Below are 57671 nucleotides of genomic sequence, written 5' to 3'. Positions count from 1 at the left end.
GCCGCGGTCGGCTCGGTGGCCGGGGCGACATCACCATCGACACGGGACAACTTGCCGTCGGCGAAGAACAGCGCCACGCGGCGTTGCTCGATCGGCCCCTTGCCGGGCGTGAAGCGGTATACGTAATCCCAGCGATCGGTGCGGAAGCTGTCGATCAGCAAGGGCGACCCCATGATGAAGCGCACCTGCTCCGCCGTCATGCCGGGTTTGAGCTGGGCGAGCATTTCCTGCGTCACGTAGTTACCCTGGCGCACGTCGATCTTGTAGGGCCACTGCGTGCCGGAACACGCGGCCAACGCCACGGACATGCACAGGAAGGTGGCAGCGCGGCGCAGGAAGGTCGGAATGGTCTGGAGCATGACGGAAGCAATCGGGTCTCGGTGCCCGGGCGTCGACACACGCGTCGCGTTCCAAGGCAGGGCGGGAAACTATATCATAGGCACCCCCGACGACTGTCCGACGGAGCCCACGATGGCCACCCCGCAAAGCCTCAAGAACATGGGCCTCAAGGCCACCCTCCCGCGCCTGAAGATCCTGGATCTGTTCCAGCGCAGCGATGAGCGCCACCTCACGGCCGAAGACGTATACCGCATGCTGCTGGACGAGCAACTGGACGTCGGCCTGGCGACCATCTACCGCGTGCTCACGCAGTTCGAGCAGGCCGGCCTGCTCAAGCGCCATCACTTCGAATCCGGCAAAGCGGTATTCGAACTGAACGAAGGTAGCCACCACGATCACATCGTGTGTGTCTCCTGCGGCAAGGTGGAGGAGTTCTTCGATCCCACCATCGAGCAGCGCCAGCATGAAATCGCCGAGCAACTCGGCTACAAGCTGCGCGACCACGCCATGCATCTCTACGGCGTTTGCAGCGACTGCACGAGCAAGGAAAAGAAGTAAGCAGCAGGCTGCGACATGCCCAAAGAAAAGGCCACGCATTGCGTGGCCTTTTTGTTGATGCGGTTGCGGCTTACATCACCGGGCCGATCTGCCAGGGCAGGAACTCGTCGTTGCCATAGCCCAGCATCTCGCTGCGCGTCTTCTCGCCGGAGGCATGCGCCAGGATGGCGTCGAATATGCGCTGGCTGATCACCGGCATCGGCACGCCGTCGATAAGGTCGCCGCAGTTCACATCCATGTCGTCGCGTTGGCGATTCCACAAGGCATTGTTGGTCGCGAACTTGATGGTCGGCACGCCCGCACAGCCGAATGCCGAGCCACGGCCGGTGGTGAAGCAGATGAGCTGCGCACCGCCCGCTGCCTGGCCGGTCGCCGACACGGGGTCGTAGCCCGGCGTATCCATGTAGACGAAGCCCTGCTTGTCGATTTGCTCGGCGTATTCGTACACCGCTTCTAGCGTGCTGGTGCCGCCCTTGGCGACCGCTCCCAGCGATTTTTCGAGAATCGTCGTGAGGCCACCGGCCTTGTTGCCGACCGACGGGTTGTTGTCCATCTCGCCACCGTTGCGGGCGACGTAGTCCTTCCACCATTCGATGCGCGCCAGCAGCTTCTCGGCCACCGCGGTGGTCGCCGCGCGACGCGTCAGCAGGTGTTCGGCACCGTAGATCTCGGGGGTCTCGGACAGGATGGCGGTTGCGCCGTGCGCGACCAGCATGTCCACCGCACCGCCCAGCGCGGGGTTGGCGGTGATGCCGGAATAGCCGTCCGAGCCACCGCAGTTCAGGCCGACGATGAGTTTCGACAGCGGCGCCTCCTGGCGCTCGAACTGGTTGGCCACCGGCAGCATCGCCTGGATGCGCTCGATACCGACCTTGATGGCCTGCGAGGTTCCGCCCAGGTCCTGGATGTTCACGCTCTGCAGCATGCCGGGGGCGTGGCCCTTGAGTTCCTCCACCAGCGGCGCGATCTGGTTCATCTCGCAGCCGAGGCCGACGAACAGCACGCCGGCGAAGTTGGCGTGCTTCGCATAGCCCAGCATGGTCCGCCGCAGCACTGCCATACCTTCGGTGCCACCCATGCCGCAACCCAGCGGGTGTGGCAGGCCGACCACGCCATCGATGTTGGGGTAGTCGGCCAGCAGCTTGCGGTCGAAGTGGCTGGCGATGCCGCGCACCACGGTCGCCGAACAATTCACCGAGGCGATGATCGCAATGTAGTTGCGCGTGCCGACACGGCCATCCGGCCGCGCAAAACCGCGGAAGGTCGCCGGCTTGTCGATCTTAGCCGCCGGATGCACATCGGTACTGAATGTGTGATTGCGTTCGAACTCGCCGACGGCGAGATTCTGCGTATGCACGTGCTCGCCGGGCGCGATGTCGGCCTTGGCGAAACCGATGATCTGGTTGTAGCGCCGCACCGCACTGCCCTTGGCGATCACGCGGGTGGCCACCTTGTGGCCCGGCGGGATGAGGCCACGCACCGTGATGCCCTCTGCCCCCAGCGTGGTGCCGGAAATGAGCTGGGCGGTGGCGATCACCACGTCGTCGTTGGCGTGCAGGCGGATGAATTGGCGGGTGGCGGGGCGTGCCGCAACGGTCGCGTCGCTCATCGTGAGACTCCTTCAGGCAAGCAGTTCGCGCAGGGCCGGGCGTACGCCCTGACGCAGGATCGTTTCAAGCGGTCGTGCCACCTTGTCGGCAAGTTCGGGAATGGCCTTGAGGTCTTCACCCCATAGACGGACATCACCCAGCACCCGTTCCACCAGCGCGGCAGTGTCCTGGTCCTTTTCCCAGGCGCGCCAGGCTTCGGCCCACAGGCCGATCACGTCCGGGTTGTCGCGGATGACGTAGGGCTTGTCGCCGCGCGCCCCGACGTAGTCGCCGCGCTCGTCGAAGCGACCGCGGTAGAAGGCCAGCAGGGCCGCCAGCGAGAAAGCCAGCGCGGCCGGTGCTTCACCGTGCTCGCGCACGTGATCCTTGACCGTCGGCAGCACGCGTACCTGCCACTTCGACACCGAGTTCAGCGAGATGGAAATCAGTTCGTGGCGGATGTGCGGGTTGGCGAAACGCTCCATGATCGTCTTGGCGTAGCCCATGCGCTCGGCGTCGGGCAAGTCCAGGCAGGGGACGATTTCGTCGAACATCAGCTTCTGCATGTAGGCCGCCAGCTCGGCGTCCGTGGTCATCTCCAGCACCGTATCCACGCCGGCCAGGTAGGCCGCCAGCGCGCTGGCAGTGTGAGCGCCATTCAGTACGCGCACCTTGCGGGTGCGGTAGGGCTGCAGGTCGTCGGTCCAGATCACGTCCAGGCCGGCCTTGTGCAGCGGGAATTCCTCGGCCAGCTCGCGCGGCCCCTCGATGACCCACAGGTGGAACGGCTCGGCGGCCACCATCAGCGGGTCGTCGTAGCCCTGCTCGGCGAACTGGGCGTCGGCCTCGCCGGCCGGGAAACCGGGAACGATGCGGTCCACCAGGGTGTTGCAGAAATGATTGTGCTGCTGCACCCAGCCGATGAACCCGGCCGGCAGCTTCCAGTCCTGCGCATGCTTCAGGACGATCTGGCGCAGATTGCTGCCGTTGGCTTCGATCAGCTCGCAGGGCAGGAACACCAGGCCGGTCGCCGCGGTGCCACCCAGGGTCTTGAAGCGATGCAGCAGCAAAGCCGCCACCTTGGCCGGGAAGCCCTGCGGACACCGCGTCTCGTCCAGCGCTTCCTCCACGTAGGCGATACCAGCCTCGGTGGTATTGGAGATGACGAAGCGGGTAGCCGGATCAGCCGCCCGTGCCAGCATCGCGGGCCAGTCGGCATAGGGGTTCAGCGCGCTATCCACGCAACTGACGATGCGTCGCGCTTCGACCACCTTGCCGCCCTGCAGGCCGCGCAGCAACACCGTGTAGAGACCGTCCTGTGACTGCAGCTTGTCTGCCAGGCCACGATCCAGCGGCTGGGCAATGGTGACGCGACCGTTGAACAGGCCCTGGCCGTTGGTGACGTCGATCATCCAGTCGGCAAAGGCACGCAGGAAGTTGCCGTCGCCAATCTGCAGGATGCCCACAGGCGGCTTCGCGCTCGGGGCAGCGGCCTCGGCACGGAATTTCTGGCTGTCGAATAGTCGGCGGTTCAGGCTGGTCACAAGGGTCTCCAGTGGCGTTCGTCAGTCGACGTTGTCTGACAAATAAGCATAATTTTGACAGAACCAGCGGGTGATTGGCCTGACAAGATCAATTTTTACTGTTTTGCGAGCCTTGCCGCAAAAGCGACGCGCCGACCCTATGTGCGGGTCGGCGCTGCCATCATCAAGACCGGACGACCGATCAGACGAAGAAGAAAACCGGCATCGCGTCGCGCGGGATGATGGCGCCCGGATGTTGGACCACGATGGACGCGATCTTGTTGCCGGATCGCGCCGCCAGCTCGGGCGAATTGCCCTGCAGGCGGGCTGCGAGGTAGCCACCGGCGAAAGAGTCGCCAGCGCCGGTCGTATCCACCACCTTCGGCACCTTGAACACCGGCACCGACAGCGGCTCCATGCCGCGGATGCGTACCAGCGTCGGCTCGGCGCCGCGCTTGACGACCACCTCTTCGCAGGCCAGCGAATAAGCGTGTGCCAGCGCACTGCCCTCGTCCAGCCCGTACAGGGCGGCGTTGTCGTCCAGGGTGATCAGCGTCATGTCGCAATTGGCGAAGGCGCGGTCGTACCAGAACGGGGGATCGTCGTCGCGCCACAGGCGGGCGCGGAAGTTGTTGTCGAAGATGACCTTGCCACCCCGGGCGCGGAAGCGCTCGATCAGCGAGAACAGCCGCTCGCGCCCGGCCTTGGGCAGCACGGCCAGGCTGATGCCGCTGTAGTAGATCGCGTCCAGCTCGTCGAGTTCGTCTTCCAGCGGACTGCTGGCGCCCTCGAAATAGCCGCGGGCAGCGCTGGCGTCACGCCAGTAGTAAAAGGTGCGCTCGCCGCTTTCATCCACCTGGATGGTGTAGAGGCCGGGCATGCGGCCCTCCTCGCGCAATACCATGTGGGTGTCGATGCCTTCGTCCTGCCATGCAGCGATCATGGCCTGGCTGTAGGCGTCGGTGCCCAGCTGGGTGGCGTAGGACACCTTGATGCCGCCTTCGGCACCGATGCGTCCGAGATACACCGCCGTGTTCAGCGTGTCGCCACCAAAATGCTGATGCATGGTGCCGAACATCTGGCCACGCATCTCGATCATGCACTCGCCCAGCAAGGCGATCCGGCATTTCACTTCCATTGTTGTCTTGGCCTGTTCTGAGGAAATTCCATCCTGGCAGGTGGAATCATCGCACGCCCGCGCGGGGCACGGCGCAAGTTCGCAGAAAGCTTGCGCCGGGTCAGGACGACGTGACATCCGCCACGGCCGGACGGCAGGTTTGTTGGTGTTTTACACATTTACCCGTACGGGTGGCCCCACAGATTCAAGGCAGCTACGACTAAAGCCGTAGAAAAACCGAGCGCGGGGCTAGAATCGATGCGCGCGCCACGACGGCCGTGACGCGCGGGAGAGAGACTAACCGCCTTTGCGCGGCCTATAAAAAACCTACACATGAAGCCGACACCCCACCTGGCAGATCTGGCCCTGGTCCAGCGCACGCCCGGCCCATCGCCACAAGCAGTGCCCGAACGCATCCGCGTGCTGGATTGCGTCAACACCGCGCTTGCCCAGGAAAAGCTGTCGCTCGCCGCGACGGCGGTGGCTGGCGAACTGGCCCGCGCCTTCGCCTGCGAGCATGTGGTCGTCGGCTTCCTGCGCGGCCAGGTCAGCCGCGTGATGGCCTGGTCGGGCACGGCGGACCTGCGCCAGGAATTCCAGCTCGTGCGCCGCGTCTCGGCGGCCATGGACGAGGCGCTGGACCAGCACAGCACCCTGCGCTACCCGCCCCAGGCCGACGATCCACCGCGCATCACCCTGATGCACGCCGAGCTGGCAAGCGATACCGCCGGCGCGCTGCTCACCCTGCCACTGCCTGCGCGCGGCCGAGCGATCGGCGCCCTCACCCTGATGCGCCGGGCGGACCGCCCCTGGCAGGTGGACGAGATCCTCGCGCTGGAAAAACTGGTCACCACCATCGGGCCGGTGCTCGAACTCAAGTTGCTGAGCCAGGAATCCGCCTGGGTCCGCCTGCGCCATGACATCCGCGATTTCACCACCGGGCTGACCTCGTCGGGCCATGTGCGCAGCAAGTTCGTGGTGCTGGGGCTCGCCCTGCTGATCGCCGCGCTGACCCTGATACCCGTCACCGAGAACGTCACCGCCAATGCCCGCACCGAGGGCCAGATCCAGCGCAGCCTGTCGGCACCGGCCGACAGCTTCCTGCAGGAGGTCTTCGTCCACCCCGGCGATTCCGTGAAGCAGGGCCAGGTGCTGCTGCGCCTGGCCGACGAGGAATTGCTCACCCAGCAACGCCGCCTGGAGGCGGAACTGGCCCAGGCGCAGAGCGAAATGGCCGAAGCCTTCGCGCGGCAGGACCGCAGCCGCATGGTGGGCGCCCAGGCCAAGACCGCCGAAACCGGCGCCGCGCTGAGCCTGGTCGCGCAGCAACTCGCCCGTACCAGCGTGCTGGCCCCCTTCGACGGCGTCATCATCAAGGGCGACCTGCAGCAACTGGTCGGCGCGCCGGTCAAGCGCGGCGACCCTTTGCTGACGCTGGCACCCAACACCGCCTACCGCGTCGTGCTGCAGGTCGAAGACCGCGATGTCGCCCAGTTGCGCGCCGGCATGCAGGGCGCGCTGACGCTGTCGGCGATGCCCGGCGAATCCCTGCCGATCCTCATCGAGCGCGTCACCCCGGTCGCCCAGGTGGAGGACGGCCGCAACGTGTTCGAAGTGCGCGCCCGCCTGCTCGGCGGCCATGCCGGCCTGCGCCCGGGCCTGGAAGGCGTGGCCAAGATCGGCCTGGGCCGCGCACCGCTGGCACAGGTGGCGGGCAGCCGCCTGGTCGACTGGCTGCGCTTCCAGAGCTGGAAGCTGCTGGGCTGACACCGAACCCGGCCAGCCATGACCGAGTCCCTGTTCAGCCCCTACTGGTACCGCGTGGCCGGATTGCGCCCGCGGCTCGCCGGCACCGTGAGCATCAGCCGCCAGAACTTCCGGGACGAGCAGTGGTACGTCCTGGCCAGCCGCAGTACCGGCCGCCAGTTCCGCGTCAATGCGCTGGGCTACCAGTTCGTCGGCCGCCTGGACGGCCGCCTGACCGTGCAGCAGATCTGGGACCAGCTGGTGCGGGAGCTCGGCAACGACGCCCCCAGCCAGCACGAGGTGCTGCACATGCTGTCGGAATTGACCGCTGCCAGCATGGCCAGTACCGAGCAATCGCTGGATCTCGCCAACGTCTTCGACCACGCCGAGCGCCGCCGCGCCGGCCGCCGCGGCAGCCTGCTGTCGCTCAAGGTGCCGCTGTTCGACCCCACGCGCCTGCTGGATGCCATCCTGCCCGCGGTGCAGCCGCTGTTCTCGCGCACGGCCTTCCTGCTGTGGCTGCTGGCAGTGATCGCGGCCCTGGTGACCGCCGGCATGCATTTCAACGAGCTGCGCAGCTACGGCGCACGCCACCTGCTGACGCCGGCCAATCTCGCGATCATGTGGTTCTGCTACCCGCTCATCAAAGCCGCGCACGAGATGGCGCACGGCCTCGCGGTGCGTCATTGGGGCGGTGAAGTGCATGAAACCGGCGCCACGCTGTTCCTGTTCATTCCCGTGCCCTACGTCGACGCCTCCGCGGCCTCCGCCTTCCCCGAGAAATCGCGACGCATCCTCGTCAGTGCCATGGGCATCATGGTGGAAACGGCCATCGCCGCAGCCGCCCTGGCGCTGTGGCTGGCCGCCAGCGACAGCCTGCTGCGCGAGGCGGCCTTCGCCTGCCTGCTGATCGGCGGCGTCTCCACGCTGCTGGTGAACGCCAATCCGCTGATGCGTTTCGACGGCTACCACGTCCTGACCGACTGGCTGGAACTCCCCGGCCTGGCGACCCGCAGCGAAGCCGCCCTGCGCCACCTAGGCGAACGCTGGCTGCTGGGCAACCGCCACCTGCCCCCGCCCGCCGGCACCGAGGGGCATCGCCTGCTGCTGGTCAGCTACGGCCTGGCGTCATGGGTCTACCGCATCCTGCTGTTCGTCGGCATGCTGGCCTGGATCAGTGCCAAGAACGCCCTGGCCGGGCTGGCACTGGCGGTGTTCCTGCTGTGGAAATACCTCGCACAGCCAGCGCTGAAGCTGGTGCGCCATGTGTGGACGGCTCCCCGACTGGAGGCCTGTCGTGCTCGCGCGATCGCCGGCCTGGTGGTCATCGTCGGTGGGCTGGTGCTGTTGCTGGGCGTGGTGCCGATGCCCTACACCACCCTGACCCAGGGCGTGGTGTGGGTACCGCCGGAAGCGCAGGTGCGCAACGAGACCGAGGGCTTCGTGGAACAGGTGCTGGTCAGCGACGGCCAGCAGGTCAGCAGCGGCCAGCCGCTGGTAGTCCTCGTCAATCCGGACCTGGACGCCGCCATCGCCCAGATGCAGGCGCGCATCGACGAGCAACAGGCCGTATTCCAGGCCAGCCTGCTCGGCCAGCCAGCACTCGCCGTCGCCAGCCAGGAAGCCATCGACAAGCTGGGCGCCGACCTTGCCGAACTGCAGCGCCGACGCAATGGCCTGACCCTCAGGGCACCCCGCGCCGGCAAGCTTGCGCTACCCGACGGCGAGGACCTGCCGGGGAGCTTCTTCCCGCGTGGCAGCAACATTGCCCACGTGATCGCGCCCGCCGACATGACGGTGCGGGCGGTCATGCGCCAGCAGGACGTCGACCTGCTGCAGAAGGGCGTGCGTGCCATCGAGGTGCGCCTCAGCGAGGCACGCGGGCACAGCCTGCCGGCGCAGTTGCTGGCGCAGACACCGGCGGCCACCTTCCTGCTGCCGAGTCCCGCACTGGGCGACCGTGGTGGCGGCCCGGTGATCACCGATCCCGCCGACGGCGAAGGCACGCGCGCGCTGGAGTCCTTCTTCGTGCTCGACCTGCGCGTGCCGGGCAGCGGCCTGGAGCGCATCGGCAGCCGCGCCTGGGTGCGCATCGAATACGAGCGTGCGCCACTGGCCCGGCAGTGGCTGCGCAGCCTGCGCCAGGTGTTCGTCAAACAGTTTGGCGCGCGCGGCGCGGCCATGCTCGGCACCGATCTCGACCTTCCCTGATGGCCGCCCGCGACCCTTTGCCCACCCCGGGCATCGTGCTTGGCCCCTACCCCGAGAAACCCGATCCGGACACACCCGCGCCCTGGCAAGCCGGCCTGATGGCCACATGGGCCGCGCTGCCGCCCGTCGCCCACTTGCGCGAGCGTGCCCTGCGCGCTTGGGTGGCACGGGTACGCATCGCCCAGGCGCAGGTGCCACCGTTCCCCGGACGCGCCTTCCGCGACGCCTTGCTGGGCGTGCGCGCGGAAATGGCGCGCGACGGCTTCGATTCCCCCGCCTGCGAGCGTGCCTGTGCCTTCGTTGCGCAGGCCATCACGGCGGTGACCGGCCTGCAGCTGCGCGACAGCCAGTTGATGGCCGCCCATGTCGTGTTGAGCGGTCGCCTGGCCGAGATGCCCACCGGTTCCGGCAAGACCCTGGCCACCGCACTCGCCGCCACGGTCGCAGCGCTGGCCGGCGTGCCGGTGCATGTGCTGTCGGCCAACGATTACCTGGCGCAGCGCGACTGCGACTACCTCCGCCCGCTGTTCCGCACCCTGGGCCTCAGCGCGGCCTCCATCGCCCAGGCCATGAAGCGGGGCGAGCGGCGCAGCGCCTACGCCTGCGACATCGTCTATTGCAGCGCCAAGGAGCTGGTATTCGACTGGCTGCGGGACAGCCTGCTGCCCCCGCCCGTGGGCCCGGGGCCGGACCCGCGCAATGGCCGCGTGCTGCGCGGCCTGTGCATGGCCATCGTGGACGAAGCCGACAGCGTGCTGATCGACGAGGCCAATACCCCTTTCGTGCTGTCGGAGTCCTATGCCGAGCCCGGCCAGATCGCCCTGTGCCGCCTTGCGCTGTCGCTGGCCGAGCGCATGCAGGAAGGCCTCCACTACCGGCTGGACGAGCGCCGCGCCGTGACCCTGGGCGATGCCGGCAAGCACCTGATCGCCGCCTTCCAGCCCGACAGCGGCGCTGGCGAGAACGCCGGCAGCGCGGCGCAGGACAACCCCCTGTGGGCGGTGCCGCGCTACCGGCAGGAACTGGTGGGGCTGGCCATCCAGGCCATCCACGTGTTCCAGCGCGACCGCCACTACATCGTGCGCGACGGCAAGGTGCACATCGTGGACGCCACCACCGGCCGCGTCGCGGAAGGCCGCAGCTGGTCGCGCGGCCTGCAGCAGCTCATCGAACTCCGCGAAGGCTGCCTGCCCTCGCCCGCCACCCGCGTCATCGCCCAGGTGACCTATCCGCGCCTGTTTCCGCGCTACCTGAAGCTGGGCGGCATGAGCGGCACGCTGACCGAAGCCCGCGCCGAGTTGCTGGAGGTCTATGGCTTGGCGGTGGACATCGTGCCCAGCGGCCACCCGCGCACGCTGCGCATCGCCCCGCCCCAGGTCTTCGCGCGTAGCGAGGACCGGTTGCAGCGCCTGCTGGACAGCGTGCAGGCCGCCCGCGCGGCCGGCCGGCCGGTGCTGATCGGCACCGATTCGGTGGGCGAATCGGAAAAGATCGCGCGCCTGCTCGCTGCCCATCAGCTGCCGCACCAGGTGCTCAACGCCCGCCAGGACCGCCACGAGGCCGAGATCGTGGCGCAGGCCGGCGCCGCCGGTCAGCTCACCGTGACAACCAACATGGCCGGTCGTGGCACCGATGTGCACATTCCCCCTCAGGTCGCCCACAATGGCGGCCTGCACGTCGTTTCCTGCCAGCACAGCAGCTCGCGCCGGATCGACCGCCAGTTGTTCGGCCGGGCAGCCCGCCAGGGCCAGCCCGGCAGCGCCGAAACACTGCTCGCGCTGGACGAAGGTTTGCTGGCAACACATCTGCCAGCCCCTGTGAAATACGTCCTCCGGCACGTCTCAAGGGCCGGCCTTCCTACGCCGTTAGTCTTAGCGAGGGCTGTCACCCGGTTCACCCAGGTCCTGGAAGAGCGCCGCCTGCGGCGCGCCCGGGCCGTTGCACGTTGGCAGGACCAGCAGCAAAGCGCACGCATGCCTTTCGGCATGCGATCCGAAGCCGCAGCCCCGGAGTCCGACAGACGATGACGATGAATGCAGCACCCGAACACCCCGCAACCCGCCTCGGCACCCTGAGCCCGGGTCTGATCCTGATCCTGGCGCTGCTGATGCATCCCACGGCCGCCCATGCCCAGGCCGGCGCCAGCGTGCCCGCAGGCTGGGGCGGCGCCGCGCCGCGCACCAGCACGCCTGCCAGCCGCGGCGACACGCTGGGCTGCCTGTTGCTGCCCACGGCCGAGGCCGAAGTCGGCTCGCCGGTGGTCGGCGTACTGGAGAAGGTCAACGTGGAGCGCGGCGACCGCGTGAAGAAGGGCCAGGTCGTCGCCCAGCTGGTCAACGACGTGGAACGCGCCGCCACCATGGCGGCCGAGCGCCGTCACGAGAACCGCGCCGACGTGGCCGCCGCCCGCCATGCCTGGGAGTTCGCCCAGAAGAAGGCCGAGCGCGCGGAAGAACTGTTCCAGCAGAAATTCATTTCCAGCCAGGCCCGGGACCAGGCCGTGTCCGAAGCCAAGGTCGCGGCGATGAAGTACGCGCAGACACAGGAGATGCGCCTGGTGGCCAAGCAGGACCTGGAGGTCGCCCGCGCCCAGCTCGGCCTGCGCAACATCCATTCGCCCATCAACGGCGTGGTGGTGGACCGCTACCTTGCCGCCGGCGAGCGCGTCGAGGACAAGCCGATCCTGAAACTGGCGCAGATCGACCCGCTGCGCGTCGAGGTCGTGGTGCCCTCCTCCCGCTTCAACCAGATCAAGGCCGGCGGCAACGCCCGCGTGACGCCCGATCTCGCCGGCCTGGGTGAGCAGACCGCGCGCATCACCGTGGTGGATGCCGTCATCGACCCCGCCAGCAACACCTTCCGCGTCCGCCTGGAGCTGCCCAACCCCAACGGCGCGATTCCGTCCGGCCTGCGCTGCAAGGTCGACTTCTCCGGCTGAGGAGCGCCAGGACTTGGGCCACGCCGATCTGCGCGCGCTGTTCCGCCGGAGCCTGAGCAGGCTCTCGCGCAGCCTCGGCCGCAAGGATGAGGCCGGCAGCCTGACCGCAGGCCCGGCCGCGCCACGCCGCATGGTGTTCGAGGAAGTCGAGGCGCGGATCCTCTACTCCGCCGATTTCGCGCCCGGCCTGGTCGACGGCTCGCCGGAGGTCCGCAGCATGGACGCCGACGAGAACGACCACGGCCTGCACGCCACCGACGCGCAGCAGAACCGCACGGAACTGGTGTTCATCGACGCCGCCGTCGAGGACCAGGACACGCTGGTCGCCGGCATCCTGCAACGCAACCCGGATGCAGTCGTCATCCGCCTCGACGGCGCCAGTGACGGCATCTCGCAGATCACCCAGGCGCTGGCGGGACGCCAGGACATCGGCGCCATCCACATCCTCAGCCACGGTGGCGACGGCGCACTGAAGCTGGGCAACGCCGTGCTGGACGCCAACGCGCTGGCAGCGCAGGCCGACGCACTCGCAAGCTGGCGCGGCGCGCTGAGCGAGGATGCCGATGTCCTGCTCTACGGCTGTGACCTGACCGCCACCGAAGACGGCCGCGTGCTGGCCGACGGCATCGCGGCGCTGACCGGCGCCGACGTGGCGGCCAGTGACGACCTGACCGGCAATGCCGCGCTCGGCGGCGACTGGGAGCTGGAATACCGCACCGGCCGCATCGAATCGGCGGCCCTGCTCGACAGCACTGCGCAGCAGAACTGGTCGGGAACGCTGGCGGTGGCGCTCGGCAATACGACCTCTGCCCAGTCCGGCTCGGGCTCGGGCAGTACGAGCGTCAGCTGGTCGCACACCATCGGGTCGGGCAGCGACCGGATGCTCGTGGTGACCATCGCATCCCGCTACAACGGCGATGCGCAGAACGTGACTTACGGCGGACAGGCCCTCACGCAGCTCACCTCCCTCACCGCGGGCGGCGTGGTCACCTCGGAAATCTGGTACCTGCTCAACCCGACCGCCGGCACTGCCAACGTGGTCGTGACCTACGGCGTGGCGCACCAGTTCGTGGCCGGCGCCACGAACTTCACCGGGGTCAACCAGAGCGCACCCTTCGGCACACCGAAGACCGACGACGGCACAGGCACCAACTCCAGCGCCTCGGTATCGACCGCCAACGGCGACATGGTGATTGACGTCATCGCGCTGAGAGAGCAGGACGACCTGCCCAACGTCGGCGGCACCCAGACGCAACTGTGGAACCGCCAGGTCGGTCCCGACAGCAACAACCCGACGGGTGCCAGCAGCTACCGCATCGCGTCCGGCAGCTCCACCTCGATGACCTGGTCGAGCATCGACAACGGGTCGGACCATGCCGCGATCGGGGTCGCCATCAAGGCCGCACCGAACGTCGCCCCCACGGTGACCATCACACCGACCAGCTACAACGCGACGGAGCAGGTAAACCTCAACCTGCACGGCACCGGCATCTCGGTCGGCGATGCGGACGGGGACTCGCTCACCGTCACGTTCTCGACCAACAATGCGAACTCGCAGATCACGGCGGTTGCAGGCTCATCGGGCGTCAGCATCAGCTCCGGCAACGGCACGAACTCGCTCGTCATCACGGGCACGCTGACGCAGCTCAACAACTTCCTGGCAGGCAACAACAGCGCCACGCTGATCTATCGCCTGGCAGGTGACACACCGCCAGCCACGGTCACCTTGACGATAAGCGCGCAGGACAGCGCGGCCTCGGGCAGCGACACGGCGACCATCAACATCGCAGCCGTCAATGACGTGCCGGTGGTGACCACTACCGGCACGAACCTGGCCTACAACGAAGACGCCGGCGCGGTCGCCATCGACAACGCACTGACGGTGACGGATGCTGACAACACCAACCTGACCGGCGCCACCGTCCGCATCTCCAGCAACTACCAGAACGGCCAGGACGTGCTGGCCTTCGTGAACCAGCTCGGCATCACCGGTAGCTGGGACGCTGCCAGCGGCACGCTGACGCTGACCGGCACCACCACGGTCGCCAACTACCAGACCGCGTTGCGCGCCGTCACCTACCAGAACACCAGCCAGAGCCCGAGTGCGGGCACGCGCACCGTCACCTTCACGGTCAACGACGGCAGCGCGACGGGCGACGGAACCCGCAACATCGCCGTCAGCGCAGTCAACGACGCCCCCGTGGTGACCACCACCGGCAGCACGCTGGCCTACACCGAGGGTAATGGCGCGATAGCCATCGACAACGGCCTGACGGTGACGGACGTCGACGACTCCAACCTCGAGAGCGCGGTCGTCCAGATCACCGGCAACTACCAGAACGGCCAGGACGTGCTGGCCTTCAGCAACCAGAACGGCATCACCGGCGTGTGGAACGCCGCCAACGGCACCCTGACCCTGACGGGGACATCGAGCAAGGCCAACTACCAGACCGCCCTGCGCTCGATCACCTACGCCAACACCAGCGACAACCCCAACACCAGCAACCGCACGGTCAGCTTCACGGCGAACGACGGCTCCATCAACAGCAACACCGCGACGCGCACCATCAGTGTGGCGGCGTCCAACAGCGCCCCCGTGGTGACCACCACCGGCAGCACGCTGGCCTACACCGAGAACAACAGCGCCACCGCCATCGACACCGGCCTGACGGTGACGGACGCCGACACCACCAACATGACCGGCGCGGTGGTGCAGATCACCGGCAACTACCAGAACGGCCAGGACGTGCTGGCCTTCACCAACCAGCTGGGCATCACCGGCTCGTGGAACGCCGGCACCGGCACCCTGACGCTCACCGGCACCACCACGGTCGCCAACTACCAGACGGCGCTTCGTGCCATCACCTACGTCAACACCAGCGAGAACCCCAGCACCAGCACCCGCACGGTGAGCTTCACCGTCAATGACGGCGCCACCAACAGCAACACCGCCACCCGCAACATCAGCGTCGCCGCGGTGAACGACGCGCCGGTGGTGACCACCACCGGCAGCACGCTGGCCTACACCGAGAACAACAGCGCCACCGCCATCGACGCCGGCCTGACGGTGACGGACGCCGACACCACCAACATGACCGGCGCGGTGGTGCAGATCACCGGCAACTACCAGAACGGCCAGGACGTGCTGGCCTTCACCAACCAGCTGGGCATCACCGGCTCGTGGAACGCCGGCACCGGCACCCTGACGCTCACCGGCACCACCACGGTCGCCAACTACCAGACGGCGCTTCGTGCCATCACCTACGTCAACACCAGCGAGAACCCCAGCACCAGCACCCGCACGGTGAGCTTCACCGTCAATGACGGCGCCACCAACAGCAACACTGCCACCCGCAACATCAGCGTGGCGGCGGTGAATGACGCACCCACCGCGACGATCACACCGACGAGCTACAACGCCACCGAGCAGACCACGCTGACGCTCGCCGGCACCGGCCTGAGCATCGCCGACGTGGACGCCGGCAGCAGCAGCGTGACCGCCACGCTGTCGGTCGTCAGCGGCGTGCTGTCGGCCACGGCCGGCACCACCGGCGTGGGCATCAGCGGCTCGGGCACCGCCACTCTCACGCTGACCGGCACGCTCGCGCAGATCAACAACCTGCTGGCCGGCAACCTGTCCGGCACGCTCAGCTACATCAACAACTCCAACACCCCGCCGGCCTCCGACACCCTGACCCTGGAGGTCAATGACGGCGGCAACACCGGCAGCGGCGGCGCGCAGACCAACTCGGACTCCGCCACCATCAACATCGCGGCGGTGAACGACGCGCCCACCGCGACGATCACGCCGACGAGCTACAACGCCACCGAGCAGACCACGCTGACGCTCGCCGGCACCGGCCTGAGCATCGCCGACGTGGACGCCGGCAGCAGCAGCGTGACCGCCACGCTGTCGGTCGTCAGCGGCGTGCTGTCGGCCACGGCCGGCACCACCGGCGTGGGCATCAGCGGCTCGGGCACCGCCACTCTCACGCTGACCGGCACGCTCGCGCAGATCAACAACCTGCTGGCCGGCAACCTGTCCGGCACGCTCAGCTACATCAACAACTCGAACACACCGCCGGCCTCCGACACCCTGACCCTGCAGGTCAACGATGGCGGCAACACCGGTAGCGGCGGCGCGCAGACCGGCTCCGATTCCGCCACCATCAACATCGCGGCGGTGAACGACGCACCGGTGAATACGGTGCCGGGTGCCCAGGCCACCGACGAGGACACGGCGCTGGTGTTCTCCAGCGGCAACGGCAACCAGATCTCGATTGCCGACGTGGATGCCTCGGGTGGCGTCATGCAGGTGACGCTGTCGGTGTCCAACGGTGTGCTCACGCTGGCCCAGCTCACCGGCCTGAGCTTCTCCACCGGCGACGGCACGGCGGATGCGACGCTGGTGTTCACCGGCACCATCACGAACATCAATGCTGCGCTCGCCACGCTCACCTACAACCCGAACGCGAATTTCAACGGCGCCGATACGCTGTCGATCACCACGTCCGACCAGGGCAATACCGGCTCGGGCGGTGCGAAGACCGACACGGACAACATCGCCATCACGGTCAACGCGGTCAACGATTCGCCGGTCAACAGCGTGCCCGGTGCGCAGAGCGTGGCCGAGGACACGGACCTGGCGATCTCCACCATCTCGGTGGGTGACGCGGACAACAACCTGATCTCGGTGGCGCTGTCGGTGAACAATGGTTCGCTGACCGTGGTCCTGTCCGGCGCTGCCAGTATCTCGGCCGGCGCCAACGCCTCCGGCGCCCTTACTCTTTCCGGCACCCAGGCGGACATCAATGCCACCCTGGCCAGCCTGGTCTATCGCGGCAACCTGAACTACAACGGCAGCGACACGCTGACCGTGCTGTCCACCGACGGCAACGGTGCCACCGATTCCGACACCGTCGGCATCACCGTCTCCGCGGTCAACGACGCGCCGACCGCGACGATCACGCCGACCAGCTACAACGCCACCGAACAGGTGTCACTCACCCTGTCCGGCACCGGCCTGTCAGTCGCGGACGTGGACGCCGCCGCCAACAGCATCACGGTCACCGTGTCCGCGGTCAGCGGCGTGCTGTCGGCCACCGCCGGCACCACCGGCGCGGGCATCAGCGGCAGCGGTACGAGCACGCTGACGCTGACCGGCACGCTGACGCAGATCAACAACCTGCTGGCCGGCAACCTGTCCGGCACGCTCAGCTACATCAACAACTCCAACACGCCGCCGGCCTCCGACACGCTCACGTTGTCGGTCAACGACGGCGGCAACGTCGGCAGTGGCGGCGCCAAAACCGGCTCGGATACGGCGACGATCAACATCGCGGCGGTGAACGACGCACCGGTGGTCAGCACTACCGGCAGCACCCTGGCGTATACCGAGAACGCCAGCGCCACGGCCATCGACAACGGCCTGACCGTTTCCGATGTCGACGACACGAACATCGAAAGCGCGGTCGTCCAGATCACCGGCAACTACCAGAACGGCCAGGACATACTGGCCTTCACCAACCAGAACGGCATCACCGGTTCGTGGAACGCAGGCACCGGCACGCTGACCCTGAGCGGCTCGGCCACCGTCGCCAACTACCAAGCCGCGCTGCGCTCCATCACCTACGCCAACAACAGCGACAATCCGAACACCAGCAATCGCACGGTGAGCTTCACCGTCAACGACGGTGCGCTCAACAGCAATACGGCAACCCGCAACATCAGCGTCAGCGCCGTGAACGACGCACCGGTCAATACGGTGCCGGGTGCCCAGGCCACCGACGAGGACACCGCACTGGTGTTCTCCAGCGGCAATGGCAACCAGATCTCGATTGCCGACGTGGATGCGGCTGGCGGGGTCATGCAGGTGACGCTGTCGGTGTCCAACGGGGTGCTGACGCTGGCGCAGATCACCGGCCTGAGTTTCTCCAATGGCGACGGCACGGCCGATGCGACGCTGGTGTTCACCGGCACCATCACGAACATCAACGCTGCGCTCGCCACGCTGACCTACAACCCGAACGCGAACTTCAACGGCGCCGATACGCTGTCGATCACCACCTCCGACCAGGGCAACACCGGCTCGGGCGGTGCGCGGACCGACACGGACAACATCGCCATCACGGTCAACGCAGTCAATGACTCGCCGGTCAACAGCGTGCCGGGTGCGCAGAGCGTGGCCGAAGATACGGACCTGGCGATCTCCACCATCTCGGTGGGGGATGCGGACAACAACCTGATCTCGGTGGCGCTGTCGGTGAACAATGGTTCGCTGACCGTGGTCCTGTCCGGCGCTGCCAGTATCTCGGCCGGCGCCAACGCCTCCGGCACCCTCACCCTGTCGGGCTCGCAGGCGGACATCAATGCCACTTTGGCCAGCCTGGTCTATCGTGGCAACCTGAACTACAACGGCAGCGACACGCTGACCGTGCTGTCCACCGACGGCAACGGCGCCACCGATTCCGACACCGTCGGCATCACCGTCTCCGCGGTCAATGACGCGCCGGTCAACACCGTGCCGGGCGCCCAGGCCACCAACGAGGACACTGCGCTGGTGTTCTCCGGCGGCAATGGCAACCAGATCTCGATTGCCGACGTGGATGCCGCCGGCGGCAGCGTGCGCGTCACCCTGTCCGTCACCAACGGCGTGCTGACGCTGGCACAACTCACCGGCCTCAGCTTCAGCAGCGGCGACGGCAGCAGCGATGCCAGCATGGTGTTCACCGGCACCATCGCCAATATCAACGCCGCACTGAATGGCCTGAGCTTTGCACCCACCGCGAACTACAGCGGCAGCGCAGTCCTGACGCTCCTGACTTCCGACGAGGGCAACACCGGCTCCGGCGGCGCACGGTCCGATTCGGACACGGTGAACATCACCGTCAATGCGGTGAACGATGCCCCGGTGGTGACGCCCACCAGCGGAGCCCTGGCCTACACCGAGAACAGTGGCGCCGTCGCTGCCGACAACGGCCTGACACTCAGCGACATCGACAGCGCCAACCTCGGCAGCGCCACCGTCCAGATCACCGGCAACTACCAGAACGGCCAGGACGTGCTGGCCTTCAGCAACCAGAACGGCATCACCGGCTCGTGGAACGCCAGCACCGGCACGTTGACCCTGACGGGTTCGTCGAGCGTGGCCAACTACCAGGCAGCCCTGCGCTCCATCACCTACGCCAACAACAGCGAGAACCCGAACACCAGTACACGCACCGTCAGCTTCATCGTCAACGACGGTAGCAGCAACAGCAATACCGGCACCCGCAACATCAACGTCAGCGCCGTTAACGACGCACCGGTGATCACGACCGGCGGCGGCGCACTGGCATACACCGAGAACGACGCCGCCACACCGGTCGACACGGCCCTGACCGTCAGCGACAGCGACAACACGAGCCTGACCGGCGCCACGGTGCGCATCACCGGCAACTACGCGACAGGCCAGGACGTGCTGGCCTTCAGCAACCAGAACGGCATCACCGGCGTGTGGAATGCCGGGACCGGCACGCTGACGCTGAGTGGCACGGCCAGCGTCGCGGACTACCAGGCCGCGCTGCGCTCGGTGACCTATCGCAACACCAGCGACAACCCCAGCGCGCTGACCCGGACGGTCAGCTTCACCGTCACCGACGGCGCCACCAACAGCAACACCGGCACGCACGACATCAACGTCACAGCGGTGAACGACGCACCGGTGGCCAACAACGACACGGCCTCCACCACCATCAACACGCCGGTCACCGTCAACGTCCGCGCCAACGACACCGACCCGGACAACAGCGTCGTCACGCTGACGGTCAGCAACCCGGTGGTCGATCCGGCCGAAGGCTCGGCCGTCGTCAATGCCAACAACACCATCACCTTCACACCGACGCTGAACTTCACCGGGCCGGCCAGCATCACCTACACCCTGACCGATCCCCAGGGCCTCAGCTCGACCGCCACCCTGCTGATCAACGTCGGCGCCAATACGCCGCCGACCGGCAGCGACGGCTCGACCAGCCTCGACGAAGACTCCGCCTACGTCCTGCAGGAAAGCGACTTCGGCTTCGCCGACGCGGATGCGGGCCAGACCCTGTCCGGCGTGCGCATCGACAGCCAGCCCGCGGCCGGCACGCTGTGGCTGAACGGCGTGGCAGTGACCACCGGCGACATCATCAGCGCGGCGGACATCGCAGCCGGCCACCTCGTCTTCACGCCGGCAGCGGATGCCAACGGCGTGGCCTACGCCAGCTTCGACTTCAGCGTGCAGGACGACTTCGGCGCGTTCTCGACGAGCCCGAACACCTTCACCTTCGACGTCGACCCGGTGAACGATGCCCCCGTGAATGTCTTCCCCGGCACGCAGAACGTCGGCGAAGACGGCACCCTGGTCTTCTCCGGCGCCAACGGCAACGCGCTGCAGGTGGGCGACATCGACCTCAACGGCGGCGACCTGCAAGTCACCCTGTCGGTGACCAACGGCGTCCTGACCCTGTCCCAGGTCACCGGCCTGAACTTCACCACCGGCGATGGCAGCGGCGACGGCACGATGGTGTTCACCGGCACCCAGGCTGCCATCAATGCCGCCCTGGACGGCCTCGTCTTCGCACCGTCGGCAAACTTCAACGGCAGCGTCACCCTCAGCTTCGCGACCTCCGACCAGGGCAACAGCGGTGCCGGCGGCGTGCTGACGGACAGCGACACGATCAGCATCAACGTCGATGCGGTGAACGACGCACCGACCGCCACCATCACCCAGGCCAGCTACAACGCCATCGAGCAGACCACCCTGCACCTCGCGGGAACCGGAATCTTGATCGGCGACGTGGATGCCGGCTCCGCCACCATCTCGGCAACGCTGTCGGTCGTCAGCGGCACGCTGCAGGCGTCGGTGGGTTCGTCCGGCGCCAGCGTCATCCACCTGACCGCCAGCTCGGTACGGATCGTCGGCACCGTCACCCAGATCAACGACTTCCTGAGTGGCAGCGGCGGCGCGACGCTGCGTTACGCCATCAACAGCGATACGCCACCCGCCACCGATACGCTGACCATGGTGGTCAATGACGGCGGCAACACCGGTAGCGGCGGGCCGCTCACCGGCAGCGATTCCGCGGTCATCAACATCGCCGCCGCCAACGATGCGCCGGTGGTCAACATCGCGCAGGCCTCCTACGCGGCGACGGAGCAGGTCGACATGGCGCTGCATGGCACCGGCCTGTCGATCAGTGACGTGGATGCCGGCAATGGCACCATCACCGCGACGCTGTCGGTGGTAGGCGGCACGTTGAGCGCGTCGGCGGGCTCCACCGGCGTGGTCGTCGGCGGGTCCGGCACCAGCACCCTCAGCTTCTCCGGCACGCTGGCGCAGATCAACGCCCTGCTGGCCGGCAACAACGGTGCGACCGTCCTGTACCGCTACACCGGCGATGCCCCACCGGCGTCCGACACGCTGAGCTTCGCCGTCAATGACGGTGGCAACACCGGCGGTGGCGCACTGACCGACTCCGAATCGGTGAGCATCACCCTCACGGCGGTGAACGATGCGCCCACGGCGACGATCACGCCGACCAGCTACAACGCGACGGAAGGCAGCACCCTGCAACTGGCGGGCAGCGGCCTGTCGATCGACGACATCGATGCCGGCAGCAGCAGCGTGACGGCCACGCTGTCGGTGGTCAGCGGCACCCTGACTGCCAGCGCAGGGGCCACCGGCGTCGTCATCGGCGGTTCCGGTACCGGCACGCTGACGCTGACCGGCACGCTCGCGCAGATCAACGCCCTGCTGGCCGGCAACAATGGCAGCAGCCTGGACTACCTCATCGACAACGATGCGCCGCCGGCCACCGACACGCTGACGCTGCAGGTGGACGACGGCGGCCACACCGGCGGCGGCGCGCTGACTGCTTCCGACTCGGCGACGATCCACATCGCGGCCGTCAACGACGCGCCCACGGCCATCATCGCGCAGGCCAGCTACTCGGCCACCGAGCAGGTCGGCCTGTCCCTGGAGGGTACCGGCCTCTTCATCGTCGACGTGGATTCCGGCAACAACACGCTGACCGTGACGCTGTCGGTGGTCAGCGGCGTGCTGAACGTGAATGCCGGCTCGTCAGGCGCCCTGGTGAGCGGATCGGGGACGGGCACGGTCACCCTCACCGGCTCGGCCTTCGACATCAATACCGTGCTGGCGGGCGGAGCCGGATCGTCGGTCACCTACCTGATCAACAGCGACACGCCGCCGGCCTCCGACACGCTGACCCTGTCGGTCGATGACGGCGGCCACACCGGCTCGGGCGGTGCGCTCACCGATTCGGATACCGCCACCATCAACATCACCGCCATCAACGATGCGCCGGTATTGACCGTGCCCGGTGCGCAGAGCGTCAACGAGGACGCGTCGGTGTCGATCACCGGCATCTCGGTCAGCGATGCGGACGCGAACATCGCCACCGTGCGCCTGACGGTGGCCAACGGCGTGCTGAGCGTGAGCCTCGCCGGTGGGGCGACGATCTCGGCCGGCGCCAATGCCTCCGGCACGCTGACGCTTTCCGGCAGCCAGAGCCAGATCAATGCCGCACTGGCGACGCTGGCCTACCAGGGCAATGCCAACTTCAACGGCGCCGACACGCTCAGCCTGCTCGCCACCGATGCGAGTGGCGCGACCGACAGCGAAACCGTCGCCATCACCGTCAATGCCGTCAACGATGCGCCGGTCGCAAGCATCGCGCAGGCGTCCTACTCGGCGACGGAACAGGTGATCCTGCGCCTGGACAACACCGGCCTGTCGATCTCCGACATCGACGCCGCATCCGGCCTGGTGCAACTCACGCTTTCCGTGGTGAGCGGCCAGGTGACCATCGGCGGGGAGAGCTCCGGCGTGGTCGTCACCCACCTGACGCCGCAGACGGTGCGACTCACCGGCACGCTGGCACAGATCAACCAGACCTTGTCCGGGTCCGACGGCGCGGCCATCCGCTACTGGATCAACAGCGACACGCCGCCCGCGACCGACACGCTGACGCTGACCGTCAACGATCAGGGCAACACTGGCAGCGGCGGCGCCCGGACAGGCTCGTCGGCCGTCACGATCAACATCACCGCCGTCAACGATGCGCCGGTGCTGACCGTGCCGGGTGCGCAGAGCACCGACGAGGATGCCTCGCTGGCAATCACCGGCATCTCGGTCAGCGATGCGGACGCGAACATCGCCACCGTGCGCCTGACGGTGGCCAACGGCGTGCTGAGCGTGAGCCTCGCCGGTGGGGCGACGATCTCGGCCGGCGCCAATGCTTCCGGCACGCTGACGCTCTCCGGCAGCCAGAGCCAGATCAACGCCGCGCTGGCCACCCTGGCCTACCAGGGCAATGCCAACTTCAACGGCGCCGACACGCTCAGCCTGCTCGCCACCGATGCGGGTGGCGCGACCGACAGCGAAACCGTCGCCATCATTGTCAATGCCGTCAACGATGCGCCAGTGCAGACCGTCCCGTCGGCACAGACCACGCAGGAAGGCGTCGCCCTCGTGTTCTCGTCGGGCAATGGAAACCAGATCGTGGTGTCGGACATCGACGCTGGCGGCGGCCAGCTGGAAGTGAGCCTCACCGCGACGCAGGGTGTGCTGACGCTGTCGCAACTCACCGGCCTGAGCTTCGTCTCCGGCGACGGCACCAGCGACGCCAGCATGGTCTTCCGCGGCACGCTGGCCGACATCAACGCGGCCCTCAACGGCCTGAGCTTCGAGCCTGCCAGCCATTACAACGGCGCGGCCACGCTCACCATCGCGACCTCCGACCTGGGCAACACCGGCACCGGTGGCACCCTCGGTGACAGCGACACGGTGAACATCACCGTGCAGAGCAACAACGACGCGCCGACGGTCGCCAATCCGATCGCCGACCAGAACGCGACCGAAGACAGCCTGTTCAGCTTCACCTTCCCCGCCAACACTTTCGCGGACGTCGACGTCGGCGACACCCTGAACTACACCACCGGCACGCTGCCGTCCTGGCTGAGCTTCGACGCCGCCACCCGCACTTTCAGCGGCACACCGCTGAATGCCGACGTGGGCAGCTTCTCGGTCACCGTCACCGCCACGGACAGTGGCGGCGCCAGCGTGTCGGACACGTTCACGATCACCGTCGCCAACACCAACGACGCGCCCACCGTGGCCAACCCGATCGCCGACCAGTCGGCCACCCAGGGCGGCGCCTTCAATTTCAGTTTCCCGGCCAACACGTTCGCCGACGTCGACGTCGGCGACACCCTGAGCTACGCCACCAGTTCGCTGCCGGCCTGGCTGAGCTTCGACGCCGCCACCCGGACCTTCAGCGGCACGCCGGCGAACGCCGACGTGGGCAGCTTCTCGGTCACCGTTACCGCCACCGATGGCAACGGTGCCAGCGTGTCGGACGTGTTCACCATCACCGTCACCAACACCAATGACGCCCCGACGGTCGCCAATCCCATCGCCGACCAGAACGCGACCGAAGACAGTGCCTTCAGCTTCAGCTTCCCGGCCAACACCTTCGCGGACCAGGACGTCGGCGACACCCTGACCTACACCACCGGCACGCTGCCGTCCTGGCTGAGCTTCGACGCCGCCACCCGCACATTCAGCGGTACGCCGCTGAATGCCGACGTGGGCAGTTTCTCGGTGACCGTCATCGCCACCGACAGCAACGGCGCCAGTGTCTCGGATGTATTCACCATCACGGTGGCCAACACCAACGACGCCCCGACGGTCGCCAACCCCGTCGCCGACCAGAACGCCGCCGAGGACAGCGCCTTCAGCTTCAGCTTCCCGGCCAACACCTTCGCGGACCAGGACATCGGCGACACCCTGAGCTACACCACCGGCACGCTGCCCGCCTGGCTGAGCTTCGACGCCGCCACCCGCACCTTCAGCGGCACGCCGGCGAACGCCGACGTGGGCAGTTTCTCGGTCACCGTCACTGCCACCGACAGCAATGGTGCGAGCGTGTCGGACGTCTTCAGCATCACGGTCATCAACACCAACGACGCGCCGACGGTCGCCAATCCCATCGCCGACCAGAACGCGACCGAAGACAGCGCCTTCAGCTTCAGCTTCCCGGCCAACACCTTCGCAGACGCAGACACCGGCGACGCCCTGAGCTACACCACCAGCACGCTGCCTGGCTGGCTGAGCTTCAACGCCGCCACCCGCACTTTCAGCGGTACGCCGCTGAATGCCGACGTGGGCAGCTTCTCGGTGACCGTCACCGCCACCGACAACAGCGGCGCCACCGTATCGGACGTGTTCACCATCACGGTGGCCAACACCAACGACGCGCCGACGGTCGCCAATCCGATCGCCGACCAGAATGCTGCGGAAGACAGCGCTTTCAGCTTCAGCTTCCCGGCCAACACCTTCGCAGACCAGGACGTCGGCGACACCCTGACCTACACCACCGGCACGCTGCCCGCCTGGCTGAGTTTCGACGCCGCCACCCGCAGCTTCAGCGGCACACCGGCGAATGCCGACGTAGGCAGTTTCTCGGTCACCGTCACCGCCACCGACAGCAATGGCGCCAGCGTGTCGGACGTGTTCACCATCACGGTGGCCAACACCAACGATGCACCGGTGCTGGCCACCAATACCGGCGCGACGGCAGCCGAGGGCGGCACGGTGATCATCGGCAACTCGCAACTGGCCGTCACCGATATCGACAACACTGCGGCGCAGCTCGTCTACACCCTCACCCAGTCGCCGGTGCAGGGCAACCTGACGCTGAATGGCGTGGCGCTGGGCAATGGCGACAACTTCACCCAGGCCGACATCGACGCCGGCCGCCTACGCTATACCCACGACGGCAGCGAGATCCATGCCGATGGCTTCGATTTCTCGGTAAGCGATGGCGCGGGCGGCACGATAGGCAGCACCCGCTTCACGCTCACCGTCACCCCGATCAATGACAACGCGCCGGTCATCACCAGCGATGGCGGCGGTGCCACGGCTGACCTGAACATCGCCGAGAACAGCACCGCGGTCACCACGGTGACGGCGAGCGACGCCGACCTGCCCGCCCAGACCCTGGTGTTCACACTGGCCGGCGGCGCCGACCAGGCCCTGTTCAGCATCGACGCAAGCACCGGCGCCCTGCGCTTCATCACCGCGCCGGACCGCGAACAGCCGACCGATGCGAATGGCAATAACGTCTACGAAGTGATCGTCCGTGTGTCCGACGGCAACCTCGTCGATACGCAGTTGCTGCGGATCACCGTCACCGACCTGAGCGACACGCCGGTAGGCCCCGTCTCGGACAGCGACGGAAACGCCAACACCGTGGTGGAGAACGCCGCCAACGGCAGCACGGTCGGCATCACCGCCAGCGCGACCGATCCGGACACGACCAACAACACCGTCACCTACTCGTTGAGCAACGACGCAGGCGGCCGCTTTGCGATCGACGCCGCCACCGGGGTGGTCACCGTGGCCAACGGCAGCCTGCTGGATGCCGACGTCGTGGATCGCCACAACATCACGGTGCTGGCGACCAGCGCGGACGGCAGCACCAGCAGCCGCGTGTTCGAGATCCTCGTCACGGCAGTCAACGACAACGCGCCCGTCATCACCAGCAATGGAGGCGGCGCCACCGGCAACGCCGGCGTCGCGGAGAACGGCAACGGGGTGACCACCGTCACCGCCACCGATGCTGACCTGCCCGCGCAGACCCTCAGCTACAGCATCGTCGGCGGCAACGACGCCGCGGCCTTCGTCATCGATGCCGGCACCGGCGCACTGTCGTTCGTCCGCGCGCCCAACTACGAAGCGCCGTCCGACCTGGACGGGGACAACATCTACGAAGTGCAGGTGCAGGTCAGCGACGGCGCGGGCGGCATCGATACGCAGTTGCTGCGGGTCCAGGTGGTGGACGTCAACGAACAGCCCTTCCTGCAGCTGCCCGGCGCGCAGAGCAGCACGGGCCCGGCTGCCGTCCCCATCGTCGGCGTGCAGGCCGGCGACGAGGACGGCAACCTCACCAGCGTCCGCCTGGACACCACCGAAGGCAATCTCTTCGTCAGCCTGTCCGGCGGCGCCAGCATCAGTGCGGGCAGCAATGGCAGCAACAGCCTGACCCTGTCCGGCAGCCAGGCACAGATCAATGCGGCCCTGGCGACCCTCGCCTATCAGCCGCGCGCCGGGGCCTATGGCCCCACCTCGATTGACCTGATCGCAACCGACAGCGGCGGCCTGAGTCGCGCCGGTGCTGTCGAGTTCACCCACATGAGCGAGTCTGTCGATCCGCTGCCGGATCCGGACCCGGTTCCGGTGCCGGATCCCGGCCCGGGCCCCAGGCCACCGGAACCCCCCAGGCCACCGGAACCGCCCCGCCCGCTGCCCTTGCCCGATCTTCCCGATCCCGAAGGTGGTGACCGCGACGGCGACGTCACGGATACGGTCGAGAGCAGTACGGTCGATCCCTTCAATCCGGGAACCGGTGATCCGCTGTATCGCAACAACGTCGCCGGCGGCATCAACGACAGTGGCGGCGACCCCCTGGGCCTGCTGCTGGATTCGGTACGCCAGCTCGATGCGAACGGCATCCGTCCCGGCGGCGGCAACCTGGAGTTCGACAGCAACAGCAGCCGCGGCTTCGACCTCGGGGAAGGCCTGCAGGTCGACATCGCCGGCGACACCGGCGGCAATGTGGAAGAAGACATCTTCCTCGACTTCTCGCCGACGGCGGCGGGACAGGCTGCCACCGCACTGGTCGCCGCCACGGTGGTGTGGTGGGCCGGCCGCTCGATCGGCCTGCTGGCGGCGCTGATGGCCTCGGTGCCGGCCTGGCGTACCATCGACCCGCTGCCGATCCTGGCCCGCAGCCGTGGCAAGGACGAAGCGCTGTACCCGGAGGACGACGCGATCGACGACGGCGCGGACCAGCAGGCGGCTCCGTCGCAACCGATGCGCGTCCTGATGACGGACAACCAGTACTGACCCGCGTGCGCACATCGTGATCACCCGCCTGCTCTCCCGCCTCAGCCCCGCCGCACGCGTCACGCTCGGCCTGGTGTCGCTGGCCCTGACGCTGCTGCTGATCTTCGACCTCGTGCTCGGCGTGTTTCCCAGCGGCGAAAAGCAGATCCTGCAGAACCGCCAGCGCCTGGCGGAGATCACCGGCGTGCAGGTGGCCGCACTCATCTCCAGCGATGGGCAACGCCATCTGCCGCCGGTGCTGAACGCACTGGCCGCCCGCGACCGCAGCCTGCGCTCCATCGGCGTCCGCAATGCCGAAGGCGTGCTGCTGTCGAGCACGGAAGGTCATGCAGAGAACTGGCAGCGCGCCGAGGACAAGGTGGTCGGGCGCAACCAGTTCATCATCCCCATCCGGGCGTCGGGCCAGAGCGGCGAGCGCTGGGGCCAGGTGGAGCTGGTGTTCCAGCCGATCAGCGTGAGCTTGCTGCGGCACAGCTGGCTGAGTCCGACCGTGAAGCTGATCCTGCTGTTCAGCCTCACGGCCGGAGCCATCTTCTACCTGTACCTGCGTCGTACCTTCCAGCACCTCGACCCGAGTGCGGCGGTGCCGGCACGCGTGCAGAGCGCCTTCGACGCCATGAACGAAGCCGTGCTGGTGCTCGATGCCAACCGTCGCATCGTGATGCACAACAACGCCTTCGAGGCCCTGCTGCCGGAACGTGGCGAACCGGTGGTCGGCCGCGACCCTGCGAGCTTTTCCTGGCTGGTGAAAGGCATCGAAAGCGCGTCCGACACGCCGACCTGGGTGGAATGCCTGGAGTCACGCGAAGCCGTCACCGGCGTGCCCTACGAGGCGCACACCACCGGCGGCAATACCCGGCGTCTCACCGTCAACGCGTCCCCGGTGCTGGACGCCCGCAATACGCTGCGCGGCTGCATGGTGAGCTTCAGCGACGTGACCGAGCTGGAGGAGAGCCGCATCCAGCTGGTCAGCCTGATGACCGAACTGAGCGCCTCCAAGGAACAGCTGGAAGTCCAGAACCAGGAGCTGCAACGCCTGGCGTCGGTGGACGCGATGACCGGCGTGCTGAACCGTCGCGCCTTCTTCCCGCGCTTCGAGGCCGCTTACAAGGACGCCCTCACGCGCAACATGCAGTTCAGCTTCGTGATGTGCGACATCGACAAGTTCAAGACCATCAACGACGTGTACGGCCACCCGGCTGGCGACAGGGTGATCCAAGCCTTCGCCAGCGTGCTGCAGCGGACGGCCCGCGACACCGACATCGTGTGCCGCTACGGCGGCGAGGAATTCTGCGTCGCCCTGCCGCTGACCGACCCGCGCCAGGCCCTGGCCTTCGCGGAACGGGTGCGCGAACAGGTGGACGCGGAACTGCGCCACTGCATCGAGCTGACCGACCGCACGGCCATCACCGCCAGCTTCGGCGTCGCGGCACTGGGCATGGGCAACCACTCCGCGGCGGAGCTGGCCGACCAGGCCGACCAGGCGCTGTATCACTCCAAGAACAATGGCCGCAACCGCTGCACGGTGTATTCACGCATCATCGCCGCGCAGCAGGACAAGCAGGCCGACGCCCGACCGGCCTGACACACCGCGACACCGCATGCCTGCGCGGGCAAGGCCGCTCAGGCGACCCCGCCGAAGCCCTGCTGCCGCCAGGCCTCGTAGACCACGATGGCCACGCTGTTGGACAGGTTGATGCTGCGGTTGCCGGGCCGCATCGGCAAACGGATGCGCATCGCCGGCTCGAATTCCTCGCGCACCGCTTCCGGCAGGCCGCTCGACTCGCCACCGAACACCACCACGTCACCGGGCTGGAACCCACACTGGTCGTGCCGCGTCACGCCGCGCGTGGTGGCGCAAAAGAAGCGCCGGCCCGCCAGCGCGGCCTTGCAGCTTTCCCAGTCGGGATGGATCGTCACCACCGACAGCTCCGCGTAATCCATGCCGGCTCGCGCCAGCGTGCGGTCGCTGATCTCGAAGCCCAGCGGCTCGACCAGGTGCAGATGCGCGCCTGCATTCGCGCACAGGCGGATCGCATTGCCGGTGTTGGGGGGAATCTCGGGCTGGTACAGCACAATGTGCAGCACGGGCTCGGCCCTCGGGGGGACATCCGGGGCTGCATCCGGGGCGGTGTTCGAGGCGTTGTTGGGAGTGTCGGACACGGACGGACAGGAAGCGCAAAGACGGAAGGAGCGCATTGTCCCTCCTTCCCGTCCGCGCGGGAACGTGCGGGCCGATCCTGCGGGCCGCGATCGTCTGGCCCGCACCCCGCTCCCGCGCTCTACCAGCCCGCCCTAGCCTGCCGTGCCCACCGCGCTGGCGGCCTCGGCGGCGGCCTGTTCCTCGGCCTGCTGCAGGCTGCGGATGCCGTCCAGCACCACGCGCAGTTCCCGCACCGTATGCTCGGTCAGGGTCGTGATGTCCTCGGCCGGTGCACCGCCCCGCAGCGCGTCGTCCAGGATGCGCGCCGCCTCTTCCACCGCACGCGCGCCAATGTGCCCGGCGCTGCCCTTCAGCGTGTGGGCATAGCGCTGCGCGTCGATGCTGCTGCCGGCGGCAAGAGCGGCCCGCAAGCCTTCCTCGAAGCCGCTCTGGCTCTGCAGGAACAGGCCCAGCAGGCGGCGATAGAAGGCCTGCTTGCCCATCGCACGCACCAGGCCGGCTTCGTGGTCGATGTTGCGTAGCAGCTCCACGCGCAGCGGCACGCCGGGCCCGGCCGCCGGGGCCTCGCGCGGACGCGCCGCGGGGGCATCGGGACGGCGCTTGATCCAGCGCTGCAGCGTGGCATACAGGGTGTGCGGATCGATCGGCTTGGCGACGTGGTCGTTCATGCCGACCGCCAGTACCCGCTCGCGATCCTCCGCCATCGCATCGGCAGTCATCGCGACGATCGGCAGGTCGCGCCACTGCGGTTTGCGACGGATCTCGGCCGCCGCCGTGTAGCCGTCCATGACCGGCATCTGGCAGTCCATCAGCACGGCGTCATAGTTTCGCTCGGCCAGCATGGACAGCGCTTCCACACCGTGCGCGGCCACGGCCACGTTGATGCCCACCGCCCGCAGGAACTCGATGGCCAGCTCCTGGTTGAGCGGATAGTCCTCCACCAGCAGCACCTCGGCGCCGGACAACCTTTCCGCGAAGCGGGCCAGGTCGCTGGACGACACCAGCTGCACGCCCAGTCGGCTGGAGCGGGTCTCGCTGCCGCGCAGGATGGCGCTGGCCCGCCCGAGGCGGGCCGTGAACCAGAACGTCGCTCCCTGTCCCGGCTCGCTGTCCACGCCGATCTCGCCATGCATCAGGTCAACCAGCTGGCGGCAGATCACCAGCCCCAGGCCGGAGCCACCGTAACGGCGCGTGGTCGAGGCATCCGCCTGCGAGAAGGGCTGGAACAGGCGTTGCTGCTGCTCCTTCGAAATACCGATGCCGGTGTCGCTGACGTCGAACTGCAGCAGCATGTCGTCGCCTTCCTCGCGCAGCAGGCTGACCGCGCAGCGCACCTGGCCCTCGGCGGTGAACTTGATGGCATTGGTGCCGAGGTTGATCAGCACCTGTGCCAGGCGCAGCGGGTCGCCGACCAGCATGTGCGGCAGGTTGGGCGCAAGGTCGAAGGCCAGCGCGAGACCCTTCTCCTGCGCGCGCAGCCCCACCACGTTGGCGACGTTGTCCAGCACGTCCTGCAGCGCGAAGGGGGCGGCCTCCATCGCCAGCTTGCCGGCTTCGATCTTCGAGAAATCCAGGATGTCGTTGATGACGCCCAGCAACGCATTGGCCGCCGAGTGGGCCTTGGCGATGTAGTTGTGCTGCTTGGCGTCCAGCGAGGTCTTCAGGGCCAAGTTGGTCATGCCGAGGATGGCGTTCATCGGCGTGCGGATCTCGTGGCTCATGCTGGCGAGGAACTGGCTCTTGGCCTGGGTGGCGGCCTCGGCCGCGTCCTTGGCGCCGCGCAGTTCCTCCTCGAAGGCCTTGCGCTCGCTGATGTCCTCCTTGATGCCGATGTAGTGCGTGATGGCGCCCTGTGCGTCCTTGATCGGCGAGACCGACACCGATTCCCAGAACTGGCTGCCATCGCGGCGCTGGTTGAGGAATTCGCCGTGCCAGCTCTGGCCGGAGGCGATGTTGCGCCACAGGGCGGCGTACTCCTCGTCGCTGGTCGACCCGCTGGCGAGCAGCCGCGGCGACTGGCCGAGCACCTCGCGTTCGCTGTAGCCGGAGGACTCGCAGAACTTCGGGTTCACGTATTCGATGCGCCCGTTGATGTCGGTGATGACCACCGCCACCGGGCTCTGCTCCACCGCGCGCGACATCTGCCGCAGGCGGTCTTCGACGATGCGGCGTTCCGACACGTCGCGGAACACCATCACCGCACCGACGTGCGCGCCGCCGCGATGCAGCGGCAGGCAGGAGTACTCGGCCACGAAGGTGCTGCCGTCGTGGCGGTACAGGCGCTGCTCGTCGTGCACGCCGCTGGCACCGTCGGGAAGCGGCAGGATCGGCGGCGGACTGGCCTCGTTCTCGGTGGGGGCCGCCCGCACGCACAGCGCGAAGGCACGCCCCACCAGGTCCTGCTTGTCATGCCCCAGCGTGCGCGCCGCGGCAGTGTTCAGGTAGGTGATGCGGCCATCGTTGTCGACCTCCATGATCCCCTGGGTGATCGACTCCAGCAGCACGTGGGTGCGCTCCTGCGCGGCGGCCACCGCCTGCTCTGCGCGCATCGCGCGGGTGAGGTGCAGTTCGCGCTCCAGGCGTTCGCGCTCGGCGTGCGCGGCCTGTCTCTCGGTCATGTCGCGGCTGATACCGATGAGGCCCAACACGTTGCCGGTGTCGTCGCGGAACAGGGTCTTCAGCGTGTCGAGCAGGACCTGGCGACCATCGGCCGCACCGCTCCACTCCTCGCTGCTGCGCGGCTGGCCGCTGGCCACCACCTCGCGATCGGCCTCGCGGGCGACACGCGCCGCCTCCGCGTCGCTGAGCTGGTAGTCGGAACGGCCGATGATCTCCTCCTCGCTGCGCCCCATGAAGCGCGCGAAGGCGCGGTTGCAGCCGAGGTAGATGCCCTCCGGGTTCTTGTAGGAAATGAGGTCGGGCACGCTGTCCAGCAGGCCGCGCAGCAGGGCCTTTTCGTGCACCAGCAACTGCTGCGCCAGCTGCTGCTCGGTGATGTCCAGCACGTAGCCGAAGTAGTGGGACACCTCGCCCTCGGCATCGCGCAGGATCATCGTGTAGTCGAACAGCCAGCGCTCTTCGCCGTCGGCACGACGCACACGGTACGGGGCATGCTCGATGGTGAGGTGTTGCGCCAGCACGGACTGGCTGACTTCCTGCTGCACCCTTTCGAGGTCTTCGGCATGCACCAGTTCGAGGAAGCCGGTATCGCCCTTGACGAAGGCCTCGGCCGGGTAGCCCAGCACGTCGGCGACGTTGCGCGACACGTACTCCACCGGCCAGCCCGGCGCGTTGCGCCACTTGAAGATGACCACCGGGCCGCTGGTGAACAGCTCCCGTTCCTCCTGCAGCGCCGCCTCGGCCTGCCGGCGCGCGCTGATGTCCCGCACCGTGGCGCAGATGAACTCCTCGCCCTGATAGATCTGGAAGGTCGTGCTCACCTCCACCGGAATGCTGATGCCGTCGGCCGTCTGGTGGCGGGTCTCGAAGACGCTCTGGTTACGTCTGCGGAATTCCTGCCAGCGCTGTGGCCAGACGGCCTCGCGCAGCTCCGGGTCCAGGTCCCAGATCCGCATCGTCAGCAGGCGCTCCATCGAGTAGCCCAGGCTGCGCACGGCGGTGGCGTTCGCGTCGCGGATCAGGCCGCTGCGGTCGATCATGACCGTCCATTCACCCACGTTGTCCATGAAGAACTGGGTGAGCAGCAGGCGCGACTCGGCCTGCTTGCTGTGGGTGACGTCCTGCGAGACGCCCAGCGCACGCACTGCGCGGCGGTCGGTGGTCCACTCCACCACCTTGCCGTTGTCATGGTTCCAGCGCCACACGCCGTCGCTGGACAGCACGCGGTAGGTCACGTCGTAGGTGTCACTGTTGCCGCCCAGGTGCGACCACAGGGCGCCACGCACGTTGGCGCGGTCGTCCGGGTGCACCAGGTCCAACCAGGTATCGATGCTGCGGATATCCTCGGCGCGGTGTCCGTGCAGGGCCTGCGGATGTCCGCTCAGGACCAGCTCGCCGCTGCCGACGTCGAGGTGCCAGAGGCCAATCTGGCTGGCGTCGATGACGCGACGGAACTTGCGGTCGCTGACGTCCAGCGTTTCCACCAGGCGCTGGAGGTCTTCGGTGCGTGCGCGGATGCGCTGCTCGAGTTCCGAGTTGCTTTCCGCCAGCGCGTCGCGGGCAGACTGCAGACGGTCCATCATCGCGTTGAAGGACTCGGCCAGCGCACGCACGGTGTCGTCGCCGCGCACCGGCGCGCGGCTGCTGTTGTCGCCCTCGGCAATGCGCTGGCTGACGTCGGCCAGCACCCCGATCGGCTGCACCACGCGGCGCCAGTACAACAGCGCCGCGCCCATGGCACCCAGCAGCGCCAGCACGCCGATCTGCAGCACGGCAGCGCGCATGTCGCGCACCGGCGCCATCGCTTCCGCCACGTCGGTGCGCACCACCATGCCCCAGCCCAGGGCGGGAATGGCACGCCAGGCTGCGATCACGGCCACGCCGCGGGTGTCGACGGCACGCCCCACGCCGGCCTCGCCCGCCACGGCACGCAGCATCAGGTCCGGCACCTCGGCCACCTCGCGACTGCTGTCGTCCGTCGGCCCGGTGATGGCCTGCAGGCGCTTGCCCGGCCCCAGCCGCGCAAACGCCGTGTGGCCACTGGTGCCCAGGCCGGAGTTGTCGCTGTTGGATGCCAGCAGGCGCTGCTGGTCCACCTGCAGGGCCAGGACGCCGACCACCCTGCCGGCGTCGAGTACCGGCGCCACGAAGAAGCCCGCCTCTGCATTGGCCGGCGCATAGAACTCGAAACCGCTCATCCGCGCACGACGGTCGCGCAGCACGGCGCCCGCGGTGAGGCCGAGACGGGTGACCTCCAGCGGCGCGGAGCGGATGTTGGCGCCGAGGTCGGATTCGCGCAGCGTGGTGTACACCACCTGGCCATCCTCGGCGATCAGCAGCAGGTTGCTGTACTCGGCGAAAGCGTCATGCTGGAACAGCGGCAGGCATTCCGCCTCGACCTCGCCATAGGCGCTGTTGCGACTCGCCGCGTCGTGCATCAGGTGGGAGAACCGTTGCAGGCAGCCGGCGACGCCGGGGCGCACGGCGAGCGTGCCGGCGTCCGACAGGCGCTCGTCCAGCCAGCGCTCGATCTGCGCCTGCTTCTTGGCGGCGACGGCTTCGAGGTTGCGCTGGACGTTGAGTTCGACCGCGCGTTGCGAGCGATCGAGCACCAGCGCGGCGAACAGCGCGAAGGGCACCATCACGGCGATCAGCAGCCACAGCAGCAGCCGCGCCGGCGCAGTCAGGCGGGCGTTCAGGCGCGGCATGCGCGGGCCGGGCTTGCCATGCAGCACATCATCATCGCTGTCCGCTTCACGCGCCTGCCCTCCCCCGGTCCTGCCAAGTTGCCCTCCCCCTCTTGCCTGCAGGACCTTGCCTGCTGCCTGTCCGTCGCATTCTGCCAAACGCCCGCATGCCACCGAAGTGGCAGCGCAACACTTTTACATGACCGTCCTCTATATGTCTCAAGCGGCAGGCCGGCCCGCTCATCAGGTCTTTCCCTAGGTTCATGAGAGAATCCGGCATCTTCACGCGTACCCGAGGCCTGCCATGAAATCCGTATGCGTCTTCTGCGGCGCCAGCGCCGGTGACCACCCGATCTACACCGAGGCAGCGCAGGCCCTGGGCCGTGCCATCGCGCAGAGTGGCCGTCGTCTGGTCTACGGCGGCGGCCATGTCGGCTTGATGGGTGTGGTGGCGGACGCGGCACTGGCCGCGGGTGGCGAGGTCATCGGTGTGATTCCCGACGCGCTGGTCGCGCGTGAGCTGGCCCATCCTGCCCTCACCGAACTGCACGTGGTGCCGAGCATGCACGCCCGCAAGGCACTGATGGCCGACCTGTCGGAGGGCTTCCTCGCCATGCCCGGCGGCATCGGCACGCTGGAAGAACTCTTCGAGGTGTGGACCTGGGGCCAGCTCGGCCTGCATGCCAAGCCCTACGGCATCTTCAACGTCGCCGGCTATTACGACGGCCTGCTGGGCTTCCTCGACCATGTGCACGGCGAAGGCTTCCTGCGTGCCGAGCACCGCAGGATGCTGCTGGTCGGCAGCGAACCCGCCGGCCTGCTGGAATCGATGGAAAGCCAGCCACGCCAGGCCAACACGCGCTGGATCGACAGCGGCAACACCTGAGCCCCGCATACCTGTCCTCGCATCACCCGTCCCCTCGTTCCGACGCGCACCACCATGCTGAGTTATCGCCACGGTTTCCATGCCGGCAATCACGCCGACGTCCTCAAGCACTTCGTACAGCTGCAGGTACTGCGCTACCTGAACCAGAAGGATAAGGCCTGGTGGTACATCGACACCCACGCCGGTGCCGGCCTGTACCGGCTGGATGAAGGCTACGCCACCAAGCTGTCGGAATGGCAGGACGGCATCGGCCGCCTGTGGGAACGTGACGACCTGCCCGTGGGGCTGAGCGACTACCTCGAAGTCGTGCGGACGCTGAACCCCGACGGCAGGCTGCGCGCCTACCCCGGCTCGCCCTGGATCGCGCTGCAGGCCAGTCGCGAGCAGGACCGCCTGCGCCTGTTCGAGCTGCACACCAACGAGAGCGATTACCTCGCCGAGAACATGCTGTCCGGCAAGGCCCGCACCCAGATCACCGCCGGCGACGGCCTCAAAGGACTGAAGGCGCTCCTGCCGCCCCCGCCGCGCCGTGCGCTGGTCCTGATCGACCCGTCGTACGAAGTCCGCGACGAATACGCGCAGGTGGTCGATACGCTGGAAGACGCCTTGCAACGCTTTGCCACCGGCACCTACGCGGTGTGGTATCCGCTGTTGTCGAAACCGGAGTCGCGCCGCCTTCCGGACCAGTTGAAAGCCCTGCCCGCCAAGGCCTGGCTGCACGTCAGCCTGTCGGTCGCCACGCCGGGCGCCGTCGGCATGCATGGCAGCGGCATGTTCGTGATCAACCCGCCGTGGACGCTGGAGGCCGAGCTGCGCAAGATCATGCCCTGGCTGGCCGGTGCGCTGGCACAGGACGACGGCGCCGGCTTCGTGCTGGAATCGCGCGGCGACTGATCACGCCGCAGGCAGGCAACGAAAAGGCCTTGAAGGTGCCGTCCTTCAAGGCCTTTCTGCTTCTGGAGCCCCGCTGCGAGGCTCCGGTAACGCTCACTCCTCGCCGGCGCGCTTCACGCGACGGGCGCGCACGCCCTCCGCCAGCGTATCCAGCAAGCCGAGGGTGTCCTCCCAGCAGATGCAGGCGTCGGTGATGCTCTTGCCATACTCCAGCGGCTTGCCCGGCACCAGGTCCTGGCGGCCGTCGAGCAGGTGCGACTCGGCCATGATGCCGAAGATGCGTACGTCGCCGGCGGCGAGCTGGCCCGCCACGTCACGCGCGACTTCGAGCTGTAGCCTGTGCTGCTTGCGGCTGTTGGCGTGCGAGAAGTCGATCATCACCTTGGCCGGCACGCCGGAAGCAGCCAGCTCGGTGCACACCTTCTCGACGCTGGCGGCGTCGTAGTTCGGCTCCTTGCCACCCCGCAGGATGACGTGGCAGTCCTCGTTGCCGGCGGTCGACACGATGGCCGAGTGGCCGGCCTTGGTGACCGACAGGAAATGGTGCGGCGAGGCGGCGGCCTTGATGGCGTCCACCGCGATCTTCACGTTGCCGTCGGTGCCGTTCTTGAAGCCCACCGGGCAGGACAGGCCGGAGGCCAGCTCGCGGTGCACCTGGCTCTCGGTGGTGCGTGCGCCGATGGCGCCCCAGGAGATCAGGTCTGCGATGTACTGCGGGGTGATCATGTCGAGGAATTCGGTCGCCGCCGGCAGGCCCAGCTCGTTGATCTCCCACAGCACCTTGCGCGCCAGGCGCAGGCCGTCGTTGATCTTGAAGCTGTTGTCCAGGTAGGGATCGTTGATCAGGCCCTTCCAGCCGACGGTGGTGCGCGGCTTCTCGAAGTAGACCCGCATCACGACGAGCAGGTCTTCCTTCAGGCGGTCGGCCTGTTCCTTCAGGCGACGCGCGTATTCCTGCGCGGCGTCGATGTCGTGGATGGAGCACGGGCCGACGATCACCAGCAGGCGGTCATCGGCGCCGTGCAGGATGCGGTGGATGGCGGTACGTGCCTCAAAGGTGGTCTGCGCCGAACGCTCGGTGGCGGGCAGCTCCCGCAGGATGTGGGCCGGCGGTGCCAGTTCCTTGATTTCGCGGATGCGGACATCGTCGATGTGATGCAGGGTCGAAGCGCTCATAATTACTCTGTCTTGCCTGTTCGGTCAGAGATGCAGGCTCCTCAGTGAGCCTGAACTGGCAAGGATTGTAGCCCAAGCCCCTCACGCCCCCATGGACATCCCGGACAATCACGCCGATAGCGACGAAAGCATCACACGACCGCTGCGCCAAGTGTTCCGCGGCCGGGGTGCCGTCGCGCGTCCGGACGGCCGTTTCGAATCCATGCAGCGGGACGCGCACGACGACGGCTGGGGCAGCCTGGACGAGCACGCGGACGCGCCGCCACCGAAGACGGAGCTGCTGATCGACCGTGCCCGGAAGATCATCAGCACCAACGATTCGCCGGACATCTCCTTCGACTACTCGGTGAATCCGTACAAGGGCTGCGAGCACGGTTGCTCCTACTGCTTCGCACGGCCCACCCACAGCTACCTGGGCCTGTCGCCGGGGCTCGATTTCGAGACCAAGATCTCCTACAAGCCGGACGCCGCCGGGCTGTTGCGCAAGGAGCTGGCGAACCCGCGCTACGTCTGCAAACCGATCGCGCTGGGCATCAACACCGACGCCTGGCAGCCCATCGAGCGCAAGCTAGGCATCACGCGTGCCCTGCTGGAGGTGATGGTGGAAACACGCCACCCCATCTCCGTCGTCACCAAGGGCGCGTTGATCGAGCGCGACATCGACCTGCTGGCCGACCTGGCCCGCGATGAACTGGTGCACGTGTATTTCTCCGTCACCACGCTGGACCGCAAGCTGGCCCGCCGGCTGGAGCCTCGCGCCGCCTCGCCGCAACGGCGCCTGGAGCTGATGGCGGCGCTGCATGCCGCTGGCGTGCCGGTGGGCGTGTTGTTCGCGCCGCTGATTCCGGCACTGAACGACCACGAGATGGAAGCCGTGCTGGAAGCCGCCTCAGCCGCGGGTGCGAAGTCCGCCGGCTACGTCCTGTTGCGCCTGCCCCACGAAGTCGCGCCGCTGTTCGAGGCCTGGCTGCAGGAACACTACCCGGGTCGGGCCGCCCACGTGATGAGCCTCGTCCATCAGTTGCGTGGCGGCAAGGCCTACGACAGCGCCTTCGGCAAGCGGATGCGTGGCGAAGGGCAGTTCGCGGACCTGTATTCGCAACGCATGCGCCTGGCCTGCAACCGGCTGAAACTCAACAAACGCGGACGGCCGCTGAACACGTCGGCATTCGTGCCGCCGCGCCCGCCCCGACCCGCTTCGGCGCAGGGCGAACTGTTCTGACCCACGGCGTCGGAACCTGACGGCACACCGCGCTCAGGCTTTTCGCTAGCATTGGCGCATCGTCCTGCCACGGGGTTCCAGATGCCTGCTCTCCGCCTTGCCGTCCCCCTCGCGGTCACGCTGCTCGCCTGTCTCGGCCTCACGGCCTGCCAGCCCGGACAGTTCCTCGCCGTGAAGCGCAATGCCGAGACGCTGGATGCACTGAGCGCATTGCATGGCAGCGTGGATACGGCAGCGGAGGACCCCGCCAAGGTGCTTGTCGTGGCGCTGGACGCCGACGGCGAGAAGGTTCGCAACTATGCTCCGCTGGACAGCGGCAAGCGCTTCCTGATGCGGGTCGAGCAGGCGCACACCTACCAGGTGGTGGTCATGGTCGACCGCAACGGCAACGGCCGCCTGGATGCGGGCGAACCCGCCCTCCTCAGCCCCGCCCCGCACACTGCCCGCCAGGGAGCGCCAGCCCTGGCATTGAGCCTGCGTGCAGGCGCTGCAGCGTCCGCCAACGACGCCTTGCGCCACAAGCTGGCAGCGCTGGCGGACACGCCGCGCCAGGAGCTGCCGCTGACGGTCGGGCAGATCACCGGCTTCGACAATCCTGCGTTCAATCACGAGACCGGCAAGCGTGGCCTGTGGGCGCCGGCGGACTTCCTGGTCGAAGTGGGCGGCGGCCTGTACCTGCTGGAGCCGCATGACCCGAAGCGCATCCCGGTGCTGTTCGTGCATGGTGCCGGCGGCCACCCGGGCGAGTGGCAGACCCTGGCGCAGGGCCTGGACCGGAGCCGCTACCAGGTGTGGCTGGCGTTCTATCCCTCCGGCGCGCGGCTGGAACGCATCGCCGACATGCTGCAGGCCATGGTGTCGTCCATGCGCGCCCGCACCGGGCTCACCCAGATGATCGTCGTCGCCCACAGCATGGGCGGGCTGGTGTCGCGCGGCATGCTGCAAGGGATTGCCGCCGCCGAGCCAGGCCTCAGGCTGCGCCAGTTCATCAGCATATCGACGCCGTGGTCAGGCCACTCCGCGGCGAAGTACGGCGTGGAATTCGCACCGGCCACCGTGCCGTCGTGGATCGACATGCAGGAGAACAGCCCCTTCCAGCAGGCCATCTTCGCCAGGCCGCTGCCGGCCGGCACGGATTACGCGCTGCTGTTCAGCTATGCCGGCAGCAACGGTGGTGATGGTGTCGTCAGCCTGGCCAGCGAGTTGCGCGGCGAAGCCCAGCGGGAGGCACGCCTGGTGCGCGGCTTCAACGAGAACCACACTTCCATCCTGCGTAGCGCCGAGGTGCAGCAGACGCTTGCCGCCGTCCTCGACGGCAAAGACCGCTGAAGCGGCTGCCCTGCCTGCTACCTGTTGCCTGCCACTCAGCCCTTGCGCAACGCGCGCTCCAGGCGCTCGCAGACGGCGCGCAGCACCTTGATGCGCGCAAAGCGCTTGTCATTGGCTTCGACCACCGTCCAGGGCGCGGCGCCGGTGCTAGTACGGTCGATCATGTCCACCGCCGCCGCCTGGTAGCGCGCCCACTTCCTGCGGTTGCGCCAGTCCTCGGTGGTGATCTTGAACTGCTTGTGCTCCGTCTCCTCGCGGTTACGGAAACGGCGCAACTGTTCGGCCTTGTCGATCTGCAGCCAGAACTTCAGCACCACGGCACCGTTCTCCACCAGCTCGTGCTCGAAGTCGTTGATCTCGCCGTAGGCACGCAGCCAGTCCGCTTCCTCGCAGAAGCCTTCGACACGCTCCACCAGCACGCGCCCATACCAGGAACGATCGAACATCGTCGCCCGCCCCCAGCGCGGCACCTGCCGCCAGAAGCGCCACAGGTAGGGCTGTGCACGCTCCTCGTCGGTCGGCGCCGCCACCGGCATGATCTGGTACTGGCGCGGGTCCATCGCCGCGGCGACGCGACGGATCGCGCCACCCTTGCCGGCCGCGTCCATGCCCTCGAACACCAGCACCAGCGAGCGGCGCGCAAAGCGCTTGTGGCGCACCAGCTCCGCCAGCATGCCCTGCCAGTGCGCCAGCTCCTTCTCGTAGCGCTCCTCGTCGATCTGCGCCGACAGGTCCAGGGCCGTCAGCACGTTCTGGTCGTCCAGGCGACGCGGCAGCGGCGCGGCCACCGGGTTGGCCGGCACCTGCGGCTCGGCCAGCCGTCGTTCGATGGCCTCCAGCAGCGCACGACCGACCAGCAGATTGCGGTAGTTGTCGTCGCTGCCGTCGACGATGGTCCACGGCGCCCAGGCCGTGTTGCTCACCCTCAGCACGTGGCGTGCGACACCCTGCAAGGCGTCGTAGGTCTTCAGCCGGTCCCAGTTCGTCTGGGTGACGCGCCAGGCCGTACGCGGATCGCGCTCCAGCCGCTTGAGCCGTTTCTTCTGTCCCTCGCGGCTGAGGTGGAACCAGAACTTGAGCACCAGCGCGCCTTCGTTCACCAGCATCGCTTCCAGCCGGTTGATACCGTCGAGCTGGATATCCAGCGTGGCCTGCGAGATGTCGCGCTCGATGCGGTCGTGGATCGGCGCGGAATACCAGGAGCCCGCAAACATGCCGATGCGCCCCTTCGCCGGCAGCGCCCGCCAGTAGCGCCACATCGGCGGCCGCTCGCGCTCCTCGTCGGTCGGTTCGGCGAACGCCATCGTGGAAAGCCAGCGCGGGTCCAGCCATTCGTAGAGCTGCTGGATGGTTTCGCTCTTGCCTGCGCCATCGACACCGGAGATCAGCAGCAGCACCGGAAAGCGCCCTGCCTCCCGCAGTCGGTACTGCGCCTGCAGCAATGCAATGCGCAGCGCTTCCTCTTCCTTGCGGAAGGTTTTGTTGTCGACGGCGTGGCCGACTTCGGCGGACTCGAACATGGCTTGTCGGCGCTCCCTGCGCGAACATGTGAAAAGGGCGACTCGCGTCGCCCCCGGATGCAGCATGAACCGCCGACATGACGGTTCTGCGAAGGCTTCAGTCGATGGTAGCGCCACTGGCCTTCACGGCCTTGCCCCATTTGGCCGCTTCGGACCTGACGAAGGCGGTGAAGTTCTCCGGCGTATCGCCCACGTACTCCGCGCCGGTGTCGGCCAACACCTTCTGGTATTCCGGCGCTTTCATGGCGGCCTGCGCTTCGCGGTTGATCTTCGCCAGCACGTCGGCAGGCATGCCGGCCGGACCGAACAGACCGTACCACGCATAGGTTTCGACTGCCGGCAGGCCCTGCTCGGCGAAGGTCGGCACGTCGGGCAACTGGGAAGAACGCCGCGCCCCGGTGAGGGCGATCGCACGCAGCTTGCCGGCCTTGATGTGCGGAAGGATCGCCACCGTGCTGTCGAACATCATGGGCGTGTGACCGCCGAGCAACTCGGTGATCGCGGGCGCCGAGCCCTGGTAGGGCACGTGGATCACGTTCACCTTGGCGGCATCCTTGAATATCTCGGCAGTCAGGTGCTGGGGCGTGCCGTTGCCAGCGGAAGCGATCACGGTCTTGCCCTCCGGCTGGGTCTTCATCCACGCCAGGAGTTCGGTAAGGTTTTTCGCCGGCACCGAGGGATGAACAGCCAGCACCAGCGGCACGCGCAGCAGGTTGGTGATCGGCTGCAGGTCCTTCGCCGGATCGAAGGGCATCTTCTTGTACAGGCTGGGATTGATGACGATGGGCGCGCTGGAAGTGATCAGCAGCGTGTAGCCATCGGGCGTGGCGCGGGCCACCTGCGCGCTACCGGTGTTGCCGCCGGCACCGCCGCGGTTCTCGATGACGAAGGGCTGGCCCAGCGTCTGCTGCAGATGGGCGCTGACCGGGCGCGCTGCGATGTCGGACGGCCCACCGGGCGGCCACGGGACGATGACGTTGACCTGCTTGGCAGGCCAGTTCTGCGCCTGCGCGCCAAAGGCTGCGACAGCGACCAGCGCTGTCGAGACGAATCGAACAAGGGTAGAGCGTGATACGGACATCGCAAATCCTCCACGGTGGATGGAGGTTTGTCCGCTGACGGACATACCTCCTTCGGGCCATGGAATGGTCCGCAACGCACAGCCATTGCGGCTATACGGGCATGTCCTTAGCAACGAATGGCGGGTAGCCCTGTCGCCTGTGCATGCGTGCCCGTGAAGGGCTTCAGATCACCCAGTCCGGCGCCCAGCGCTGCGGCTCGGCACTCGGGCTGGCGAACACCGTCACCTGTTTCGGCAGCAGCCACACCTGGTCACCACTGGCGAGCTGCAGTTGCAGGTGGCGCTCACGCGTCAGCTCCACTTCGATGATCTCGCTCTCGTGCTTCAGCTCCACGCGCACCAGCGGGCCGATGGCCTGCACGTGCTGCACGGTGGCAGACAAGGCATGCTCGCGTTGCTCGCGCAGGATGTCTATTTCGTGCGGACGCACGAAGGCGGTCGAGCCCCCGTCCGCGTTCGCCTGCTCCACCTTGGCCCACGGCCCCTTCAGGCGGCTGTGGAAGACGTTCACGTTGCCGAGGAACTGGTAGACGAAGGGCGTGGCCGGCGCGGTGTACACCTCGTCCGGCGTGCCCATCTGCTCGATGTGCCCCTTGTTCATCACCACCACGCGGTCGGCCACTTCCAGCGCCTCTTCCTGGTCGTGGGTGACGAACACCGATGCGATATGCATTTCGTCGTGCAGGCGGCGCAGCCAGCGGCGCAGCTCCTTGCGCACCTGCGTGTCCAGTGCGCCGAAGGGCTCGTCCAGCAGCAGCACCTTGGGTTCCACCGCCAGCGCGCGGGCCAGCGCGATGCGCTGGCGCTGGCCGCCGGACAGCTGCGAGGGGTAGCGCTCGGCCAGCCAGTCGAGCTGGACCAGCTTCAGCAGGCTCATCACCTTGTCGCGGATAGCGGCTTCGCTGGGGCGCTGGGCACGCGGCTTCACGCGCAGGCCGAAGGCGACGTTCTCGAACACGCTCATGTGGCGGAACAGCGCGTAGTGCTGGAACACGAAGCCGACCTGGCGCTCGCGGGCCTCGACGTGCGTCGCTTCCTCGCCGTGGAAAAGCACCTGCCCTTCGTCCAGCGATTCCATGCCGGCGATGATGCGCAGCAGGGTCGTCTTGCCGCAGCCGGACGGGCCCAGCAGGGCGACGAGTTCGCCAGTGGGAATCTCCAGCGACACGTTGTCCAGCGCCACGAAACTGCCGAAGCGCTTGGTGATGTTCTTGACCTCGATACTCATGATGCGGTTTTCTCCGTCGGCAGCGCAGCGTTGAGCATTTCCGTCTCCTTCGCCATGCGCCATTCGACAATGGTCTTGGCGATCAGCGTCACCAGGGCCAGCAGCGCCAGCACCGATGCCGCCGCGAACGCGCCGACCGAGTTGTATTCGTTGTAGAGGATCTCGACGTGCAGCGGCAGCGTGTTGGTCTCGCCACGGATGTGGCCGGACACCACGCTCACCGCGCCGAATTCGCCCATCGCCCGCGCGTTGGCGAGGATCACGCCGTACAGCAGGCCCCACTTGATGTTGGGTAGCGTCACGCGCCAGAACATCTGGAAGCCGGTGGCGCCCAGCGACACCGCGGCCTCTTCCTCTTCCCGACCCTGCGCCTGCATCAGCGGGATGAGCTCGCGCGCGATGTAGGGGAAGGTGATGAACAGGGTGGCGATGATCATGCCCGGCAGCGCGAAGATGATCTTGATGTCGTGCGACTGCAGCCACGGCCCCATCCAGCCGTTGGCGCCGAAGATCAGGATGAACAGCAGGCCCGCCACAACAGGACTGACCGCGAACGGCAGGTCGATCAGCGTGGTGAGCAGGCTCTTGCCCCAGAACTCGAACTTGGCGATCGCCCAGGCCGCCGCCACGCCGAAGGCGATGTTGAAGGGCAGCACGATGACCGCCACCAGCACGGTGAGGCCGACGGCATGCAGGGTGTCTTTCTCCTGCAGGGCTTCCCAGTACGGTGCCCAGCCGGAGCGGAAGGCCTCGACGAACACCGCGATCAGCGGCAGGCCGAGGAAGAAGATCAGGAAGCCGACGCCGATGGCGGTCAGCGTCCAGCGGACGGCAGGCGTCTCGACGGCAGCGCGACGGACTTTCATGCGGCGGCTCCTTGCGCGTTGCCGGCGTTGTTGCCTGGTGTCCCGGTGCTGCCCGGATCCAGCTCACGCGCCTCGCCGCGATGGCGGTTGGCCGACCACCACTGCAGCAGGTTGATCGACAGCAGCAGGAAGAAGGAGATGACCAGCATCACCACCGCCAGCACGGTGGCACCGATGAGGTCGTACTGCTCCAGCTTGGCGATGATCAGCAGCGGGGTGATCTCCGACACCAGCGGGATGTTGCCGGCGATGAAGATCACCGAGCCGAACTCGCCGATGGCGCGCGAAAAAGCCAGCGCGAAGCCGGTGAGCAGCGCCGGGAACACGCCCGGCAGCAGCACGCGCCAGAAGGTCTGCCAGCGTGTCGCACCCAGCGTGGCGGCGGCCTCCTCCACTTCGGTCTCGATGTCCTCGATGACCGGCTGCACGGTGCGCACCACGAAAGGCAGGGTCACGAAGGTCAGCGCGACGACGATGCCCCAGGGCGTGAACGCCACCTTGAAACCCCACTGCCCCTCGATGAACTGGCCCAGCCAGCCGGTGTTGGCGTACAGCGTGGTCAGCGTGATGCCGGCCACGGCGGTGGGCAGTGCGAAAGGCAGATCGACCAGCGCGTCGAAGAAGCGACGGCCGGGAAATTCGTAGCGCACCAGCACCCAAGCGACGATCAGGCCGAAGAAGGCATTGATGGACGCGGCCAGCAAGGAAGTGCCGAAGGTGATGCGGTAGGAGGCCATCGAGCGCTGGCTGGTGGCCAGCGTCCAGAACTCGGCCAGCGAGAGTTCGCTGCTCTTGGCGATCAGCCCGCCAAGGGGAATCAATACCAGCAGCGACAGGTAGACCAGCGCATAGCCCAGCGACAGGTTGAAGCCGGGCAGCACGCGGTGAGAACGGTTGGATTTCATCGGGGAATGCTTCGGAAAACAGGCAAGCAAAGGACGCAAAGCCCGCGGGAGATACCCCGCGGGCTTTGCGTCCCTGCAACGGATCAGCGGCTTATTTTACTTGGTAGATCTGATCGAAGCTGCCGCCATCCTTGAAGTGGGCCTCGGTGGCCTTGGCCCAGCCGCCGAAGGTGTCATCCACCGTGAAGGTCTTCACGGTCGGGAAACGGTCGGCGTACTTCTTGAAGACTTCCGGATCACGCGGGCGCAGGTAGTTCTCGGCCGCATTCTCCTGGCCGTCCTTGCTCCACAGGTATTCCAGGTAGGCCTGGGCCTGCTTGCGGGTGCCGCGCTTGTCCACCACCTTGTCGACGATGGCGACCGGCAGTTCGGTCAGGATCGACTGGGGCGGATACACCACCTCGAAGCCACCGCGACCGAATTCGCGGGCGATCAGCTCGGCCTCGGATTCGAAGGTCACCAGCACATCACCCTGGCCACGCTGGATGAAGGTGGTGGTGGCGTCGCGGCCACCCGGTGCGAACAGCGGGGTGTTCTTGAAGAAGGCGCCCAGGTAGGCGGCGGCGGTCTTGTCGTTGCCACCCGGCTGCTTCAGCGCGTTGCCCCAGGCGGCCAGGTAGGTCCAGCGGCCGTTACCGGTGTTCTTCGGGTGCGGGATGATGATCGTGGTGCCGGTCTTGATCAGGTCGTTCCAGTCCTTGATCGCCTTCGGGTTGCCCTTGCGCACGATGAACACCATCGTGGAGGTGTAGGGCGCGGCATCGTTCGGGAATTTCTTGGTCCAGTCGGCAGCGACCAGGCCCTTGTCGGCCAGGAACTGGATGTCGGTGGCCTGGTTCATGGTCACCACGTCGGCTTCCAGGCCGTCGGCCACGGCGCGCACCTGGCGGGTGGAGCCAGCATGCGACTGCTTCACTTCAACGGTTTCGCCGGTCTTCGCCTTGTAGGCCGTGACGAACTTCGGGTTGTAGTCCTTGAACACGTCGCGGGCGACGTCGTAGGACACGTTGAGCAGCGAGGTCTGCGCGAAGGTGGCAGCGCTCAGGCCCGCAAGAGCACCAGCGACGAGGACGCGGGCAAGCGAAGCGGCTTTCATGGAATGACTCCTGGCAGTGAAACGAGGCCGCCATTATCGCGCAGCGATATATCGATTCAAGGACTTATTGGTGCAGCACATATAACCGAATCAAATAAGCGCCGCCGCACCCGCCTAACCGACATCAATCGCTGTGCAAGGCCTGATCGCCAAGGGCGAGCCAGTGCTAGGCTTCAACAGCCCGCCCCGCCGTCCCCGCTGCCGCCCTCCCACTCCGCGCCCCAGCCCCCAAATGACCAAGGCTTTCTACGACACCTTCATCATCGTCCTGTCGGGCCTGATGCCCATCATCAACCCGCCGGCAACCGCCTTGCTGTTCCTCACGGTCACGCGACGCGCATCACGCGAGGTGCGTCAGTTCCTCGCGCGCAAGATCGCGATCAACGCCATCTTCGTGATCCTGCCCTCCATGTACTTCGGCGCCTTCGTGCTGCAGATGTTCGGCATCTCGATTCCCGTCCTGCGCCTGGCCGGCGGACTGGTACTGGCGGCGGCAGGATGGCGGCTGCTGCATGCGCCCACGGGAGACAGCGAGGCCGGCAGCGACGCGACGCCGCACGACAAGAACCTGAAGGACATGGCTTTCTATCCGCTGACCATGCCGCTGACCACCGGCCCCGGCACCATCGCGGTGTCGATCGCCGTGGGCTCCACGCGATCGCGGCCGGGCACGGCCCCACTGGAGGTAGTGCTCGGCAACATCGCCGGCGGCCTGCTGGCAGTGGCCATCACGGTGCTGACCATCTACTTCTGCTACCGCTATGCCGACAGGCTGGAAGACAAGGTCGGCCACACCGGGTCGGAAGCGCTGTCGCGGGTCTTCGCCTTCATGCTGATCTGCCTCGGCGTGCAGATCCTGTGGAACGGCTTCGCCGATCTGTGGGTGGATCTCGCTCAGCGCGCGGCAGCGGTGCCGAACTGACGGTCCAGCCAGTCGAAGGCGGCATCCTGCTGCTCCTTCACGAACACATGGCCGAGCGGCCAGAAGCGCGTCTCCAGCTTGCCGGCCGCGCCGTTGGCCTGCCACACCTGGTGCATCTTGCCGAACGCCGTCTTCACTGACGCGACCGGAAACAGGCCGTCCTGCTCGCCCGCGTAGAACAGCATGGGCTTGGGTGCGGCCAGTGCAGCGACGTCCGGGTAGTCCAGGTAGCGCCCCACGCCCGGATGCAGCATCGAGAACGCCGACTGGCCCTTGAGCTGGTTGTTGCCCGGCACCATCAGGCCCTGCATGGTGGCCATCCAGCAATCCACCACCGCGGCGGTCACCGAGTCCGACAACGCAGCCAGCTGCCAGGCGCGGAAAGCGCCCATCGAGAAGCCGATGGCGGCCACGCGCCTGCGATCCACCTTGTCCTGCGCAGCGAGGAACTGCGAAGCACGCACATCCTCCTGCGCGATGATGCCGGCGAAGGAGGTGCCGAGATTGAAGAGGTTGGCCGCCAGCGCCTGCTGCGAGTCGGTACGGAAACCCTCCACCGCGCGATCGCCCCAACCCAGCGCATCGAAGGACATCACCACGTAGCCGCGCCTGGCCAGCTCGTCGCCGGGGAAGCGACCGCTGAAGAATTTCTCCGCCCACTCCTTCGACGATTGCAGGCGCGCATCGTCGCCCCAGGTCTGGACGAACTTCTCCTTGCCGATGTCGAACTTGCTGCCGTGATCGTGCAGGAACAGCGCAGCGGGAAACGGGCCGCTGCCCTTGGGCACCAGGACGAGCGCCAGCGCGCGGCTCTCCGCACTGATGTTGAACTCGACCTTGCGTGCAACGTAGCTGCCGCGGTCGATCTCATCGACGACGCGCGCATCGAAGGGCTTGTCCGGCACACCGTCCGGCAACATCAACTCGCGGGCCTTGGCGAGACCCGCGCGTTTCCACGCCACCGGGTCCTTCATCTCGTCATGCCAGCCGAGCCGGAACTGCATCCTGTCGCGCAGCGCCTCGTAGAAAACCGGGAGGCTACGCTCGGGCGAGTCGATGCCCTGGCGCTGGTAGTCCGCGTGAGCCGTGATCGCTGTGCCTGCCAGCAGGCCCGCGCCGACCAGTTTGAGAAGAGAGGAGAACGGAGAAGAAAGAGGGGTGGAGCGCATGCGTTCCTCCGGCGCTGGAAACCGGAGAAACGCTAGCATTCATGCCAAGGCCATACGCAGTCGCGCGGCAAATATATATCGCGACAACTGTCGTCCGACGGCGACGCGCACTCAGCGCGGCAGGTGCTCGCCCATCACGCGACGATAGAACTCATGGAAGTGCTGCATGCCGTCTTCCATCGGTGACTGGTAGGGACCCCACTCGTTGCGGCCCTCCTGCCACAAGGCACGACGCCCCCGGTCCATGCGCTCGGCAATCTCGTCGTCCTCGACTGCCGTTTCCATGTACGCGGCCTGCTCGGCCTCGATGAACTCGGGCTCGAAGGCAGCGATCTCTTCCGGGTAGTAGAACTCCACCACGTTCAGCGTCTTGTCGACGGCTTGCGGAATCAGGTGACTGACCACCAGCACGTGCGGGTACCACTCCACCATGATGTTCGGGAAGTAGGTCAGCCAGATCGCACCGTGCGGCGGCAGTTCGCCCTGGTAGTAGTCCAGCACGGCCTGCTGCCAGCGCTCGTAGGCCGGCGAGCCGGATTTCTTCAGCGACGTGACACCGACGCGTTGCACCGAGTACCACTCGCCGAACTGCCAGGTCAGGTCGTCGCAGGTGACGAAGTTGCCCAGCCCCGGGTGGAAGGGTGCGACGTGGTAGTCCTCCAGGTACACCTCGATGAAGGTCTTCCAGTTGTAGTTGCACTGGTGGTGTTCGACCTTGCCCAGCACGTAGCCGCTGAAATCGAGCTGGTCGGCGATCTGCATGCCGGCGAGGTCGGCGTTGGCCGAGCGCGGTCCCTTGAACAGCAGGCCACGCCAGTTCTCCAGCGACTGGCGGCCGAGGTTCAGGCAGGGCTTGTCAGCGAAGTGCGGCGCACCCAGCAGTTGGCCGGCGTTGTCGTAGGTCCAGCGGTGGATGGGGCACACCACGTTGCGGGCGCGGCCACGACCTTCCAGCATGATGGCCTGGCGATGGCGGCAGACGTTGGACATCAGCGAGATGCCATCGGCCCCATGCATCAGCATGCGGCTGTGGTCCATCCACCCCAGCGTGTGGTAATCGTTCGGTTCCGGCGTCATCAGCGAATGGCCGACGTAGCCAGGACCGGCATCGAAAATCAGCTTCTTCTCCATCGCGAAAAGATGTTCGTCGAAGTACGCGGAGACGGGCAGTTGCGACACTGCCGGCGAGAGCTGATTGACTGATGCGATAGAGGACATCCCGTAGCCTTTGGTGATTCGAAGCCGGAAAGCCGGAATCCAAAAAAGCGTTCCATTATAATGGCCGGCTTTCCCCGGGGTAAGCCCCGCGGTTTCACCCCGTACCCTTTCCCTTTACCCTTTACGTAACCCATCCGCAGCCCAGCCATGCCGAAAGCCGCTCCCGCCAGCACCGAACCCAGCTTCGAGGAAGCCCTCGCGGAACTGGAACGCATCGTTGCCGACATGGAGGCGGGCGAGTTGCCGCTGGAAGAATCGCTGCAACGCTACCAGCGTGGCGTTGCCCTGCTGCGTCAGTGCCAGGGTCGGCTGGACGTCGCCGAGCAACGCATCCGCGTGCTCGAACAGGACCAGATGGTCGATACCGAAATCCCGCTTTCCCGCGGTGAGTCCGCATGAGTACGCCGAAGTTCCAGGACTGGATGCTGGCCACCCAGCGCTGCACGGAAGCAGCGCTGGAGCGACTGCTGCCGCCAGCCAGCCAGGTACCCGAGCGCCTGCATGAAGCAATGCGCTACACCACGCTGGGTGGTGGCAAGCGCGTACGCCCGCTGCTGGCCTTCGCCGCTGGTGAAGTAGCCGGCGCCGACGCAGCACGCGTGGAGATCGCAGCCAGCGCGCTGGAGTGCATCCACGTCTACTCGCTGGTGCATGACGACATGCCCTGCATGGACGACGACGACCTGCGCCGTGGCAAGCCGACCGTGCACATCCAGTACGACGAAGCCACCGCGCTGCTGGTGGGCGATGCCCTGCAGACGCTGGCCTTCGAGCTGCTGTCGCACAACGTGTTGAGCGACGACGCAACGCGCCAGCTGCGCGTGCTGCAGGTCGTGAGCCGCGCTTCCGGCTCGCGCGGCATGGCCGGTGGCCAGGCCATCGATCTCGCCTCGGTCGGCAAGGCGCTGACCCGCCCCGAGCTGGAGTTCATGCACATCCACAAGACCGGCGCACTGATCCGCGCGGCGGTGCTGACCGGCGCCCTGCTGGGTGAAGTCAGCGACGAGGAGCTGGAGCGCCTGGATCACTACGCAAAATGCATCGGCCTGCTGTTCCAGGTGGTCGACGACATCCTCGACACGGTGGCCGACACCGCCACGCTGGGCAAGACCGCCGGCAAGGACGCGGCCAACGACAAACCGACCTACGTCAGCATCCTCGGCCTGGAAGAGTCGCGCGAACTCGCACGCGAACTCGCTACCGAAGCGCATGCCGCCCTCGCCGGCTTCGGCGATCGCGCGCTGCGCCTGCGCGAGCTGACCGACTACATCGTGAGCCGCCCGTTCTGAGACGGCCCCAAACCTTCGCCCCGATACGACATGTCGTCCTACCCCCTGCTCGACACCATCGATTCACCCACGACACTGCGCGCGCTGGACCGCCGCCAGCTGCCGCAACTCGCTGACGAGCTGCGCGCCTTCCTGCTTGAATCGGTATCGAAGACCGGCGGACACCTGTCGTCTAACCTCGGGACGGTGGAGCTCACCATCGCCCTGCACTACGTCTACGACACGCCGGAAGACCGCATCGTGTGGGACGTGGGGCACCAGACCTACGGCCACAAGGTGCTGACCGGCCGCCGCGAGGCAATGGCCACGCTGCGCCAGTGGGAAGGCATCTCCGGCTTTCCGCGGCGTAGCGAAAGCAACTACGACACCTTCGGCACCGCGCACTCGTCCACCTCGATCTCCGCCGCGCTCGGCATGGCCGTCGCCGCCAAGGCGAAGGGCGAAGACCGCCGCGCCATCGCGGTGATCGGCGACGGTGCGATGAGCGCCGGCATGGCCTTCGAGGCCCTGAACAACGCGGGCGTCATGGACGCCGACCTGCTGGTGATCCTCAACGACAACGAGATGTCGATCTCGCCGCCGGTGGGCGCGCTGTCGAACATCCTCGCCCGCCTGCTCTCCGGCAAGACCTACAACGCCGCGCGCCGCGCCGGCGAGAAGGTGCTGAGCGTCTCCAACAGCATGCTGGAGCTGGCCAAGCGCGTGGAAGAACACGTCAAGGGCATGGTCACGCCCGGCACGCTGTTCGAGGAGTTCGGCTTCAACTACATCGGCCCGATCGACGGACACGACCTGGACGCGCTGATCCCGACCCTGCAGAACCTGCGCAAGCTGAAAGGCCCGCAGTTCCTGCACATCGTCACCCGCAAGGGCCAGGGCTACAAACTGGCGGAAGCCGACCCGGTGCTGTACCACGGTGTCGGCAAGTTCGATCACAGCGCCGGCATCCAGACCGGCAAGGGTGGGGGAAAGCTGACCTTCACCCAGGTTTTCAGCGACTGGCTGTGCGACATGGCCGCCGCGGACGACAAGCTGATGGCGATCACCCCCGCCATGCGCGAAGGCTCCGGCCTCGTGCGCTTCGAGCAGGAGTATCCGAAGCGTTATTTCGATGTCGGCATCGCCGAACAGCATGCACTGACCTTCGCGGCCGGCCTCGCCTGCGAGGGCTTGCGCCCGGTGGTGGCGATCTATTCCACCTTCCTGCAACGCGCCTACGACCAGCTGATCCATGACATCGCCCTGCAGAACCTGCCGGTGATGCTGGCCGTGGACCGCGGCGGCCTGGTCGGCGCGGACGGCGCGACGCACCACGGCGCTTTCGATATTTCCTACCTGCTGTGCGTGCCCAACATGGTGGTGATGACGCCGAGCGACGAGGCCGAATGCCGGCAGCTGCTCAGCACCGCCTACCATCACGACGGCCCGACTGCGGTGCGTTACCCGCGCGGCAGCGGCAATGGCAGCAAGCCCGCCAGCACCCTGGACGTGCTGCCGATCGGCCGCGGCGAGATGCGCCGTGAGGGCAGCAGGCTTGCCCTGCTGGCTTTCGGCACCCTGCTGCACGACGCGCTGAAGGTCGGCGACAAGCTGGACGCCAGCGTCGCCAACATGCGTTTCGCCAAGCCGATCGACCGCGAACTGGTCCTGCAGCTGGCAGCCCGTCACCGCCTGCTTGTCACGCTGGAAGAGAATGCGATCACGGGCGGCGCCGGCGCCGAAGTGGCGCGCCTCGTCCATGAGGCCGGCCTCGACGTCAGCGTCCTGACGCTGGGCCTGCCGGATCATTTCATCGATCACGGCGAGCAACAGCAATTGCTGAGCGCCATCGGGCTGGACGTGGCCGGCATCGAGGCAGCCATCCGCGCTCATCCGGCCTTCGCCGCCTGAAGACAGGCCCCGTACCGGGGCCGTCGTCAGCCCCGCAGTTCTTCTAAGGAACTATGGAACTAATAGTTGAGTCTTTTGCTCAACATTATTAGACTTTCCGACTCCCTTTTTCACGGCCGGCGCAACGTCGTGCTGGCGGCAGGATCATCATGAATGCAGTGACACCTCCCTCGAATCTGGCCGCAATGCCGGACGTGCAGAGTTCAGAAGACCTTCGCCACCTCGCCATCGATCGCGTCGGCATCAAGTCGATCCGCCATCCGGTCAAGGTCAAGGACCGGAGCGAGGGCGTGCAGCACACCATCGCCAATTTCGACATGTATGTCGGCCTGCCCCATAACTTCAAGGGCACCCACATGTCGCGCTTCGTCGAGATCCTGAACTCGCATGACCGCGAGATTTCGGTCGAGAACTTCGAGCCGATGCTGCGCCAGATGGTGGAGCGCTTGGAGGCCGAGACCGGCCACCTGGAGATGCGCTTCCCCTACTTCATCAACAAGACCGCTCCCGTTTCCGGCGTGCAGAGCCTGCTGGACTACGAAGTGGTGTTCATCGGCGAGATCCTGCCGGGCAACCAGTACCAGTTCACCATGAAGGTGCTGGTGCCTGTCACCAGCCTGTGCCCCTGCTCCAAGAAGATTTCCCAGTACGGCGCGCACAACCAGCGCTCGCACGTCACCGTCAGCGCCACCACCAATGCCGATGTGTGGATCGAGGAGATCGTCCAGTTCGTCGAGCAGCAGGCTTCCTGCGAGCTGTACGGCCTGCTCAAGCGCCCGGACGAGAAGTACGTGACCGAGCGCGCCTACGAGAACCCCAAGTTCGTGGAAGACATGGTGCGCGACGTGGCGACGCAACTGAACGCCGAGAAGCGCATCGACGCCTACGTGGTGGAGTCCGAGAATTTCGAGTCCATCCACAACCACTCGGCCTATGCGCTGATCAGCCGCGACAAGCGCAAGCATCCGCTCTGAGCTGCAGCCTGCCTGTCTGGCATGACAAGAGCCGCGCAATTGCGCGGCTTTTTCATTTCAGCCCGACGCCGAACCACAAATAAAAAAGCCCGCTCGATGAGCGGGCTTTTCCGAGTCGGCGTTCGCCGGCGATTAACGCTTGGAGAACTGCTTGCGACGGCGGGCGCCGTGCAGACCGACCTTCTTACGTTCGACTTCACGTGCATCGCGGGTCACGAAGCCAGCGCGCTTCAGGGTGCCCTTCAGCTCTGCATCGTAGTCGATCAGTGCGCGGGTGATACCGTGGCGCACGGCACCGGCCTGGCCGGACTCACCACCACCGGAGACGTTCACCAGGATGTCAAAGCGATCAGCGGTTTCGGTCAGTTGCAGCGGCTGGCGCACGATCATGCGGCCGGTTTCGCGGGAGAAGAACTCATCCAGCGGCTTGCCGTTCACGACGATCTTGCCGGAACCGGCCTTGATGAACACACGTGCCACCGCAGTTTTGCGGCGGCCGGTACCGTAGTTGTACTGTCCAACGGGCATTTCAGGGCTCCTTAAGCGATCTCAAGCGCTTTGGGTTGCTGGGCGGTGTGCGGGTGAGCAGCACCGGCGTAGCACTTCAGCTTCTTGAGCATGGCGTAGCCGAGCGGGCCCTTGGGCAGCATGCCCTTGACGGCCTTCTCCAGCACGCGCTCGGGGAAGCGCTGTTGCAGCTTGGTGAAGTTGGTTTCGTAGATACCGCCCGGGTAACCGGAGTGACGGTAGTACTTCTTGTCCAGGGCCTTGTCGCCGGTCACGCGCAGCTTGTCGACGTTCACCACAACGATGAAGTCGCCCGTGTCCACGTGCGGGGTGTAGATGGCCTTGTGCTTGCCACGCAGGCGATGGGCGATCTGGCTGGCCAGACGGCCAAGCACCTTGTCGGTCGCATCGACCACGAACCAGTCGCGGGTCACTTCCTGCGGCTTGGCGGAAAAGGTTTTCATTCTGAGTTTCCTCGGGTTTTTCTATGGCTAGGATTGGTGGAACGGGGCAACCACTAGCGGAAAGCCCGCGATTTTAAGCACTCGCGGGCTTTTCTGTCAAATGGCGTTGGGTAGCGGAACCAAAAAATGGGCCGTGGCGGGGGGCCGATGGCCGGCTATTTGTCCTCGACCCGGCCCAGCAGCAGGTATTCCATGAGCGCCTTCTGCACGTGCAGACGGTTCTCGGCTTCGTCCCACACCACACTCTGCGGGCCGTCGATGACCTCGGCCGCCACTTCCTCGCCGCGGTGTGCGGGCAGGCAGTGCATGAACACGGCGCCAGGGTTGGCGACGCGCATCATGTCGGCATCCACCTGGAAGTCGGCGAAGTCCTTCATGCGCTCTTCGTTCTCGGCCTCGAAGCCCATCGAGGTCCATACGTCGGTGGTGATGATGTCCGCACCACGCGCGGCATCCATCGGGTCGGCAAACTGCTCGAAGTGATCCGTGCCGTACAGGTTGGCGCGCTCGGCTTCGACTTCGTAGCCGGCCGGCGTGGAGACATGAACGTTGAAGTCCAGCACCTCCGCCGCCTGCAGCCAGGTGTTGCAGACATTGTTGGAGTCGCCGATCCACGCCACCGTCTTGCCCTGGATGGAGCCATTGCGCTCGATCCAGGTGTAGATGTCGGCCATGATCTGGCAGGGGTGGTACTCGTTGGTCAGGCCGTTGATGACCGGCACGCGCGAGTTGCTGGCAAAGCGTTCGATGATGCTCTGCTCGAAGGTGCGGATCATCACGATGTCGCTCATGCGCGAGATGACCTGCGCAGCGTCTTCCACCGGCTCGCCGCGGCCAAGCTGCGAATCACGGGTGTTCAGGTAGATCGCCGAACCACCGAGCTGGTGCATGCCGGCCTCGAAGGACAGCCGGGTGCGGGTGCTGGCTTTCTCGAAGATCATCACCAGCGTGCGGTCGAACAACGGGTGGTAAGGCTCGTAGCGCTTGAACTTTTCCTTGATCCAGCGCGTGCGTCCGAACACCCAGTCGTATTCGTCACGGGTGAAGTCGTTGAACTGCAGGTAGTGCTTGGGTGCCAGGCTCATGATGGCGTGTGCGGCGCGAAACTGGCTTTCCGCAGCCGCTCTCCTCTCATTGCAGGGGACGCCTTGCACGGCGCCACAAAACACAACGGCGACTGACGCCGCCGTTACCAAGGGGCTGGACTCTACGCCAAAACACCCTTTCTGTACAGGCTGTTAGCCGCGCCGAAAACCTTGCAACACAAGGCACAGCGGGCTTTTCTGTTACACTCCGGATCGAATTTGCGCTTGCAGCATTCCCACGCGGCAAGTGCCCGAAACCAGCGGTCCCGCCTTCAATCGACCAGCGTTCATGACTGTTCCTTTCCACAGCTTCATCATCGTCGGCGTCACTTCGGACGGGAAGACCTTCCGCCCCAGCGACTGGGCCGACCGGCTGTGCGGAATCATGTCTGCCTTCGGTGCGGACCGGAAAATGAAGTTCTCCCCGTACGTGCGCCCGGGCTGCACCATCACCGGCGAAAAGTGCGTGATGGTCGACGCCAAGATCTACAAGCTGGAGCCGCTGGCGTA

The 57671-nt window shown here is 66.8% G+C and carries 35 protein-coding genes (2 of these 35 cut by a window edge); 17 read left to right on the top strand and 18 right to left on the bottom strand.

What is annotated here, in order from left to right; translation table 11 throughout:
- Window positions 1-359 carry the 5' portion of an outer membrane protein assembly factor BamE gene (locus VVD47_RS20620; protein ID WP_327605413.1) on the bottom strand. 52 nt of this gene lie to the left of the window's left edge, so only the first 359 of its 411 coding nucleotides appear in the window; it begins with the start codon at window positions 357-359; its stop codon lies beyond the left edge, outside the window.
- A 112-nt stretch (window positions 360-471) separates the two neighbouring features.
- On the opposite strand from VVD47_RS20620, the gene fur reads away from it, so the two are divergent.
- Window positions 472-897, top strand: a complete 426-nt coding sequence (gene fur / locus VVD47_RS20615) for a ferric iron uptake transcriptional regulator (RefSeq protein WP_327605412.1) — start codon at window positions 472-474, stop codon at window positions 895-897.
- Between the two features lie 70 nt (window positions 898-967).
- On the opposite strand, the gene VVD47_RS20610 is transcribed toward fur, so the two are convergent.
- From VVD47_RS20610 to VVD47_RS20600, 3 genes are all read right to left on the bottom strand, one after another.
- Window positions 968-2506, bottom strand: a complete 1539-nt coding sequence (locus tag VVD47_RS20610) for a UxaA family hydrolase (RefSeq protein WP_327605411.1) — start codon at window positions 2504-2506, stop codon at window positions 968-970.
- Window positions 2507-2518: 12 nt separating this feature from the next.
- Window positions 2519-4030, bottom strand: coding sequence for a tagaturonate reductase (locus tag VVD47_RS20605; RefSeq protein ID WP_327605410.1), 1512 nt, complete (start codon window positions 4028-4030; stop codon window positions 2519-2521).
- Window positions 4031-4211: 181 nt separating this feature from the next.
- Window positions 4212-5147: a sugar kinase gene (locus tag VVD47_RS20600; protein ID WP_327605409.1), complete on the bottom strand. Its 936-nt coding sequence runs from the start codon at window positions 5145-5147 to the stop codon at window positions 4212-4214.
- A 312-nt stretch (window positions 5148-5459) separates the two neighbouring features.
- Between VVD47_RS20600 and VVD47_RS20595 the strand changes: the two genes are divergently transcribed.
- The 6 genes from VVD47_RS20595 to VVD47_RS20570 are packed head-to-tail and all read left to right on the top strand — an operon-like array spanning window position 5460 to window position 29555.
- Window positions 5460-6893 (top strand): efflux RND transporter periplasmic adaptor subunit, encoded by a 1434-nt coding sequence (locus VVD47_RS20595; RefSeq protein ID WP_327605408.1) that lies wholly within the window; start codon window positions 5460-5462, stop codon window positions 6891-6893.
- Between the two features lie 18 nt (window positions 6894-6911).
- Entirely contained in the window at window positions 6912-9083 is a 2172-nt protein-coding gene (locus tag VVD47_RS20590; RefSeq protein ID WP_327605407.1) for a biotin/lipoyl-binding protein, read from the top strand.
- Window positions 9083-11110, top strand: coding sequence for a preprotein translocase subunit SecA (locus VVD47_RS20585; protein WP_327605406.1), 2028 nt, complete (start codon window positions 9083-9085; stop codon window positions 11108-11110). The genes VVD47_RS20590 and VVD47_RS20585 overlap by 1 nt, the downstream gene beginning before the upstream one ends.
- A 2-nt stretch (window positions 11111-11112) precedes the next feature.
- Window positions 11113-12021, top strand: coding sequence for an efflux RND transporter periplasmic adaptor subunit (locus VVD47_RS20580; RefSeq protein WP_327605405.1), 909 nt, complete (start codon window positions 11113-11115; stop codon window positions 12019-12021).
- 13 nt (window positions 12022-12034) lie between these two features.
- Window positions 12035-27970, top strand: a complete 15936-nt coding sequence (locus tag VVD47_RS20575) for a putative Ig domain-containing protein (protein WP_327605404.1) — start codon at window positions 12035-12037, stop codon at window positions 27968-27970.
- A 16-nt stretch (window positions 27971-27986) separates the two neighbouring features.
- Window positions 27987-29555: a sensor domain-containing diguanylate cyclase gene (locus tag VVD47_RS20570; protein WP_327605403.1), complete on the top strand. Its 1569-nt coding sequence runs from the start codon at window positions 27987-27989 to the stop codon at window positions 29553-29555.
- A 38-nt stretch (window positions 29556-29593) separates the two neighbouring features.
- On the opposite strand, the gene VVD47_RS20565 is transcribed toward VVD47_RS20570, so the two are convergent.
- Window positions 29594-30058: a tRNA (cytidine(34)-2'-O)-methyltransferase gene (locus VVD47_RS20565; protein ID WP_327605402.1), complete on the bottom strand. Its 465-nt coding sequence runs from the start codon at window positions 30056-30058 to the stop codon at window positions 29594-29596.
- Between the two features lie 207 nt (window positions 30059-30265).
- Entirely contained in the window at window positions 30266-35461 is a 5196-nt protein-coding gene (locus VVD47_RS20560) for a PAS domain S-box protein (RefSeq protein WP_327605401.1), read from the bottom strand.
- A gap of 283 nt (window positions 35462-35744) precedes the next feature.
- Here VVD47_RS20560 and VVD47_RS20555 point away from each other — a divergent pair, with 283 nt between their 5' ends.
- Window positions 35745-36326 (top strand): TIGR00730 family Rossman fold protein, encoded by a 582-nt coding sequence (locus VVD47_RS20555; protein ID WP_327605400.1) that lies wholly within the window; start codon window positions 35745-35747, stop codon window positions 36324-36326.
- Window positions 36327-36380: 54 nt separating this feature from the next.
- Window positions 36381-37220 (top strand): 23S rRNA (adenine(2030)-N(6))-methyltransferase RlmJ, encoded by an 840-nt coding sequence (locus VVD47_RS20550; protein ID WP_327605399.1) that lies wholly within the window; start codon window positions 36381-36383, stop codon window positions 37218-37220.
- Between the two features lie 93 nt (window positions 37221-37313).
- Here the strand turns inward: VVD47_RS20550 and aroG are convergent, their stop codons facing one another.
- Window positions 37314-38396, bottom strand: coding sequence for a 3-deoxy-7-phosphoheptulonate synthase AroG (gene aroG / locus VVD47_RS20545; protein WP_327605398.1), 1083 nt, complete (start codon window positions 38394-38396; stop codon window positions 37314-37316).
- A 91-nt stretch (window positions 38397-38487) separates the two neighbouring features.
- Here aroG and VVD47_RS20540 point away from each other — a divergent pair, with 91 nt between their 5' ends.
- Both VVD47_RS20540 and VVD47_RS20535 read left to right on the top strand, forming a co-directional pair.
- Window positions 38488-39618, top strand: a complete 1131-nt coding sequence (locus VVD47_RS20540; protein ID WP_327605397.1) for a PA0069 family radical SAM protein — start codon at window positions 38488-38490, stop codon at window positions 39616-39618.
- An 81-nt stretch (window positions 39619-39699) separates the two neighbouring features.
- Window positions 39700-40947, top strand: a complete 1248-nt coding sequence (locus VVD47_RS20535; protein ID WP_327605396.1) for an esterase/lipase family protein — start codon at window positions 39700-39702, stop codon at window positions 40945-40947.
- A 35-nt stretch (window positions 40948-40982) separates the two neighbouring features.
- On the opposite strand, the gene pap is transcribed toward VVD47_RS20535, so the two are convergent.
- The 6 genes from pap to VVD47_RS20505 form a co-directional block, all read right to left on the bottom strand.
- Window positions 40983-42467, bottom strand: coding sequence for a polyphosphate:AMP phosphotransferase (gene pap, locus VVD47_RS20530; RefSeq protein WP_327605395.1), 1485 nt, complete (start codon window positions 42465-42467; stop codon window positions 40983-40985).
- Between the two features lie 97 nt (window positions 42468-42564).
- Window positions 42565-43548 carry a Bug family tripartite tricarboxylate transporter substrate binding protein gene (locus VVD47_RS20525; protein ID WP_327605394.1) on the bottom strand — a complete coding sequence of 328 codons (984 nt, stop codon included), beginning with the start codon at window positions 43546-43548 and terminating at the stop codon, window positions 42565-42567.
- Window positions 43549-43711: 163 nt separating this feature from the next.
- Window positions 43712-44776: a sulfate/molybdate ABC transporter ATP-binding protein gene (locus tag VVD47_RS20520; RefSeq protein WP_327605393.1), complete on the bottom strand. Its 1065-nt coding sequence runs from the start codon at window positions 44774-44776 to the stop codon at window positions 43712-43714.
- Window positions 44773-45642: a sulfate ABC transporter permease subunit CysW gene (gene cysW, locus VVD47_RS20515; protein WP_327605392.1), complete on the bottom strand. Its 870-nt coding sequence runs from the start codon at window positions 45640-45642 to the stop codon at window positions 44773-44775. Before cysW ends, VVD47_RS20520 begins: the two co-directional genes overlap by 4 nt.
- Entirely contained in the window at window positions 45639-46547 is a 909-nt protein-coding gene (cysT, locus tag VVD47_RS20510; RefSeq protein WP_327605391.1) for a sulfate ABC transporter permease subunit CysT, read from the bottom strand. Before cysT ends, cysW begins: the two co-directional genes overlap by 4 nt.
- Before the next feature lie 91 nt (window positions 46548-46638).
- Window positions 46639-47643, bottom strand: a complete 1005-nt coding sequence (locus tag VVD47_RS20505; protein WP_327605390.1) for a sulfate ABC transporter substrate-binding protein — start codon at window positions 47641-47643, stop codon at window positions 46639-46641.
- 232 nt (window positions 47644-47875) lie between these two features.
- On the opposite strand from VVD47_RS20505, the gene VVD47_RS20500 reads away from it, so the two are divergent.
- The gene (locus VVD47_RS20500) at window positions 47876-48565 is read left to right on the top strand and encodes a MarC family NAAT transporter (RefSeq protein ID WP_327605389.1); all 690 of its coding nucleotides are present in this window, start codon (window positions 47876-47878) and stop codon (window positions 48563-48565) included.
- Here the strand turns inward: VVD47_RS20500 and VVD47_RS20495 are convergent.
- A complete protein-coding gene (locus VVD47_RS20495) occupies window positions 48538-49734 on the bottom strand; it encodes a dienelactone hydrolase family protein (RefSeq protein ID WP_327605388.1) in 1197 nt (398 codons plus the stop codon). The genes VVD47_RS20500 and VVD47_RS20495 overlap by 28 nt on opposite strands.
- 111 nt (window positions 49735-49845) lie before the next feature.
- Window positions 49846-50952 (bottom strand): aromatic ring-hydroxylating oxygenase subunit alpha, encoded by a 1107-nt coding sequence (locus tag VVD47_RS20490; RefSeq protein ID WP_327605387.1) that lies wholly within the window; start codon window positions 50950-50952, stop codon window positions 49846-49848.
- A gap of 147 nt (window positions 50953-51099) precedes the next feature.
- Between VVD47_RS20490 and xseB the strand changes: the two genes are divergently transcribed.
- From xseB to folE2, 4 genes are all read left to right on the top strand, one after another.
- Window positions 51100-51351 (top strand): exodeoxyribonuclease VII small subunit, encoded by a 252-nt coding sequence (xseB, locus tag VVD47_RS20485; protein WP_327605386.1) that lies wholly within the window; start codon window positions 51100-51102, stop codon window positions 51349-51351.
- Complete coding sequence (locus VVD47_RS20480) at window positions 51348-52241, top strand: polyprenyl synthetase family protein (protein ID WP_327605385.1); 894 nt, start codon at window positions 51348-51350, stop codon at window positions 52239-52241. The genes xseB and VVD47_RS20480 overlap by 4 nt, the downstream gene beginning before the upstream one ends.
- A gap of 30 nt (window positions 52242-52271) precedes the next feature.
- Window positions 52272-54131, top strand: coding sequence for a 1-deoxy-D-xylulose-5-phosphate synthase (dxs, locus tag VVD47_RS20475; protein WP_327605384.1), 1860 nt, complete (start codon window positions 52272-52274; stop codon window positions 54129-54131).
- Between the two features lie 149 nt (window positions 54132-54280).
- The gene (gene folE2 / locus VVD47_RS20470; RefSeq protein ID WP_327605383.1) at window positions 54281-55105 is read left to right on the top strand and encodes a GTP cyclohydrolase FolE2; all 825 of its coding nucleotides are present in this window, start codon (window positions 54281-54283) and stop codon (window positions 55103-55105) included.
- A 132-nt stretch (window positions 55106-55237) separates the two neighbouring features.
- Here the strand turns inward: folE2 and rpsI are convergent, their stop codons facing one another.
- From rpsI to argF, 3 genes are all read right to left on the bottom strand, one after another.
- On the bottom strand, window positions 55238-55633 hold the full coding sequence (rpsI, locus tag VVD47_RS20465; protein WP_327605382.1) for a 30S ribosomal protein S9: 396 nt from the start codon (window positions 55631-55633) through the stop codon (window positions 55238-55240).
- 11 nt (window positions 55634-55644) lie between these two features.
- Window positions 55645-56076 carry a 50S ribosomal protein L13 gene (gene rplM / locus VVD47_RS20460; RefSeq protein ID WP_327605381.1) on the bottom strand — a complete coding sequence of 144 codons (432 nt, stop codon included), beginning with the start codon at window positions 56074-56076 and terminating at the stop codon, window positions 55645-55647.
- Window positions 56077-56231: 155 nt separating this feature from the next.
- Window positions 56232-57161 carry an ornithine carbamoyltransferase gene (gene argF, locus VVD47_RS20455; protein ID WP_327605380.1) on the bottom strand — a complete coding sequence of 310 codons (930 nt, stop codon included), beginning with the start codon at window positions 57159-57161 and terminating at the stop codon, window positions 56232-56234.
- Window positions 57162-57450: 289 nt separating this feature from the next.
- Here argF and VVD47_RS20450 point away from each other — a divergent pair, with 289 nt between their 5' ends.
- Window positions 57451-57671, top strand: the 5' portion of a protein-coding gene (locus VVD47_RS20450) for a DUF3579 domain-containing protein (RefSeq protein ID WP_327605379.1). Its footprint extends 61 nt past the window's final position; only the first 221 of its 282 coding nucleotides appear in the window; its start codon is at window positions 57451-57453; the stop codon falls past the right edge of the window.

This window comes from Uliginosibacterium sp. H1 (assembly GCF_036017065.1).
In the GTDB taxonomy this organism is placed as follows: Bacteria; Pseudomonadota; Gammaproteobacteria; order Burkholderiales; family Rhodocyclaceae; genus Uliginosibacterium.
This window is presented reverse-complemented; position numbering and strand designations above follow the sequence as displayed.

Excerpts from the sequence above, each read along its gene's own strand:
- VVD47_RS20540 (WP_327605397.1), top strand. The coding sequence starts at position 38,488 with ATGGACATCCCGGACAATCACGCCGATAGCGACGAAAGCATCACACGA.
- VVD47_RS20495 (WP_327605388.1), bottom strand. The coding sequence starts at position 49,734 with ATGCGCTCCACCCCTCTTTCTTCTCCGTTCTCCTCTCTTCTCAAACTG.
- VVD47_RS20480 (WP_327605385.1), top strand. The coding sequence starts at position 51,348 with ATGAGTACGCCGAAGTTCCAGGACTGGATGCTGGCCACCCAGCGCTGC.
- VVD47_RS20490 (WP_327605387.1), bottom strand. The coding sequence starts at position 50,952 with ATGTCCTCTATCGCATCAGTCAATCAGCTCTCGCCGGCAGTGTCGCAA.
- xseB (WP_327605386.1), top strand. The coding sequence starts at position 51,100 with ATGCCGAAAGCCGCTCCCGCCAGCACCGAACCCAGCTTCGAGGAAGCC.
- argF (WP_327605380.1), bottom strand. The coding sequence starts at position 57,161 with ATGAGCCTGGCACCCAAGCACTACCTGCAGTTCAACGACTTCACCCGT.
- dxs (WP_327605384.1), top strand. The coding sequence starts at position 52,272 with ATGTCGTCCTACCCCCTGCTCGACACCATCGATTCACCCACGACACTG.
- VVD47_RS20520 (WP_327605393.1), bottom strand. The coding sequence starts at position 44,776 with ATGAGTATCGAGGTCAAGAACATCACCAAGCGCTTCGGCAGTTTCGTG.
- VVD47_RS20560 (WP_327605401.1), bottom strand. The coding sequence starts at position 35,461 with ATGCCGCGCCTGAACGCCCGCCTGACTGCGCCGGCGCGGCTGCTGCTG.
- folE2 (WP_327605383.1), top strand. The coding sequence starts at position 54,281 with ATGAATGCAGTGACACCTCCCTCGAATCTGGCCGCAATGCCGGACGTG.
- pap (WP_327605395.1), bottom strand. The coding sequence starts at position 42,467 with ATGTTCGAGTCCGCCGAAGTCGGCCACGCCGTCGACAACAAAACCTTC.
- VVD47_RS20505 (WP_327605390.1), bottom strand. The coding sequence starts at position 47,643 with ATGAAAGCCGCTTCGCTTGCCCGCGTCCTCGTCGCTGGTGCTCTTGCG.
- VVD47_RS20610 (WP_327605411.1), bottom strand. The coding sequence starts at position 2,506 with ATGAGCGACGCGACCGTTGCGGCACGCCCCGCCACCCGCCAATTCATC.
- cysT (WP_327605391.1), bottom strand. The coding sequence starts at position 46,547 with ATGAAATCCAACCGTTCTCACCGCGTGCTGCCCGGCTTCAACCTGTCG.
- VVD47_RS20535 (WP_327605396.1), top strand. The coding sequence starts at position 39,700 with ATGCCTGCTCTCCGCCTTGCCGTCCCCCTCGCGGTCACGCTGCTCGCC.
- VVD47_RS20580 (WP_327605405.1), top strand. The coding sequence starts at position 11,113 with ATGAATGCAGCACCCGAACACCCCGCAACCCGCCTCGGCACCCTGAGC.
- aroG (WP_327605398.1), bottom strand. The coding sequence starts at position 38,396 with ATGAGCGCTTCGACCCTGCATCACATCGACGATGTCCGCATCCGCGAA.
- VVD47_RS20525 (WP_327605394.1), bottom strand. The coding sequence starts at position 43,548 with ATGTCCGTATCACGCTCTACCCTTGTTCGATTCGTCTCGACAGCGCTG.
- VVD47_RS20550 (WP_327605399.1), top strand. The coding sequence starts at position 36,381 with ATGCTGAGTTATCGCCACGGTTTCCATGCCGGCAATCACGCCGACGTC.
- VVD47_RS20595 (WP_327605408.1), top strand. The coding sequence starts at position 5,460 with ATGAAGCCGACACCCCACCTGGCAGATCTGGCCCTGGTCCAGCGCACG.
- VVD47_RS20590 (WP_327605407.1), top strand. The coding sequence starts at position 6,912 with ATGACCGAGTCCCTGTTCAGCCCCTACTGGTACCGCGTGGCCGGATTG.
- VVD47_RS20500 (WP_327605389.1), top strand. The coding sequence starts at position 47,876 with ATGACCAAGGCTTTCTACGACACCTTCATCATCGTCCTGTCGGGCCTG.
- rplM (WP_327605381.1), bottom strand. The coding sequence starts at position 56,076 with ATGAAAACCTTTTCCGCCAAGCCGCAGGAAGTGACCCGCGACTGGTTC.
- VVD47_RS20600 (WP_327605409.1), bottom strand. The coding sequence starts at position 5,147 with ATGGAAGTGAAATGCCGGATCGCCTTGCTGGGCGAGTGCATGATCGAG.
- rpsI (WP_327605382.1), bottom strand. The coding sequence starts at position 55,633 with ATGCCCGTTGGACAGTACAACTACGGTACCGGCCGCCGCAAAACTGCG.
- VVD47_RS20555 (WP_327605400.1), top strand. The coding sequence starts at position 35,745 with ATGAAATCCGTATGCGTCTTCTGCGGCGCCAGCGCCGGTGACCACCCG.
- fur (WP_327605412.1), top strand. The coding sequence starts at position 472 with ATGGCCACCCCGCAAAGCCTCAAGAACATGGGCCTCAAGGCCACCCTC.
- VVD47_RS20585 (WP_327605406.1), top strand. The coding sequence starts at position 9,083 with ATGGCCGCCCGCGACCCTTTGCCCACCCCGGGCATCGTGCTTGGCCCC.
- cysW (WP_327605392.1), bottom strand. The coding sequence starts at position 45,642 with ATGAAAGTCCGTCGCGCTGCCGTCGAGACGCCTGCCGTCCGCTGGACG.